Origin of the sequence: Rothia sp. HMSC036D11, assembly GCF_001814205.1 — a bacterium.
Classification (GTDB): Bacteria; Actinomycetota; Actinomycetes; order Actinomycetales; family Micrococcaceae; genus Rothia; species Rothia dentocariosa.
In genome coordinates this window covers 331,896-389,566 of the sequence record NZ_KV815278.1, presented here as the reverse complement: position 1 = coordinate 389,566, position 57,671 = coordinate 331,896, and the positions used below count along the sequence as shown (strand labels likewise).

The window sequence follows — 57,671 nt, the reverse complement described above, 5'->3', positions numbered from 1 at the left end:
GATTCCGGGAATATGTGTGAGGGTTTCAAGCGCGCCCAGACCGTAAAGTTCGGCGTGCAAGCAGGATAACGCACGCGATACGAGGTCGGGCTCGTGCTCGACGGGAAACTCGTGGTTTTCGTCCCCGTACATGTCCTCTTCGCAGGCCTGTTGCACCGCCAACGTTAGGTCTTTACTCGACCACAATCGGGGATTTTCGCCTTCTGCCGAAGCAGCGGGTGAAGCTTGATCGGTCTCGGCGTGCGGGCTGGGTGGGCGCGCCAGCAGATAGGTTAGGGCATGCCGGGCGATGCGTCGCGCACGGTGATCCTCAAACACCGGAATAGGCGTGAGCCCCAGGCGCTCTCTCGTCTCGGCTGAAAAATCGGGTGCCATCAGCTCTTGAGGCGGTATGCAGGTGCCAACAATCGAGAGGGTTTCGGGCGGGGCATAGTTTCCACAGGCGACGAAGTCTGTTTGCTCGGAAGCAACATCAGTGCCTACTGTCTCGGCACTGCCCGATCTATAAGCGCTGTCGGCGCCGCGAGAGAATGCCCGGAAAACGCCGTGTTCTGCCGTTTGGGTGCGAAATACTGCCTGAGGTGAAGGAGGTAAAGCTGCCATACCCCTATTTCACAGGTTTTCGCGCATGTGCACGGCAGCCGAGCTGCAGACTGTGGATAACTTCGCCCTATGGGACACTTTTACAATGTATCCACAGGACAAGAGGCCATTCCCGTACCGTCTCTCCGCTCGCCCAGCGTGCACACCACGCTTTTACGTCGCTCTATGACGCGCCGCGCTAACCGTGCCGCTTTGCGCCCGGCCCATCAATCGCCTCACCCTATTGTCTTGCCTTTACGTGACGATTTATGTACCGGGTTATAAGAAGAAACACCAATGATTCCCGCCCAGCACAGAATAAGTCCGCCGATCGCGGCGGCAGACATGAATGAGAAGGTCAGCAGCAGAGAGACGGAGAGAGCCACCGGCAGAATCAACCCAACTCCGTAGAGGGGAACACCCAAAGCACCGCCCGCGTTCCTAGCGAATTGAACAAACCCGCTTGTCACGGCCTCGCTCCCGCCGCCGATCGCATCCTGGAGCCTCACGAAAATCGCGGGCATACCGATGCCAACACCTATGCCCACGAGTGCACCTCCCACAGTCAGCGACCAGATATGAGGCACCAGGCACGTCAGAACGCCGATAGTCGCGGTCAGCCACCCGATTACCTCTGTGCGCTCATGGTGCGCGCGCAGTCCGCCGATTGCGGAACCAACCCCGCTTCCGGCCACCAGGGGCAGTACCAGCCACCCTAAAGTTGCGGCATCCATCTGCAGCGCATGGGCCATTGACATGGGCAGATAGGCGGCGGCACCGAAGGCAAGGCTCGACAAACCCGCCGTGCTGATCAGTCCTCGCACGAATACCGGCTCAGCCAGTACAGACCGGAGGCTTCGCGCTTCATCGGGTTCACTCGGCAACCGGCTTCCGGGGAGGCTCAACGAGAGGGCAAGAGCCACGATAGAGAGAAGAGCGGGACTTGCGAACGCCACACGCCAGCCGAGAACTGAGGTCAGCCAGCCCCCGAGGGGTGCCCCGATCAGTGTCGCGACAACCTGCATTGAGCCCAGCAGACCGATAATCCTCCCCAAACGTTTATCACGCCAGTACCGGGTCACAGCCGCCATACTCGCGGGCACGATAATGCCAGCGCCAAGACCCTGAATAACCCTGAACATAATGAGCTGCATCATCGACTGAGACTGCGAGGTCAGTACTGTGGCTGACGCATACAGCAGGGTGCCTACAACATAGACTTTCCGTGGTCCTTGGCGGTCGGCCCAGCGACCACTGTTCAGAAGCACTGCGGTGGACGCTAACATGTAGGCACCCACAACCCACCCCACGGTGCTGTGACCGGCGAGCTCGGAGGCAATCGTCGGCAAACTGACCGTGATAAAGTTCTGCATCAGCGTAGCCGAAGCAGACCCAATGAGCACGGCTGCCAGACACCAGTGACGACGACTCATCTGCCCTCACTCACTTTCGACCGGTGTAACCAGTCCCGTGTTCCCATCAACCCGAATCGTCTGACCCGACGTAATATCCTGCGTACCGGATTGAGTGCCAAGCACAGCAGGAATCCCGACCTCGCGCGCGACGATGGCCGCGTGAGAAAGCGGGCCTCCGGTATCAGCCACCACGGCGGCAGCCACATTGAACAGTGGGGTCCAGGTTGGATCGGTGTACCGGCACACGAGTATTTCGCCCGGTTCCAGCAGCCCGAATTCTTCCGGCCCGTGGATAACCCGTGCCGTGCCCATCGTCACCCCTGGGCTCGCGCCAACCCCTTTGATGCCGTCCGTCTCGGACCGGTGCTTCCCTCGATCCCACCACAAGGTTTCAGCGGTTGTGCGCTTCTGCTTTCGACGTGAGATCGTCTGCTGCAGATCGGAGGATGGTTCTTCTGCAAGCAGCGCAGATTCTACCTCACCAAACAGCGCATAGGTTACGTCTGAGGGATTCGCCAAGATGCCGCGTTCAACGAGCCGATGTGCGACCTCGTCCATGACCTTACGAGCCTCAACAAACCATTCTTCGATGAGATACAGAGAGCCTTCACGTGCGACATGCAGAGCCCGCAACGCGGTGACCGTCTTATCCCAACGTTTATGCAGGAACCGTGGCAGCCGGCTGCGCACAAGCTGACGTTTATCGGCCCGATCTGCATCCATGGTGTGCCTACCACGAATACCAGCGGCAATCAGTGTGAAAAATGATTCGGGGTTCTCACCCCAAGACCTGCTTGAATAGGGCAGGTACATGCGCGGTGTGCGCGCCCCAATCCGCGACAGCGTCTGCTGAACCTCTTCGAGAAACGCTGGCCCGTTGGCGTGCTTCGAGAGAGATTCAACCGCGTTATCTGTTTCCACAAGGACGTCGTCGAGACCGAGTTCGCGGGCGCGCTCGCAGAGACGCGAAATCTCACGGTCGATATGTGCCGTCACAAAATCGAGGTTCGCGAATAAATCCTCGGTGGTGACGCTCGGGCCGAGCCGCGCAATTTTCATCATCACATCCGCCTCAGCACGTTTGAACATTAGCGGCATGAGGTAGCGCGAGAAGCGAGCGCGCGTAAGCTCAGCTGCCGCATCAACCGCACGGTGGCTCCGCGCAATCAGATCACGGTCGGTTATACTCTCAAGCGTCCGGTTATCCACCTGGAATGCTTCAAGTTCATGTTTCCAATCCAGCGAGTCTGCGTCCCAGTCGGGATTCGCCGACGAAAAGGCCTGTCGAATCGTGCGCGGCAAGTGCGTTACGATGCGCGGCGAAACACGCGGCCACGTTGCGTGAATACTCGCAATCCCATCATCGCTGATGCGGATAACACGATCAACGGGTGGTGTATCCACGCCGAAAGAACCGAGAACTTGCTGAACTTCCTGCTGTACCTTGCGCACGGGCATGATGTCTAGGGGATATGGTGCGGGATAATGCTCGATCAGGTCATCACGCATCATCTGCAGAATCTTTGACTTTGCAGGTCCGTGTCCCGAGTCGGTTTTCGACGGATTCGATAAAGATGTAATCGGTCGAGTCTGCAAGAGGTAGAGCTCATCGCCGCATATACCCCACTCGATATCTTGGGGTGCGTTGTAATAGGCGGATACCTGCCGCCCGAGAGCGTGGAGCCGTCGAAGATCGGAGTCTGACAGGCATGAAGCCGCGCGATCATCCGGTGGAACCGGGCTTATCTTAGTCCCGCCAGTGTGGTCGAGGTCGATGCGCGTTTCTTTATCCCCGATGATCGTCTCGACAGCGTGCCCCCGCGAGTCCAGCGTAAATGTATCCGGGTTGACGTGGGCGGCGACGACAGACTCGCCAAGACCGTAGGAGGCACTGACGAGCATCCGGCCTGTCATGCCAGAGATAGGATCTGCCGTAAATAAGACGCCCGCCATGTCTGCAGCGACCATTTCCTGCACTACCACGGCAAGTTCCGCCGATTTGTGGGAGAACCCGGCTTCTGTGCGGTATGCCACCGCCCGATCCGTCCAGAGTGAAGCCCAGCATCGCCTTAGGGCATCGACAACTGAGTCTTCTCCCTGCACGCCGAGATAGGTATCCTGCTGCCCCGCGAAACTCGCGCTGTCCAGGTCTTCCGTTGTCGCTGATGAACGTACCGCCACAACCGGCGATCCCAGCGCCCGGTAAGCCTCGACGACGGCATCTCGCACGGCGCGCGGGACTTCTTGCTTCAGGATCAGCTCTCGTGCAGCGTGAGAGTTCGTACCGGCTGCCTCATGAATAATATCTTCAGCAATCGGTGCGACGGCTGCCCTGTAGGCGTCGGTTGTCACGCAAAATCCTGGCGGCACGTTCAGACCGGCGCGATGCATCTTTATAAGGTTGGCTCCCTTGCCGCCGACGCTGGCCACCTGGGCGTCCCCGGAAGGATGACCTCGCCGGAACCAGGCTATGAACGCGGTCGTCTCTTGTTCGTGTGGGGTAGTCATCGCCCGATCACCGCCTTAATTGTGCTTCGTTTCGCTCTTTGTCCTGTCTCAACGGCAAAGCGTTTCTCTGTTCTTTTAGAATATCTGTCGCGGCAGGGTTTGGACATAGATTGCTGTCATCGAGTTCGCCCCCACATGCAGGTTCACGCATAGCCGTCTTCGCATATTCGGGGTTCTCTCACCGATAATAGGAGTGTGTACATTCTCGTTGTTCCCCTCGATGCGCCCGCCAGCGGTTCGGTCATTCCGCTGGATGCGCATCCCGCGCGCACCCACACGGGCACGGGGACATCGGGGCATGGTTCCCCTTCCTCCCCCGCTTTTTGGGGAGTTTTTCACGTCGAATCTCTTGCCCCGGCGCAGCTGTCCGGGCCTCATACGAAGCTCAATATTCTGCGCGCCGACCGCGTGAGTACCGGGAATCTGCCCGCCTATGTGCGCGAAGTCGAACGCCGCTCTGACCCGCGCATTAACCCCGAGTCGAAGCAGCCGCACGCACGCTGGATATGGGCTGACACCCGCACAATTGCGCCTATTCTGCTGCGCAAAGGGGTGCGGGTTCAGCTATGCCACGATATGCGCCTGGTACAGCGAATTCTGCGCACCGCGAGCACTCACCCGAGCGGGCATGTTCGTTATGAACCCGTTCTCGACCTGGCGCAGGATACTGTCGAAAAACCTGCGGGTAAGCTGCCCGTCGCACGCCAAATTGCCGGTCAGGGCGAGCTTTTCGGGGAAGATTTTTTGACGGCGGCAGAAGAAAATACTGTATCCGGTCATGAAGCGGCACCATCAACACTGACATCGGCAGATACTGAGCTGGTGCACCGGCATCTCGACGAATTTACCGCGCAGCTGCGGGCGATCGCCACCGGTGCGCACCCCGAAAGGCTGCGATTATTGGCGGCGGCGGAATCGGCAGGGTCCCTGGTCGCGGCAGAAATCGAATACTACGGCATTCCCTTTGACACCGCCGCGCATGATGCCCATTTGACTGAAATTTTGGGCCCGCGCCCGCCCGAAGGCGAGCATCCCGCCAAGTTGATGGAGCTTGCCGAGCAGATTCGCGCCGACCTTTTCGCGCCCCATCTGAACCCGGATTCCCCGCAGGAACTTTTACGCGCACTTCACGCCGCCGGGGTGAACGTGCCCAGCACTCGCTCCTATGTGCTCAAGGGCTGGGCTGACGAGACTGCCACGCAGCGGGAACGGCGGTGGGCACTCATCGAACCCATTCTCAGGTACAAGAAGTTGTACCGTATCTTTACAGCGAACGGGTGGTCTTGGGCGGATTCCTGGGTGCGCAACGGTCGTTTTCGCCCGCATCTTGAAGTTGGAGGCGCCGCGACCGGGCGGTGGGGCGCATCCGGCGGCGGGGCTCTGCAGCTTCCCGCCGAAATCCGTTCGGCAATTCTAGCGCCCGAAGGCGAGGTTTTTCTCGTTTCTGACGGTTCGCAGATTGAGCCGCGCATCCTGGCGGCGCTCAGCCACGACGAGGCGCTGGCATCGGCGGGCCGCGGCACCGATATGTATGCGGGAATCGCCGAACTCGCCCGGCTTGAGGGCGTGGCGCTCACCGAACGCGCACAGGCTAAGGTGGGGCTTCTCGCCATTATGTACGGTGGGCGCAGCGGAGAGATTGGGGCGCTGCTGCCGCATGTTGCCAAGCTTTTCCCGCGTGCGATGGAGTTTACGGAACGTGCGGCGCGCATCGGCGAGGTGGGCGGGCAGGTCACCACCTTTTTGGGGCGCACCTCACCCGCGCCAGACGAACGTTTCAAACGGACGGTCGCAGACCGTTCTACCCCTGCGGCTGAGTCGCGTGCTGTCTCCCTTTCTCGCTCTTACGGGCGTATGACCCGCAATTTTGTGGTGCAGGGAACGGCTGCGGAATGGGCGCTGTGCTGGATGGGCAGGGTTCGTTCGCGTCTGCTGACCGAGACGGTTTTCGGCATGCCTATGCGCACCAAAATTGTCTATTTTCTGCACGATGAGCTGTTGCTGTGCGGCCCCAAGCTTGAGGCGGAGCGGGTCGAGAGGATTCTGCGGGAGTCTGCTGCAGAGGCGGCCCGCCTACTTTTCGGCACGGTGCCGGTGGAGTTCCCGGTCTCGGTGACGGTCACAACCAACTATGCCGAAGGTAAATAGACCCGCGCCACCTACGCTCGTTTCCGTTCCCTCCCACGAGCCTTTAAGTACCGACCAACGTCAGCCTACCCGGATGCGGGCGCAGGTTTAAGTACCGAGGCATCCCACGGGACCGTCCAGGTGAGCGCATCAAAAATCTTATCGAGTACGATCGCGGTGAATCCCCACACGGTGAACTCGACCCGCGCATCGCCGCCAGAGTGCGCAACCTCAAACGCCGGGGTTTTATGGGTTATGTGCCCGCGCTTCACGTATGCCGTATGCCGGTTGGCGGGGTTGAGCAAATCCCGTACGGGCACCCGCGCAATCAGGGCAGACTCGTTCGTATCGACCACGCCAACCCGCGTGGGTGAAGCCCACCACCCCAGCACCGGGGTCACCCTGAAATCGCTCACGGCAAGCGGCAGGGTCGGCAGCTCCCCCAGAATTTCAACGCCCGCAGGGTCAAGTCCGGTCTCTTCCACGGCCTCGCGCAGGGCGGCGATGCGCCCTACCGGAACTCCCTGTTGGCGCGACAGCGCATAATCCTCGGGGTCAATTTTTCCGCCCGGGAACGCAGGCTGACCGGCGTGTGAGCGCAGAGTATCCGCCCGTACCAGAAGCAGAACGTCCAGGTTCTCTCCCACGCACTCTGGGCATCCCTGAAAGTCAGCGGATGCGCTCGGTTCATCATCGAGTACTCCGAAGAGAACGAGCACTGCCGCCTCTTTGGAGAGCGTACTGTTGGGCGCGTACCGCATGAGGGAGTCTATCTTGAAATCGAGTTTTCCCGCGGCAAGGTTCGCGAGTGCATCGCGGGCTTGTTCGGCGGCGGTGTTCAGGGTGTTAGGCACTCAGCGGGTATCCTTCGGCGTGCAGTTGGCGGCGTGTGGCACCTGTGAGGAAGCGCAGGTGCAGGCGTTCACGACCGGGTGCCATTTCATATTTCATGAGTTTACGCGCTTTGGCTTCGTCCGTCTCGCCTTCACCCCAGGACGGGCACAGGTCGGCGATGGGGCAGACTCCGCAGGCGGGTTTGCGGGCGTGGCAGATGCGCCGCCCGTGGTAGACCATGCGGTGTGAGAAGTCGGTCCATTCGCGCGGTTCGATAAGCTCGGCAACGTCGTGTTCGACTTTGACGGGGTCGTCTTCGGTGGTGAATCCCATGCGGCGCGCGAGCCTGCCGAAATGGGTATCGACGGTTAGCCCGGGTACCCCAAAAGCGTTGCCGAGTACCACGTTTGCGGTTTTGCGCCCGACTCCTGCCAGTTTCACCAGTTTATCGAGTGTTCCGGGCACTTCTCCGTCGTAGTCGTCGGTGAGCTGGCGGGCGAGTTTGACGATAGATTTCGCTTTGGCGCGGTAGAACCCGAGGGATTGAATATAGGGTTCGACCTCTTCTTCGGTGGCTGCGGCGAGGGCGGGCGCATCCGGGTAGCGGGCGAAGAGCGCCGGGGTTACTTGATTGACGCGCACATCGGTGGTTTGCGCCGAGAGCACTGTGGCGATCAGCAGTTCAAAGGCGTTCGTGAAGTCGAGTTCAGCCACGGCGTAGGGGTAAGTTTCGCCCAGGATGCGGTTGATTTTGCGGGCGCGGCGCACGGTGGCAAGGTGGCTTTCGGGGGCTTTGGCGAGTGCTTTCGCGCGGCGGCGTGCTGCCTGTGCTGCCTCAAACTCAGGCACGGTGCGGATGCTTAGCAGTTCACGTTCTTCTTCGGTGAGCTGTAGCTCTGGGGCTGTGTCGGTGGTGCTTTTCGGTGCGGATGCGCTCATAGCGCGAGCCTACCGTTTTTTGTCTGCTTTTCCCAGCTAGGGGTACCGAAGTTCGCCGTTACCGCACAGTTTCTGCCGCTTTTGAGCGGGTAAATATGCCACACTAGGGGTATGTCTGCAACGATTTTTGTTCTGAACGGCCCTAATCTGAATTTGCTGGGGCAGCGTCGCCCCGAGGTGTACGGGTACACAACCCTGCACGATATTGAACTGATGGTGCGCGAGCGCGCCGCCCTGCACGGCTTCGATATTGAGTTTATGCAGTCCAATCATGAGGGTGTGCTGGTGGATGAGATTCAGCGTGCACGCACCCGTGGCGCGGCGATTATTATCAACCCGGCGGCGTACACGCACACGTCGGTGGCGCTTCACGATGCGCTGGAGGCCGCCGAGCTGCCCGTCGTTGAGGTTCACCTCTCGAATGTGCACCGGCGCGAGGAATTTAGGCACCATTCGTATGTGTCCCCGCAGGCTACGGCGGTGATCGCCGGAGCAGGCGCCTACGGGTACGTCATGGCGGTAGATTTCTTGGCGCAGCACCTAGAGTCAGAGTAGATTTCTGCATTAATTGAAGCACCCCAGATGGGTTACGTTCTGTTCTAGGGGTAGCTACGATTAACCAATCTACATTTTTCGATTCCACAGCGGGAAGGTGTACCCACCCCTGAAAGACTTCTTAAGGAGGACACATGAAGATCGCTCTTGTAGGTGCCACCGGAACAGCTGGTCGCGCCACCGCTCACGCCGCCCAGCAAGCAGGTCACGAGGTCATTGCTCTCTCGTGCCACAGGCGTCGATCTGCATACCGGAGAAGGACTAGCTGAGGCTCTGAACGGCGCCCAGGTGGTCATCGACACGTCCAACGCTTTTCCTGCAGACCCCGCGGCCAGCCTGGTTGATACTTTTTCAGACGTTACCAAAACCCTAGAGAAAGCCTGCCAGCATGCTGGGGTACAGCATCTGGTTCACCTTTCCATCTGCAATATTGACCACCCCGCATTTGACGATTTTGACTACTATCTCGCCAAGCGAGCGCAGGAGAAAGTTTTAGAGGACAGTTCCCTTCCGCACTCCATCGTCCGTTCTGCGCAGTGGATGGAGTTCGCTCTTAACCCTGCAGCCGTCACACAGACCGAGACCAACGTAAAGGTTCAAAACTGGCTGATTCAACCCATCGCTGTGGAGACTGTGGCAAAGGTACTCGTTCAAACTGCGACCGAAAGCCCGCGCAACCGGCAGATCGCTGGGCCCGAGCAAATTTGGCTTCCAGAACTGACCCAAACCTACCTGCACGCCATAGGTGATCGTCGAGAAGTAAGCGTTGTAGATCCTGTCTTAGATGCGCTCGCTGAGGGTGTTCTGCTTGCCCCCAAGAATGCAGAGTTACTTGGGCCCACGGTCGCTCAGTGGGCGGAGGAGCAGATACCCACAAACAGGTGACGTATTGGCGCAGCACCTGGAGTCGGAGTAGAGCCGAGAAGTATCGTCGTAGAGCCTCAGCGCCGAGTAATGGGGCGGACACGCAAAGGTGCCTCACGCATCCAATGGTAAGGATACGTGAGGCACCTTATATCTTGATTGTCATCGCACGTTTACCCAGCGATAACATTATGCGTTTATCGTGTTACAGCAATTAGTTCTTGCAGGTTCCGGTCGCCACGGAAGCGGTGTTGCTGCCGCCAGCCTCAAGCGCCTGCTTCAGGGTGGATGCGGTTATCGCATAACCGGTCTGACCCGTGCTGCTTTCACCGTCAGGAGCTTTACCGAAGACCACACCCACAACGTTACCGTTTTCGTCAAGAACAGGACCGCCGGAGTTACCGTGCTGCACATCTGCGGCAAGCTGGTAGACCTGGCGCATCGGGTTAGGCTTACCGGTCTCTACGTCAATGGTCTGGGTATTGCCCACACCCTGCACGGTCGCAGGGAGCGCCTTGAACGGCCCACCCTGGGGGTAACCCATGAAGGTTACGGTCTCGCCGGGGTTTGCGTTCCTGCCGATCGGCAGCGGGTCCAGGTTCATGCCGGGCACGCGGATAAAGGCAAGATCCTGGGCGGTATCCATATAGACCACCTCGCCCTGCCAGGTGCGCCCGCGCTGATCCCTCACCATAGGCGAGTTCACGCCCGAAAGCACGTGTGCGTTCGTCGCGATAAGCCCATGATCCACCACGAACCCGGAACCGGTCGAGGTGTATCCGCACTGTTCTGCGGCGCCAAGAATCTGCACAACAGAGGCAGAGGCGTTATTGAGCGCCTCCGTTTCTACGCCCTGGGTGGGCGCGCTGGTTTCCGGGGCGATCAGCTGGCGCACCTCGGGAATAGTGCCGGATGCGAGCACATCGTTACGAATATTTTCAATACCGTTGCGCAGACCATCCGGGGTGTTCTCGACCATCCACGAGAGGGTCTTTGAGTTGTTCAACGCGGCGTTGAATTGCGGCAGGGGTACGGTGCGCATCGTGAGCGTTAAGACCACGAGCACAAGCGCGCAGGCGGCAACATTGAGCACGCCGCCAAAGAAACGTTCTACGCCTTTAAGCGGGGTTATATCCGTGACACGGCGCAGGCTGCGGCCGCCGATGAGTCCCAACCACTGCCCCAGCGTTAGGCAGAGGATCAGGATACCGATAGCGGTAATCAGCCCCCATTTGGATCCCACAGCCGCAACGGCAAGCGGGATGAGCCACGCTGCGGCGCATACACCTAGAGCAAGACCGATAAAGGTGCCTAGCGTGGTGAAGAAGCCGCTACGCAGACCGGCAATGAAATAAAGCACGAGAATGACAGGAATAATAATGTCAAGGGGGCTAAAAGTTGCTGACATGAGCGTCCTCCTTGGTGAATACATAAAATGCGGTGAATCCGCACGGCGCGTCCGGAAGGCACGCCTGAGCATGAGAGAAGTCGAAGAGTTCGTGCGCTGCTCAAAGCCCTCTCACACTGTACATGCTGATGCTAGAGTGCGAAGCTGTGAATTTCTTAAGTTTTCCCCGTAAGCGCAGAAAACTTTTCCTCCTAGATGTTGTTTTTTAGATGCGGAAATAAAAAATATGAGGTACGCTCAGTATTAGTGTTAGTTGAATATGTCACACACCAGCGATGCGGTTCACATCGTATCCGTCTCGCAGACGCGACCGTGTGACGCACAGATTTTCGAGCGAAAGAATCGCCCGCTATCCCACTCAAGGAGTAACTATGGATCTCGATATCCTTCGTCGTTCCCCACTTTTCGCGACCCTCGATGACGCCGCGTTCAAGCTGCTCACAGACGATATCCAAGAAATTGATTTGTCCCGCAACGCCGTGCTCTTCTACGAGGGTGACCAGGGCGACCAGCTCTTCGCTGTGCTCTCCGGCAAGGTCAAGCTCGGGCGCACCGCCGCAGATGGGCGCGAAAATATGGTCGCGCTCATGGGACCCGGTGACGTCTTCGGCGAGATGGCACTCTTCGACCCCTCCCCCCGCTCCACCAACGCCGTAGCGGTCTCCGAAACACGCCTAGCTGCTATTAAGCACGAATCCTTCAAACGTGCACAGCGACAGGACCCCAGCATCTCCGACCAGGTTATCAAGACCCTGGCACGCCGCCTGCGCCACTCCAACGAAGCGCTGGCAGACCTCGTCTTCTCCGACGTCCCCGGTCGTCTCGCTAAGGCACTCCTCGACCTTGCAGACCGCTTTGGGCGCCCCGCAACCGACGGCATCCTCGTTGCCCACGAACTCACCCAGGAAGAGCTGGCACAGCTTGTCGGTGCATCCCGCGAAACCGTTAATAAGGCACTGGCAGAGTTCGTCTCCCGCGGCTGGATTCGTCTAGAGGCACGCGCAGTCGTGATCCTCGATTTGCCTCGACTGCGCCAACGCTCGCGCTAAGCTCTCTGACGGGCTCGCAAAGTCTTCGTACGAAACCGCATCCGATACATCGTGTTATTCAACGATTTCGGATGCGGTTTTTGCGTGCTCTGCCTCGAATCAGTTCCAAGGCTCAGGAGGATACTCCACACTCGCTTGACAAGGCGACCAGTCATCCCCGGTGCCGCTTCGCTTTGCCGTGGATGACAGCCTTAGGCGCTCGTTGCGGATATCCTCCTGAGCCCAAGTGAGAGTGAGGCAAGTCAGACGTTTCCGGTGGGATACTCGTCATAAGCGCCTAAGGGTGGATCGCCTCCAGGCGATACGGGTCCCCTTGTAAAGCGAATGATGAGTATCCCACCGGGATAAACGTTTTCCCTGTGTTCACGTGCCCAGACGGTTCTATAAGGATTATTCGTGAGAAACAAGGCGCGATCGCGCTTGCTTAGAATGACTAACGTTGTGTAGAGTGTTTATCACTACGACCGGTTCCGCCTACTGCTTTGATAGCTAGGTCCAGGGCCGGTCTTCATCATACAGAAGGTACTCATGGGCGAGGACATCAAAGAATTTAAAACTTACAATGAGCAAGTAGATATCCTAGCCAGACGTGGTATGGACATAGGAGATCGCGACGACGCGGTATTTTTGCTTCAGCAGGTTAGTTATTATCGTTTGAGTGGTTATTGCTACCCGTTTCGGGAGTTTAAAAATAGCAGCCGTGCAGATACTTTCTTTCCAGGTACGCGGTTGAGAGATGTAGTTGACTTATATAGATTTGATTCTCGACTTCGTACAGCAACATTTACAGCTCTTACACCTATTGAGCTTGCAATACGTGCGCATCTTGGTCATGAACTAGGGCGTCTCGACCCTTTGATTCATCTCGATCCTTACAAGCTTGGAATTAAAGTTCGTACCCTTAAAGAGAAGAAATATAACGGTTGGCGTAGACGTTATGAACATGAGCTTAAATCATCACGTGAAGACTTTGTTAATCACCACAAACAGAAATATGGCGGGAACCTTCCAGTATGGGCTGCCACGGAGATTATGGACTGGGGAAGCTTAACTTATCTTTACGAGCTTTCACCCCGTAGCGTGCAGAATACTATATCTAGTCAGTGCGGTCTTAATGCGCCTCAATTGCGTAGCTGGCTTAAGGCTCTTAACATCGTGCGGAATATCTGCGCTCATCATGGGCGCCTTTTTAACAGGGTACATGCTATTTCGCCTAAGCTACCTGCTCAAGGTACCCACACCGATCTCGACTGCATAAATACCGATTGGAAACGCACTTTCGGGCAACTGACACTTATACAGTTTCTCTTAGACCGTTTTACTGTCGGCAATAAAAAGCTGTTACCGACAGTCGTACAATCGTTTCCAGAAGTTCAGATAGTCCCAATTTCACATATGGGAGCTCCTGATAACTGGCAAACGGCAAGTAGGCTCTGGAGCGTATAGCTGAAATAAGCATCGCCAAATTAAGGTATAGTAGGCCTTCTCACATCTAGTTAGCAACGTAGACATGTTGTCGGTTCAGGTCCTCACGTTCGGCAATATCGAGCAACGCAGTAGCCATATCTGCCGGGGTAATCATCCAGCCGCGTCGAAGCGGCTTGTGGGCATCGAGCCGATAAGAACCTTTAGCTTTCATCGGCTGAATACGAGGGGCACGCACCGCCGTCCACTGTGCGGTGCTTTCCCACAAAACCACGTCCATACGCCGCATATCATCGTAGGTTGCACCCAAAAAGTGTTGCAGCAGCGGCAATACCACCCAGAGCTTGAAGAGCCCTTGATGAGCCCAATGTTCGGCGACCTCCGAAGAGATCACAACCAAACGTGATACCCCATGCTCTTGCATTGCGTCCAGAAGATTTTTCGTCCCGGCAGAGTAAAGGGTTGTCGGCGTTTTCGAGGTTCCAATCCCTACGGTACTGATGACCGCATCTACGCCTTGAAGCCAGGGCTTGAGGGCCTGAGCATCAAGAATATCTACAGCGCCCGTGGTTAGGTTCGGGTGATCGAGCTGAAGATTCTGCGGGTTCCGGGCAAGTGCAACTACCTCATGGCCACGCGCAAGCGCCTGTTCCACGACCAAACGACCCACGTTTCCGGTAGCACCGGATACTAAAATTTTCATAGTTTTCGACTTTTGTTAGGGAATAGTGACCACAAGTTTACCGCGCACATGCCCCGTGCCCAGTTCCTTATAGCCGTCACGGATGGATTCAAGCTTGAACGGGTACACATGCGCTAAGGTCACGTCAATATCTCCCGATGCCACCAGATCGGCGACTTCTTTCAGGTCACCGGGCTGCGCATGCCGCGCCCCCGTAAACTGCGCGCCTTTTATCATCGCCTTCGGCGTAGGAATCAGCGTGCCCATCGCGGACCCTTTCAGTCCGAGCTCTGCCCCTAACGGAATGTAGTCCCCGCCGTAGCAGTCAAGCATTTTCGTAACCGGGGTCGGTGCTGCCTTGAGAATACGTTCCTTCAAACCATCACCGTATGCAACCGGAATAGCCCCTAGAGAGCGCACAAACTCCGCGTTTTTCTCCGATGCGATACCGATAACTGTTGCTCCCCGATGCACCGCAAGCTGAACCGCCACGGCTCCCACACCGCCGGATGCGGCACTGATAACCAGCACATCCTCGGGTTTCAGATCGATTGCACGGAACGCCCCGCATGCGCTCTCCCCGGCGACACCCAAGGCTGCTGCAACCTCAAAGTTCAGGTTCTCAGGTTTCGCAACAATATTCTGGGCAGAAGTCACCAGTTTCTCAGCCAGTGAGCCTTTCGTCACGCCGGAACCGGGAGCGCTGCGCAGGGTTCCCAGTACCGCATCGCCCACAGCAACATTGTTCACACCGGGGCCTAGGGCATCTATCACACCAGAAAAGTCACGCCCCACACCCTTCGGAAAACGTGCGGGACCGCGGCCAAACCACCAGGACGGGTGACGCAAACGGTTAATCGTCTCTGCGACGCGAAGTGGCTTGAACCCCTCGAAAGTCTTCATCTCCAGAGGGTTCAGTCCGACCGCTTTGACCGTCACACGGACTTCACCTTCACCCGGTGTAGGTTCATCTGACTCAACCATTTCTAGGACGCTGGGATCGCCATAGGCGTTGTACTGAATTTTGCGAATCATGAGATTTTTCCTTTCACTGTGACTATCTGCCTACAACAAAGGCCGGATTCTCAACACAATACAATGCGGAAAATCCGGCCTTCCAAGTCTTATGAGGGGGCAACAGAGGCCGACTTGAGTGGACCGACTGTGCCAAGCGTTCCTGTTTTAGATGACACCGGTACAACTTCTGTAAACGAAAGCATACACGCGCCGTCATTCTTCACGAGCACGGGTTTCTTCACCTCAACGGTACGGCGCTTTGCCAACCACGACACCCCGGTTTCTGAGGTGGCGAGCGACTCAAGCATACACATCACGGCGGGAGTCACCAGTTCCTCAAGGGTCTTACCCACCGTATTCGGCTGCCCGATACGGTCCCCCAGTTCCGAGGTATCCCTGCTTTCCATGAGCGTGCGCACATTCACCCAGCTGCCCCACACGCCCTTGCCTTCCAGCAGCTTGGCGTTCTGCCCCACGGGAACAACCGTGGTGAAGTAGGCGATGTCGTAGCGTTTATGGAAGAAGTCTGGCGACTGCCAGCGCGATACCGGGCGCAGCAGGTCTGTGCGCAGTTTCAGCCCGCTTGAGGTTAAGAACTGCCCGAAGCTCTTGTCTTGATCGGCGATTGCCTCACGCTGACTCATCTGTTCTTCACCCGCGCCGCTCTCGGCGACGTTCTGCCCGTCCTCACCGGCAAGAAGCAGACCGGTCTCTTCAAAGGATTCGCGAATAGCAGCGATCACGGTGCGGCGCGCGCAGGTTACGTTTTTGAATTTGAACTTGGCAGACCATTCATCGGGGGTCGGGCCGTACCAAGGGGTTGCGTCGTCATCGCCGGGGGTCACGGTACCGCCCGGAAAAGCGACAACACCCAAGGGTGAAGACCCCGGACGGTAGGTCAGAATGGTTTCAAGACCGTCTTCGCCGTCACGCACAAAGATGACTGACGCCGCTTGGCGAAGCGAGCATGCCCCTCCAGCATCCTCACCGCCCTCGGATACCCAGGTTTCGGCGGCGGTGCGCATAAACTCCGGGATTTTATAAAGACGCTGAATCTGCTCGGTGCGTGCGGCAGGTGCAGAAGACCGCCCGGTAAAGATGCGTGGCTTTTGTTCTTCACCAACCACCGGAACTACTCCGGTGTACAACTTCTGAGAAGGTGTCGTAGTCATGATCCTGAGAATATTAGACGTACTCGACGATGATTTCAACCTCAACGGGAGAGTCCAGCGGAAGCACCGGAACACCGACCGCCGAGCGGGCATGCGTACCAGCCTCACCAAAGATCTCACCCAACAGCTCGGAGGCGCCATTGATCACCCCGGGCTGACCGGTAAATTCCGGGTCTGATGCCACGAACCCCACAACTTTCACGACCTTCTTCACCCGATCAAGATCGCCGATAACGGACTTCACAGCGGCAAGCGCATTCAGCACTGCAATAGCGGCGTACTTCTTAGCGTCCTGAGGGGTCACAAATGTTGAGTCACCCGAATCCGAGACTTTACCGGTGGCGGGCAACTGACCGCTGACGAATGGAAGCTGCCCGGAGGTATACACATAGTTCCCGCTCACCACAGCGGGTACATAGGCGGCGACAGGGGCTGCGACTTCGGGAAGTTGGTAGCCAAGTTCACGAATGCTCAGTTCATAACGGGATTCAGTCATGGGGTTCTCCAGGGATGTGGTTGGTGGCACGTGCGCCGCATATATGTAGTGTTGTGTAGAAGCATATCGCAAAAGGAACGCTAAACCCGGCAACCGGAGGATTCAGGTTACCGGGCGTGGTGCAAGGCTTTAGCCTTCAACTTTCTCGCGCTTGAGGTAGGCGATGGGGTTACCCTGGGTGGGTGCCACCATGTTGCCTGCAGGGGTCGGTCCGCTGGGTGCGGGTGCGCCAGGCAGAACCGCAACAAGTTCCCACCCTTCCTCACCGTAGTTATCAAGGATTGCCTTGGTAGTGTGCACGATCAACGGCACAGTCAAATATTCCCATTTCTTCATAGCTCTAGAGTAGTCCTGTTCCCCGGCTCGAACAAGGCTATTGCGCTCTATTGCAGGTTCAACGCTCTAGGCGTAACAAAGGGGCAGAACGTGACGCCGAACGGTCACCCCGTGCACCGGGTACGCCGGTTAGCCCCGCACCGAGTACATAACCCGCGAGATGCCGCGGATTTTCGGGGCATAGACGCGGTGTTTTCACGATATAACCAAGGATGCGCATCCGGCGCGTTGCCCGCGAAGACGGGAAACCGGCAAGTTAAACCTAGAGTTTAACCCTTTTGAGGGATGCGTTCTCAGGTGTATCCGCTAAACTGAATGAATGGCTTCACGAAAAAAATCGCGCGCGCAACGGCGTCGCCCCAGTGACTTTTTGCAGTTTGTGGCGTTCAGTATCATTGCCGGGTTCTTGGTAGCAATTATTGTGGTACCCCCGGCGGTAGGTGTTGGCATGGTTGCTAATGCCTCAATGGCGTGGTTCCAGGATCTTCCGGAAGATATTTCAGAAGGCCCCTTCTCACGCCCATCGACTCTGTACGCCTCTGATGGTAAGACCGAGCTTGCGACCTTCTTCGAGGAAAACCGCACAGAGGTTAAGCTCGATCAGATGTCACCGCATATGCGTGATGCCATTATCTCGGTGGAAGACCGCGACTTCTACAACCACGGCGCCGTATCAGCTATCGGCATTGGTCGTGCGTTTGCGAATAACTTCCTGAACCCGAAGAAGCGTCAGGGTGCATCGACACTCACGCAGCAGTACGTGAACAACCTGATCGTTGATTCCGATGTGCAGCGCGGTGCAGACCCCACAACCCTGGGCGGAAATAAAGGGTATCTCGATAAGATCAAAGAGATGAAGCTCGCTATCTCGATGGAGCAGAACAAGTCTAAAGACGAGATTCTTGAGGGCTATCTGAACATCGTGAACTTGGGCGGCACCAACTACGGTGTTGAGGCGGCGGCCCAATACTACTGGGGTATTTCCGCGAAGGATCTTTCGGTAGCCCAATCGGCCCTTCTCGCGGGTTTGGTGCAGTCACCGAACACCTATGATCCAACGACCCACCCCGATTTGGCGCGTGAACGCCGCGATGTGGTGCTTGGCACCATGCTTCGTGACGGTAAGATTTCACAGCAAGAATACGATGAAGCCATTGCATCGCCTATTAAGCTCAATGTTCATCCGCCTGAGAAGGGCTGCTCTGTTGCGGGCGAAAGCTCATTCTTCTGTAACTACGTGGTGAACTATGTTGCGCTCGACGAATCTTTCGGGGCAACTCCCGAGGAGCGTTTGAACCTGCTCAACCGCGGCGGTTTTAAGCTTGTGAGTACCCTAAACCCCGAAGCGCAAAAGATCGCTAAACAGTCTGTGGAGGCTGTTCAGCCTGGTTCCACCAACACCAACAACGTGAACGCCGCTTTGACCAGTGTGGAGCCTGGCAGCGGTCGCGTGGTGGCGATGGCTCAGAACGCCGAATGGGGTAAACCCAAGGATGCGAATGACCACTCGCAAACCCAGTTCAACTTCAACGTAGATTCGCTCTACGGCGGCACCCCCGGATTCCAGCCGGGCTCAACCTTCAAGCCCGTGGTGCTGTCCCAGTGGATTAACTCTGGTCGAGGTGTGAACGCCCAAATCGATGGTACGGCCCTATCCTACCCAAGCAGCTTTGGGTGGAACGCCCGCTGTGTGGAGGGCGGTAAGTACTACTACCGTGACTCCGCTAACGGCTGGTCCTTCAAGAACGCGGTTCCGGGATACCAGAGCTGGGGTACGGTCGCCTACGGTATTCGCGTTTCGGCTAACTCCTACCTGTACTCGATGGTCAGTAAGCTCGACCTCTGCGATATCAGCGATATGGCGAATAAGCTGCACCTGCACGACGGTCTGGGTCAGCAGCTGTACGATCCGGGTCTGCTCAGTGCAAACATTGGTGGTACCAGGTACGGTGCTACCCCGCTGACCATGGCGAGCGCATACGCAACTTTCGCGAGCGAAGGTAAGTACTGCGAGCCGCGCCCGCTTGAGAAGATTATTAAGGGTGATGGTTCGCCCATGAAGACTTACGAGTCTAAGTGTGAGCAGGCCATCAGCCCAGATATTGCTAACGGTGTGAGCTACGTGCTTAAGGGCGTGCTCGCCTCCGGAGGTTCAGCGCCTAAGCGCGCTATCGGTCTGCCGGATGCTTCCGCCGCGAAGACCGGTACGAACGATAACTCCTCACAGACCTGGATGGTTGGTTACACCCGCGGCCTGGCAACCGCTTCGTGGGTGGGCAGTAACGACTTGGGTTACCGCTCGATGAACGGTATTGCGATTAACGGTCGCGTGCTGGAGTACGTGGACGGTGCGACCTATGCGGGTGCCCAGTGGCAGCAGTTCATGCAGGCCATGGCTCCGAAGTACAACACCGAGAAGTTTACTGAGCCCCCGGCATCGGTGACGTCAACAAACGTCAACGGTAACTAAGAGGGTGTACTGAAGAAAGGCACACGATGTGTGAGAGCGCATCCGGTGCCCGCGCATCCGTGGCGGCTTCTGAAGCAGCACGTGGTTCGCACTTCACACAGAGTATGGTGAAGTTTGCGACTGCGGGGCTTGCTTTGGGGGCCGCCACGGCGGCGTATGGGCGCTTCGTTGAATTGAATAATTTTCAGGTGCGCGAGGAAACTCTCGCGGTGCTTCCGGTGGGGTCGCCAAACTTTAGGATTCTGCATATCTCGGATATGCATATGATTCCTGGGCAGAGGGCGAAGACCGAGTTCATGCATTCGTTGGCGGGCCTGAGCCCAGATTTGGTGGTGAATACGGGCGATAACCTCTCGCATGTGGGCGGGCTTGACCCTCTCTTGGAGGCGCTTGACCCTCTCCTGGATTTTCCGGGGGTTTTCGTGCCTGGCTCGAACTGCTATTTTGCCCCGGTGCTGAAGAATCCTGCACGGTATCTGTGGCAAGCGCGCACGCCTCAGGAGATTGAGGAAGGGTCGCGTATGCCGCTTCCGATTGAGCGTATGCATAACGCTTTTGAGTCGCGAGGATGGACGGGGCTTATTAACCGGTACGACGGCATCACGCTGAGCGGGTTGCGCCTGGAATTTTCGGGGGTGGATGATCCGCACCTGCGTTACGATGCGCATCCGGGGTTCTCACCGCAGGCATTTGAGTCTTCGGATGTGCCGCGTATTCGTATGGGTGTTGCCCATGCACCGTATATGCGCACTCTACACAGATTTGTGCAGGACGGTGCCGAACTTATTTTTGCCGGTCACACGCACGGCGGGCAGGTGTGTCTGCCGGGCGGTCGTGCGCTCGTGAGTAACTGCGATTTGCCGCCTTCGCGTGCGAAGGGTGTGAGCTATCAGGGCGATGTTCCGGTGCAGGTTTCAGCGGGGCTGGGGACCTCACGGTTCGCACCGGTGCGACTCTTCTGCCCCCCGGAGGCGGTGCTCGTCACCCTCACGGCAAAGGACGGGTAGGTTTTCTTTCCCTTATATTCCGTGAGCAGGTGGTTTTTGGTTGAGCAGGTAGTATTTTCCTACCTGCTCGGTCAAATGCTACCTGCTCGCGTGTAGAGTAAATACCGGAAGGCTTTCTCTGCATCAGTATTTCTTACTACCGCATACCACATATTCCAGATACCTCTAGGTGCATACTCCGTCTACAATCTATACAAACCGAGACCTGGCTCTGTTACCCTCTAGCACTACAACTTTCGTTTGCAAACGAAAAATACTGTAAACTAGAGAAATCCTCAAGTATGTATGAGTTAGGAGGTAGCAGTCATGACTGCCCAGCACACTCGGACTTTTGCGGCTGAACCTCTGCAGGAACAGATTATTCCGTTATCAGAAGAGTTCGTCCAAAGCCTCACGGTTCAGGGGACTCTGCCGAATGGGCAAAAGGTTCAAGCCCCTGAACCTGTTGCCGACTTTGTTCGCGCACAATTTCAAGCGATTCTTGCTCACCATGATGTTTCCGTGCAGTTCAGCCCAGAAATTTTAACGACCAGCGAGGCAGCCGCAATCCTGGGACTGTCCCGCCCCACCCTTGCCAAGTGGGCTGATGAAGGACGGATACCTTCGCATAAAGCTGGCACTCACCGCCGGTTCAAACGCGAGGATGTTTTTGCTTTTCGCGAGCAGCGCCGTACCGAGAAGAAGCAAGCATTGCATGATCTCCTTGACTTTCAGAGTGCGCATCCTGAACTTGATGAGGGCTAGGCACAATTCGCCATGTTGTATAAGCTACGCCTGTCTCTATCTTCAACACAGGGCAAATAGATTTACATTCGGTACTACCCAGCAGGTTACACACATCCCATAACCCGCTCGCGTGTAGAGTAAATACCGGAAGGCACTCTTCCCTACTACTGCAATGCATTGGAAAGGCCCATGCGATATAACGACTACCAGCAACCTATCGGCGATGCCCTGCCCGACTACCGCGCGGGCGAGACTCCCAGCATTGATTGTTTACAGGGGCGCTACTGCCGCCTCGAAAAACTTGATGCAAAACGCCACGGCAACGACCTGTACGAGGTCTACGGCCCCGGTGCTCCCGAACAGAGTTTCACCTATTTGTCCTTGAACCCTGTTGCTGACCGGGCAGAGTTAGAGACCCTCCTCAAGCGCATGGAAGAATCCACGGATCCGTACTATCTGGCTGTGATAGATCAGGATGGGCGTGCGGTTGGCACTCTAGCACTCATGCGCATCAACCCCACGCACCGTGTTATCGAGGTGGGCAGCGTGACGTATGGCGAACGTCTAAAACGCACTCGCGCCGCCACGGAGGTGCAGTACCTGCTGGCGCAATACGTGTTTGAGACACTGCGCTATCGCCGCTACGAGTGGAAATGCGATGCACTGAATGAGCCTTCACGCCGAGCCGCCGAGCGCCTAGGCTTCACCTATGAGGGAACGTTCCGCCAAGCCATCGTATATAAAGACCGCAACCGCGATACGGCATGGTATTCAATGCTGGATACCGAATGGGAGCAGCGTAAACACCGGTTGCTGCAATGGCTGGATCCCAAGAATTTTGATGCGCACGGTCAGCAGCGCACCTCCTTGCGAGACATCGCTGTATAGCCGTTAGCCGAAAGGGGACTCTGAGGTATTGTCAGAGCCAAACGGCATAGATACCATGGTATTTTCTCAAGTCGAGCGGAAGGGAATACCATGAAAACCCTTGTGATTGTCACGCATCCTAATATCCATGATTCTATGGTCAGCAAAACCTGGGTTCACATGCTGCGCCAGCATCCGGATCGGTTTACCGTGCATGAGCTGTACAGCGAGTACCCTGACGGCGTGATTGATGTAGAGCGCGAGCAGGCTCTCGTGGAAGAGCACCAGAACATTGTGCTTCAGTTCCCGGTGTACTGGTTTAACTGCCCACCGCTTCTGAAACAGTGGTGCGACGAGGTGCTGACGTACGGGTGGGCCTACGGTTCGAAGGGCAAGGCGTTCGAGAATAAGAAACTCGGTATTGCCGTCTCGCTGGGAGCACCCGCCCCAGAGTACAGTGAGGAAGGTTCCGTCGGGTATACCGTCGCCGAAACCCTGCGTCCCTTCGAGCTGACAGCCAACTATATCAGCGCCGATTATCAGCCTCTCTTCGCGTTCCACACCATCGACACCTATGAGAGCTACGATGAAGCCGCTGCCCAGCAGGTGGCAGACAGCGCGGATGACTACCTGGCGCATCTGAACACCTATTACGCCTAGGCTATGGCCGCGCTGTCTCTCGCAAGCAGATAAAAGCTCGCGGGTTAGGGGAAGGGGAAACGTTAAGCTCACCGATAAGAACGGGATGCTCAGGGCAGAACCGCAGCGGGTGCATCTGGGGTGCCCCTCTATAATTAAGAGCACTAACGCTCACGTCATGTAGAAACGTTGAACCGCTAAGCAGGAGGAACCGAGCACGACCCGCACACACGCCCCCGGCACTTCTCGACGACGCAATCCCTTCCTGGAAACCGCCCCGGAACCTATTCCCGCACCCGTGAATTACGATGCGGGCGAGCGCGCGCCCCTCAAGTTCCTGCCGTATATTGCCCCGATTCGGTGGCGCTGGGCTATCGGTATGCTGGTTGCTATTGGCGCGGCGATTCTCGAAATTTCTATTCCGCAGATGCTTCGGTTCATTGTCGATGAGCTTGTGCAGAATACGACCGAGGCGGGCGTCTGGATTGGCGGCGGATTAGTACTTTTGATTGGTGTGGGGAACGCATCGTTGGCGTATTGGCGGCGGTGGCTGATCGTGGATCCTACCTCCACGCTTGAAATCCGCATGCGCATGAACTTTTTCGACCGGATTTTGCGGGCGCCGCTGAGCGTTCTTGACCGGTGGTCTTCCGGGCAGCTGCTCACCCGTTCCATGAGCGATTTGAGTACGATTCGCAGGTGGCTTTCGTTTGCGCTGGTGCAGATGACCTCGGTTGTGGTCATGTTCGTAACGGGCGGGTATTTTATGGTGACCGCATCCGCCCCGCTCGCGGTTATTTTTGTGGTGGCTATTCCGGTGCTGGTGCTGTCGCTCATCAGCTATGTGCGCAAATATGAGGCTTACACCCGTGAGATTCAGCGGCTTACCAGTGATCTTTCGACCCGTATTGAGGAGTCTGTGCGTGGTATTCGGGTGGTGAAAGCGCTGGGCCGCTCCCCCGAGCAAATTACCGAGTATACCCGCGATGCCGAACATTTGAATGAGGTGGAGCATCGCCGTGCCATGTTGGTGGCGCGCGTGGGGTTTTATCAGCGCGTGATTGTGGGGGCGGTGACGATGCTCGCCCTGCTGGTGGGCGCGCCGCAGGTAGCATCGGGTAGTCTTTCTTTGGGTGCGATGACCGCCTATTTTGCGGTGCTGACGGTGGTATTGGGGCATGTGCTCCGTTCAACCGCGCTGATGGCATCATATTTGAATTACCGGGTAGCGTTTGAGCGTCACGTTGAGGTGATGTCGGAACCCGGCGATGAACAGGTACGACTAGTTGAGGAGGAGACCGTGGCCTATCCTTCGGGTGGCGCAATTTCTGTGGCGTGTGAGGCGGTGAGCTTTAGCTATGCCGAGCAGGCAAGCGCTGTAGATTCTGACTCTGGTTCGGAAGCTCGCGCACACGAAGATTCCGCTGATACTCAGGCGCGCACGGCTGAGGTTCCTGATGAACATTCCGGGCAGGATGGGGCTTCAACGGATCACGCCGAGCAGAGCGGTTTAGGCGGTTTTCTGGCGAAGATTCTAGGTTTTGCCAAGGGTTCGCAGGATCACCGGGACAGCGCCGACCCTGCGCAGGAGCCAGATCCTGCGGCGTTCCCGGAGTTACAGGCTGATCTGCAGGAGCCAAGCCCCGAGCCTACAGAGCAGGAACGCGAGTTTGCGCGTGCACAGCAGAAGGCTGCAACCTCCAAAACTCCGTCGGTACTTCACGATATTACGTTTAAAGCTTTTGCGGGCGAGATTTTGGCACTCGTGGGGGCTACCGGCAGCGGAAAATCGACAATTCTCAACCTGATTCCGCGGTTCTATGAGCCCTCGTCGGGAAAGATTCTGCTGGGCGGTCATGATGCCGCCGATATGCCGCTGCCTGAGGTACGCGCGCAAATGGCCTCTGTTTTTGAGGAGGCCGTGCTGTTCTCGGGGTCGGTGCGTGAGAACATCCTGTTAGGGGTGCACGATCTTAGTTCTTCTGAGGAGGCGGATCAGCGTGTGCGCGCCGCCCTCACGATCGCAGCCTGCGATTTCGTGGATGACCTTCCCGAAGGGGTCAATACCATTATTGGCGAAGAGGGGTTGAGCCTCTCGGGCGGTCAGCGGCAGCGGCTTTCTTTGGCGCGTGCCCTGGCGGTTCGCCCGAGCGTGCTGCTGCTTGATGATCCGTTCTCGGCGCTGGATGTTCATACGGAAGAGAAGATTATTGAGGCGCTGCGCACCGGCCACGAAGGACTGGGCGGGGCTACCACTCTGTTGACCGCGCATCGTCCTTCAACGGTGGCGCTTGCCGACCGGGTGCTGCTGCTGGAGGGTGGCCGTATTACCGCCCAAGGCACCCACACCGAGCTTATGAAGCTGCCGCAGTACCGCCGCCTGATGAGTCTGCAGGACGAGGATTAATGCCCAAGCGTCTCGTGCCGAATTCCGACGAACGCACGAACCTGTCCCCCGAAGAACGGCGGCAGGCTCGGGAACGTTCGTACCGTCTACTGCGCGAGATTTTGCGCCCGCATCGGCTGTCCCTGGCGATTTCGGTGGCGGCGGTAATACTCGGGGCGATCGCATCCGCCGTGCAGCCTTGGTTGATTGCGCGCGTGCTCGATACCGCGATTGAACCGCTCACCCGCGGCGACAGCGCCCCGCTTATATTCTTTGTGGTGCTCTTTGGAGCGACCGTGCTCGCTAACGGCACCCTGACCTGGGTGAATGTGGTGTATACGGTGAGGGTTTCACTGGGTGTGCTGTTGAGTCTGCGCACGCGCGTATTCCAACATTCGCAATCGCTGAGCGTCTCGTTCCACGAGTCATATACGTCAGGCCGCGTAATTTCGCGGCTGACGAGCGATATTGATACGATCCGCACCTTCTTAGACAGTGGTATCAGTCAGCTTGCCACAACCCTGCTGGGGATTGCGTTCTCGGTAATCGCCATTTTCCTGTTGGATTGGCGCATCGGGCTGCTTCTGGTGGCTATGACGGTTCCCATCTGGCTGATAACCCACTGGTTCCGCACCCGCTCAGAGACCGCATTCCGTGCTATGCGTAACGAATCTGCCCAGCTGACAAGCCGTTTTGTTGAAACCTACACCGGTATTCGAGCCATCAAGGGTTTCGGTGCAGAGGCGGATGCGCGCGCATTGTACGCCCGCAACGCCGAACGGTACCGGGTTGCGGTCATGGATTCCATCAAACTCTTCGGCATCTACTCCCCCGTGCTGATTCTGCTGGGCAATATTTTTGTGGCGGCGGCGCTTGTGATTGGTGGGTATGCGGTGCTCGGCGGCACCATGCAGGTGGGCACCCTGCTTGCGCTCATTATTTACGCGAACCGGGTGTTTGAGCCGATTATGACGCTCTCCGAGTTTTATAACGTACTCCAGTCGGCGTTTTCGGCGTTGGAGGAGGTTTCCGGGTTCCTAGCCGAGAAACCGCAGATTCAAGACCCGCAGCATCCGGTAAGCTTGCCGCAGTCCCCCGCCGCGCCGATGAGCACCGAGAGTTCGGCAGAGGCAGCTCCGCTGGGTGAGATCGTTCTTGAGGATGCCGCGTTCGGTTACACTGCGGGTCAGCACGCGCTCATGCCTACGTCGCTGAGGATTACACCGGGACAGACGGTGGCACTCGTGGGTGAAACCGGTGCCGGAAAGTCTACGATTGCCAAATTAATTGCCCGTTTCTATGACGTTGATACCGGCAGGGTGCTTCTCGACGGCGTGGATGTGCGTTCCCTGACCGATCGGGAGCTGCGCCGAAACGTCGTTATGCTCACCCAGGAAGTTTTTCTGTTCTCAACCTCGATTGCCGAGAACATTCGTTTGGGCAACCCGCAGGCGACCGACGACCAGGTGCGCCGGGCGGCGCAGGCTGTCGGCGCGGATGAGTTTATTCAGACCCTCCCGCAGAGGTACGGCACGATGCTCGGGCGCGGCGGTGTGAACCTTTCGACTGGGCAGCGTCAGCTTGTGTCTTTTGCCCGCGTTTTCTTGGCAAATCCGCGGGTACTGATTTTGGATGAGGCTACCGCATCCTTGGATATTCCCAGCGAGCGTGCGGTGCAGCGTGCGCTCAATGCTCTGTTGGCGGGGCGTACCGCCGTGGTGATTGCACATCGTCTTTCGACCGTGCTGAGTGCGGACCGGGTGCTGGTTATTTCTGCAGGGTCTATTGTTGAGGATGGTTCACCGCAGGAGCTAATTGCCGCCGGTGGCGAGTTTGCCGCAATGTACACCTCGTGGGAGGATGCGCGGCAGGATTCAAACTCCCCCAGTGCCTAACTCTTACGCGCACGTTTACCTATTGTGATACGTGCACGAGAGCCCTAAACGTCATAGTTCTTACCTGTAACCGCCCAAGTAGACACGGCAAAGTTTTTTGTGGATGATAAAGGTGTCTTGCCGCTTCGTAGAGCGTGCAGATACTCATTCACTTAAACCCTTATAACCTCATGGAGGAAAATATGTCACGCAATGATGCGAGGAAGTTTCTGGCTCAGGGCACCGCTTCTGCACTCACTCTTGCTCTTGGCCTGACCTTTGCCGCTCAGCCTGCTTTTGCGGAAACTGCGAAGGCAGCGGATCCTGCGCCGAGCGCATCTGCAGCACCCAGCGCACCGGCAGCTGAGACGAACCCCGGGCTCTCGGTAGATCCGACTCCCGCGGCGCCTGTAGTCGCACCGGCTCCGAGTGACGGCCCGTCTCCGGAGGCATCCGCACCCGCGCCGAGCGAAAAGCCAGCGGCGGTAGTCTTCAAGGATGTTCCCCAGACCCACATGTTCTATCAGGAGATCACCTGGCTGGGACAGACCGGTATCTCGACGGGTTGGCCCGATGGCACATTCCGCCCGTCCCAGAATATTGAGCGCGCCGCAATTGCCGCATACTTCTACCGGATGGCTGGCTCACCCGATGTTGTTCTACCCAAGCAGTCGCCGTTCACCGACGTTGCTCCGAGCGATCCCTTCTACAAGGAGATCGTGTGGATGCACCAGCAGCACATCACGACCGGCTGGTCGGATGGCACGTTCCGCCCGCACGATTCCGTTACTCGTGAGGCTCTGGCGGCGTTCTTCTACCGTGCCGCCAATATGAACGACGATGCGGCACCGACTCAGGATCCCTTTAAGGATGTGACCTCGAAGAGCCCGTTCTACCGTGAAATCGCATGGTTTAAGGCTCAGAAGATCACGACCGGCTGGCCCGACGGCACTTTCCGTCCGCACGAGCCCGTTACTCGTGAAGCGACTGCCGCATTTGTGTTCCGCTTCGCCAAAATCTAAGCGGGTAATCTTGTACAGCCGCTGCGGGAAACGTTGAGCGTTTCTCTCCGGTGTTGCGTGTGCTTCCGCGCCTATGCTGTGTCACGCAGGATGTGGAAGCACACGCACAAGACACCGCGCTTAATCCCCTGGAAAATCAGGGTTTACAGGTTTTTGAGAGGGCTTATTCGTGTTGCTTTCCCCGGGTTCTTCGGCTATTATTGATGAGTTGCCTGCGGGTTGTCCGACAGGTTAACACCGGGATGTGGCGCAGCTTGGTAGCGCGCGTCGTTCGGGACGACGAGGTCGCAGGTTCAAATCCTGTCATCCCGACCAACTCTAAACCCCCTGAGAGTAATCTTCAGGGGGTTTTCTGTATATGCTTTCTGCTCGGGTCACCCACTGGGCCGAGTCAAATGTCTAAATATCCAATGTACGCAGCAAATCGCGCGGCGGAATCACGCCGTCCTCAATGTAAGCGCGGAAGATAGGCGCCGCCTGCTCACCCGTGAAAACCTCTTCAGGGTGCACTTGAACGGGCATACGGTTACCAACCCATGTGATGGTTGTCCACGCATCGGGGTCGGTCACGGGTTTGCGGGCCACCGTGTACTGTTCGTACGAGCCATCTTCGGCAGCCACCCTAATTTCCGTCATCGCATGCGTGGAACCGGCACACTGTATATAGTTGCCGTGCGCCACCGAATCCTGGGGAACGTCATCAACATGGTTCACGCCTTCAGGCAGAGCCCACACCACGAGGGCAAAGCGTTTGTCACCCTCCAAAAAGTCGGGATCAGTGAGGCGCTGCTCGGTATCGTCGGCGAAAGACTGCGGAGTCTGGGGGACATCGAATCCGTCATATTCAGTTTTTCCCACCACCCTGTGCGCAAAGTACGTCACGGACTTATTCCTCTCTCACGTGTTCTTCAGTAGGCACCAGAGTATCGAAGAGAAACCGTGCGTGCCAGCATATTCGTCACTTCGCCGGGCTATCCCCGCCCGCTCATGAGAGCGAGCGCCTATGCGCAGCACGCAGTGGCCCCACTGAGAACCTCGTTCTGACGCTGGAGTATCTGCGTGACAAGCATGCCCTGGACAGCGACACAAAATGCAGCAGTTTGAGCTGTCGTTGGTAGACCGCGTCTACTCGGCAGAGCAGGATTGAGCTGGAGGGTCTGGGGAGAACCCAGCATGTTGGCGACTTTAAAGTGATGGGTTGCGTCAGCTGCCGAGAATTCGGTGGGCGAGCACGCTCACCACTTCGTCAGGGTTGACAGTTTCATCCACGGGAACGGTGAGATGATCAAGAAGCAGTCCGTCGAGGGCGTAGTGGAAAAGCGTGATGTCCGCAGGCCGACCGGGTAGGCCCATCTTCTCGTTGAACTCGATATCGGCTTGAAGCCCTGCTCGCCGCCAGGTGGTGAGCACCTCCGCGACGCGCGGGCGGCGGGTGGCTTCGAGCCGCAGCTCGAAGAGCGCTATCGCAGCATCACGGTTGTCTGTCAGCCGGTGGACAATGTCGCGCAAGTACTCGGTGAATAGCTCAACGCCGGGAGGTCGCTGGGCAAGGTCAGCGTGGATGTCGGGGTCCGGCTGCAGACGTTCACTGATACGGAGCAGGATCGCATCGATGATTTCATCGCGCGAGGCAAAGTAGTTCGAGGCTGTACCTCTGGGTGCTTTCGCCTCGGCGTCGATCGCCCGATGCGTCAGACCGCGTGAGCCTTGTTGAGCGAGTACTCGTACAGCAGCGTCGGAGAGCAGTGTGCGTCGTTCAGCATTACGGACCATGTGATCATGCTATCGCATGTACTACTGATATCGTGGTAAAGTCATGTTAACCACGACAAAAGTAGTGATTGGAGATATGATGCGTGAACTGATTTACTACGTCGCCGTGTCTATCGATGGCTACATCGCCGCACCGGACGGCAGTTACGACGCCTTCCCCGTTGAAGGGGATCACATGGCTGTCTACTTGAGTGACTTCGCCGATGCGCTCCCCGCCCATGTACTCGCGGCGCTCGATATGCATCCGCCAGGTAATCGCTTCGACACGGTCATTCAAGGGCGAGCAAGTTATGACATTGCGCGGGCGGCCGGTATTGAACGACCCTATGCACACCTGAGCGAGTTCGTCGCAACACGCTCGGAGACAGCCCCGCCAGCTGGCGTGACATTCACCGCTGACGCGCTTGCGACTGTGCGTGAGCTGAAGCAGCAAGAGGGGCTTGCGATCTATCTCTGCGGTGGTGGAAATCTTGCAGGAGAGCTGCTGCCCGAGATCGACCGCCTCATTCTCAAACGCAATCCCGTCGTCCTTGGTGATGGTGTCCGGCTGTTCGGCAATGCTGGTACCGTCATACAGAACTTTGATCTGGTGAGTTGTCGAAGCTTTGAATCCGGCGTCGTGATGGAGGAATACGCCCGCACTATCCGACAGTAGTCCGTTACGCGCCTATCCGTTGCTGGGTTCGGGAACTTTCCAGCCGTTCGCGAATCCGGAAGTGGTTCGGAGAGGGAGGAGGTAGAATCATTCTGCTTCTTGCGATACAGGTTGCCGATGCAGCAAATCAGCCAGCGCAGTGAGACATCACGATCAGGAGTGGTGAGAATTGCTATTGGATCCGTGAGCCAGCGTGAATAGCCCACATTCCATGTGTCATTGGTTGCCCAGAAGCAGGCGTCGTTGATGTTTCGCCTGCGGGGAAAACTCACAAGTCCTTTGTTGCCTTGAACGTGAATCTCAGCCTCACGCAAGGCTGTGATCAACCTGCTAAGATAATCCGTCATGTCCTATCAAAGTTTTCATGCATTTACAGCTTTGGCGGTTGTGGCTGAAGTCTTGGGAAAGCAGATTTCTTGAGGGTCGTCCTTGTGACTTAATCTCGCGGAATACCGAGTTCGGGGATATGAAGATTCATGTCCCCGGAATCGTGCTCCAATTCTGGTGTTCTGCCGGGGTAGCGCCAGGCCTGGTATGTGAACTTCCCCATGACCGACCTACTGAAGAAGCCCAAGAAGGCACGCCGAAGCCGAGCATTCTAGAGCTGTGAGGCGAAAACGCCTGACTCATGACGCTTAGTGTGCGGGGTGCGCGGTGTTTCTCGGACCGGGGGAGTTTTTCTTCCCCGGAGTCGGCATGTTGACGCCTCCTCGTCGTAGCCACAGGACACCGGTAACCAGCACCATTAGCATGATGAACAGCCCGATCGCGAAACTGGTCACCATCCCCCAGTCGGTGGCACGGTGCACGACGTCGGCAAGAAGGCTGCGCCCGGCACCGGGAGCACTAGCCGTCGTACGCAGTCCCTGTCCTGAGCGCACGCTGCTGACAAGCTCCTGCGCACCCACCGGCCACTGATCACGCACCACGTGCTCGCTCGCGCCACCGAACCCCACGCCGGAGACAGCCACGCCGAGTACCACACCGATCTGCCTCATCGCAGCGGACAGCCCAGAGGCCGCACCTGCGTCATCACCCTCGAAGGAGGCAACCGCCAGCTCGTTGACTACGGTCCCGGCAGCGCCAACCGCAATGCCTGCCAGGATCAGACCCGGCAGGAGCGCCACCCAGGTCGATGAGCCGTACAACAGTACCCATGACATCAGCGCCGCGCACCCGACGACAAGGATCCCCAGCAGCCTGGCCGACGGCGCCCAGCGCCTATTACCGCCACGAAACAGCCACGCCCCCGCGATGGCACAGAGACTGAACGGGAGGAAGCAGAGTCCGGCCTGCAGGGGTGACAACAGGTAGATATTCTGCGCATACAGCGACAGCCAGGGCATCTGCCCCACCAGACCAGCCTGGACGGCAAAGCCGGTCAGGATACTCACCACATAGAGCCGGTCAGTCAGCAGGCGTCCCGGAACCATAGGTGAGTCCGAGCGCCGCTCGACGGCCATGAACAAACCCATCGCGGCCAGTCCGACGGCAACGCCACCAAGTGTGCGCGCACTGGTCCACCCCCATGCCGACCCCTCCAGCAGGACGACCGTCACGCCCCCGGCGGCAAGGACTGCCAGCAGCGTTCCGGGCCAGTCCATGTCTGAACCTCTGCGATCCGCGCCGTGATCCTTCACATACCACGACGCCAACCAGGACACCACCCCCACAGGGACGTTAATCCAAAAGATAGAGCGCCACCCGGCGACTAGGACCAGACCGCCGCCTGCCAGTGGCCCCACTGCGATAGCCACCCCTGAGATGAGCCCGTAAATCCCGGTAGCTCGTGCCCGCTCGCGTCCGGCGGCATAGCGATCAGAGATCATCGGCACGCCGACGCCCAAGAAGATCGCCCCACCGACCGCCTGAAGAGCCCGGAAAACGTTGAGTACGACCATCGAAGGGGCCAACGCGCACACGGCCGACCCCACCGTGAACAGGATCAGCCCCCATCGGAACAATCGCAGCCGCCCCAGACTTCCGCTCAAAGTCGCCGCTGACATCAGCAACGCTCCCAACGGCAACGTGTAAGCGTCCACTACCCACTGCAACTCACTCTGCGACCCACCAAGACTCTGCCCGATATCACCCAGTGCCACCGACACCACCGTGATATCCAGGACGTTCATGAAACTCACCGTGCAGACGAGCACAAGCGCTAGAACGCGGCTATCCCTTAAATCTGTAATTTCGCGACTACCGGACTCTACTGCAGTTCCCATATACCATCAACTCACTCGTCGTTCTCTCCAACGTCTAACCGACTGATTAGGTCCTCCAAACCTGTCCGGACAATCTTTCCAGAGACAGTCGTCGGCAAGCTGCCCGCCGGAACCACCCGCATATCAGCAACATACAAACCATATCTTTGCGCCACGCTACGCGCGATTCCGGATCGCAACATGCTGCCAACCTCATCATCACTGTCCCGAACAAGACCTGGAACACCCGTGCTATCGCCTATCTCAATCACCTCCTCCACGAAGCAATAGATAAGGTCCTCCGTATTTTGGAACACGACAAACCGCCGCCCACGCAGGATTGGCAAGTCCCTTCGCAAAGACTTCTCAATATCGTTCGGGAAATAGTTCTTCCCCCTCACAATCATCATATCTTTGATGCGCCCAGTCACATACAGCTGCCCCCCCCCAGCCTCAGCCTTCTCGGCTTTCTTCCTAGCCCGACGCTCCCACTTCTCCGCCTCCTTGTGATAAGCAGTCGCCTTGACCGCCATCCACTCCGGAACCCACTGCGGATCCCGAGGAAACTGATCCAACTCAAACGCAGCATCCTTTTCACTGCGAAGATGAGGCCCTATGATTGGTTCGCGCATCCAGCCACACTCCTGATGCAGCACCCCGTCAGCAGCCTCCATCCACAAGTGCGACCACAACCACGCACCCCACTTCGACGCGTCAAGCAGCCCCGTGCCATCGAGCAGATGCAGCGCGATGCCACCGACCGTACTGTCGAGGAACGTCACCGCCAACTCCAATCCTCGCGTGCCCTGACTCAAGACCGCGGCCCACGCTATGGCGGGTCGTCCCTGGACAGGTGACCGCAGCACCAGTGTGCTCGTAGATTCCGAACTCATAGGTGCATAGTCATATAGGTGTGTGGTAGACTATGTGATATGGAGTTGAAGCACGCGATCCTTGGGCTGCTGTCGATCCGTTCCGCAAGTGGTTACGACCTGGCACGTGCGTTCGCAAGTTCGGTAGCGCACTTCTGGCACGCCGACCGATCGCAGATCTATCGGACGCTGGATCGGCTGAGCGGGGCGGGGGCGATCACGACAGAGGTGGTGCGACAGGACGGCAAGCCCGACCGCAAGGTGCACTCCCTGACCGACGCCGGGCGCGCGGAGCTGACGGACTGGCTGTCGTCTCCGGTGGAGGAGGACCTTCCCAAGGAGCCGTTCCTCGCCCGGCTGTTCTTTGCCGCCCTGATCGGCCGGGAAGGGGTGGAGAGGATGCTTGATGAGCGGGAGCGTCAGATGAACGAGGCGTTGACCACGTTATCCTCGATCACGATCAGGTCCGATGACCTGATGGGGCTGTTGCAGACGGCGACCCTGCGCAATGGCTTGGTCCACGCCGAGGCCGAACGGGAGTGGCTGCGCGAGACACGCCAGCTGCTCGGACTCGCCGAGTCGACCGAGAACTCTCAGGAGTGACCGTGACTAGGAAGAGCCCTACCAGCACGTACTCGACCGAGCATGGCCCACGATCTGAGGAGTGAATGATGGATACCGCGACTCCGCCTCTGACTGTCGATGCCCGGCACCTGGTCAAGCGGTACAGGAGCAAGACGGCGGTCAACCCTGGACCACGGCATCCGCGCGCATGTGCTCGCAATGCAGAGGCTCGGCGAGAGGAAACCACATGACCGCCATCGCTCTTGTCGTCGCGCTCGCGCTGCTGGCGGCGCTCGCCATCATGCAGATCCTCGCCGCGTCGGGCCTTCCCTATGGTCGTTTCGTATGGGGCGGCCAGCACCGCGTTCTGCCGCGCGGGCTCCGCGTCGCCAGTGCGGCGTCGGTGCTGGTGTACGCGGGGTTGGCGGCCCTGCTGCTCAGCCGTGCGGGCGTTCTCCCGGCCGGAGACAGTACAGCGGTGATCGTCTTGACCTGGGTGGTGTTCGCGTTCTTCGCCGCGAGCGTGGCGCTCAACGCGATCTCGCGCAGCCCCGCCGAACGCTGGACGATGGCACCGACCAGCCTCCTGCTGACAGCAGCAACGCTCGTCATCGCCCTGGGCGGAGGGTAACGATGTGCTCGTAGTGGCCTCGCTGTATGGGGGTCCATCCAGATGAATCGAGGCGTTCGGTGTCTTGTGGGTCAAGGGCGCGTGTGGTCAGTCTGTGCGAACGAGGCTGAGGTCGTCGGGGTCTGGGCTGAAGATCTTCTCCTCGATCGGTGCATCGAACACTGCCGATAACCGCATGGCGGTCTTCAGAGTCGGCTCGTATCGACCGTTCTCTAGTGAGACGATCGTCTGCCGTGACACGTTGATACATTCGGCGAGGTCAGCTTGGCTCCAGCGACCCACCAAACTGATGACCACCATTACACTTAGTGCCGTATTGCTCTGCCAGATCCTTAGCGTGTTGGTTCACCCTTACCTCATTTTTTATCGTTGAGGCAGCGAGTGTCTTTCGGGCCTGTCCGCGCTGCGATGCGAGGACGAGATCTTCGGGACTGTAGCCACCGAGTCCAGGCCCTATCCCCGCCCGCTCATGAGGGCGAGCGCCATTTCGAGGGGACCACGCTGCTGAATTTTCTCCCACAGGGTGCACAGCATCATCGCCAGCACCCACCATACAAGCAAGAACCCGAACCAAAGCGCATAACTATAGACGCTCCCCTGCTGCGGGGCGCGATAACCTTCACCGGCGACCATCGTCACGAGCCGCCCGCCGCCGTAGAATGCCAGCCCCAGCATCACAATGGATGCGCTCAGCGACATTCGACCCAGCCGCGCGAACGGTTCCAGCACGCCTTTTCCGGCGCTGAGCCGCGCAAGTTCGCCCCAGGTGCAGATGGTTCCCACCACGCCTATGATGGTGAGTACGATCGGCCACGTGAGCGGTCCCAGTTGGGCATGCGGATACACCCACAGGTAGATGCTCACGGCAAGAGAACCCAGCGCCACCGGTGTGCCTAGGCGTGCGCCGAGTTTTTCGTACCCTCGCCACAGCACCATGCCCAAGCCCATAAGCCAAATGAGTTTGAACCCATCCTGAAACATGGTTCCCGCGCTTTCGTTCACGATTGCTGGGATTGCACGATGCAGCCAGTCGTCGGCAGTCCACCCGCCCACGCTCAGCCGTTCGTAAGTGAACGGCACGGCGGGGCTGGCAAGCACGGTCACAGCAAGCTGCACCCAGAACGGCATATATACCAGCCCGATGCTCAGCAGGGTCAGCACGGCCAGGGGCAGAAGCATATCGAAACGGATGGGGAAGTCTTTCCACCCGGAAAAAGCCTGATCCGCAAATGCGCTGTGTGGAAGTTGGGCGAGAACCCAGCCGAGCACGCAGAACGCCAGAAAACGCACGATACTGCTCGCAAAAAACTGCGGAAAAGCCACCTTGCGGGAGTATAAATATGCAGCCGCTCCCAGAATCACGGCGAACAGATTCAACGCCTGCGGAAGCACCTGTGAAAGCCAGCTCAAATGTTTGCCGGGCACCAGATTAAGGCTTACGCTCACAGGAATAAGCATGAGCAGAAGCGCAAAAGCGCGAGCGCTGTCTAACCCGGTATCTCGCCGGGTGTTGGTTTCCGGTAGCATGCGTCTCCTGCTCGCTCGTGCCTGTGGTGGTGCATTCTACGGTACCGTGTTCTGCGGGCGGTTTCTAGCGGCGCCTGATGCTGTGACGGTTCGTGTTGAGGGTATGCCGCATCACGTGATGTCAAAATGTTTTGCCCCAGCTCAGGGCGCAGATGTGCAGGGTGGGTGCAAGATACCAGATTGTTGTGTGCGGATTATCCGCTAACTTCGGAACGTCATGTGATACCTTAGGCAGCTAGAGTAAATTTCCTCGCCCGCTGTACTTACGCCCGACCTCCTTGAAGCAGCCTCCTATGTGAATAACCCGAAGTATCTAAGGTATGCTTTCTTCACTATGAACGTTCTGGATGTTTCTCAGCTTGCCCAGCCCCTCGCCGCCGCGCACACGCATATTCTTGCTGCGGGTCCGCACGAGGCGTCCGGGGTTGAGGGTACCGCGCAGTATGTCTCGATTTTCTGGGTGACCTTAGCGGCGCTGCTTTCGCCCATCATGTCGCGGCTGACGGGCAAGCGCATCCCTGATGTTGTGTTCCTGCTGATCTGCGGTGTGCTCATTGGTCCGAATGTGCTGGGGCTGGCATCCGGCAGCGACGGCGGCATTCCGCTGCTGAAAGAGCTGGGTTTAGGTATGCTCTTTCTGATTGCCGGGTTTGAGATTAATGTCGATTCGCTGCGTAACCGCCAGGGTAAAAGCGCAATCGCAACCTGGTTTATCTGTTTTGCGCTTGGCGTGCTGGGGGCGGCGCTCATCACCGGTTTCGCCAAGGGTTTTAACACCTATATTGCGGTGGGTATTGCGCTGAGTTCCACGGCTCTGGGCACGCTGCTGCCCATGCTCAAATCGCATGGTGCGGCGGGTACTCGGGTGGGTAATGCGGTGCTGGTGCACGGTGCCGTTGGCGAGCTTTTCCCGATTTTTGCGATGTCGTTGCTGCTCTCCTCGTATTCGCCGGGCTTGGCGATTCTGATTCTGCTGGGGTTCATGGCGATTGCTGTGGTGACGGCGATTATTCCGCATCGTCTTCTGCAGAAAGTGCCCGGTCTGCGCCAGATTATGGCGGTAGAAACTAACACAACCAGTCAGCTCGTGCTGCGTCTTGCTATGTTTCTGCTGGCTACCCTCATTATGTTTACGGCGCTTTTCGGGCTGGATGCGGTGCTCGGCGCCTTCGCTGCGGGTATTATTATGCGTTCGCTCACCCCGGTGGGCGCACTTCATATGATCACGGCACGGTTAGAGACGGTCGGGTTTACGTTCATGATTCCACTGTTTTTTGTGGTCAGCGGCATGGGGATTAACCCTTCTGTGGTGGCGTCTTCGCCTCTGCTGTTGGCGATGGTGGTTATTGGTATTCTGCTGGTGCGCGGAGTGCCGGTGTTTATCGCGGAGCGGTTCACGAACACGGGTTCGGGGCTGCAGTCGATGAGCGAGAAGGTTGAGTTAGCGCTGTATTCGGCGGCAGGTCTGCCTATTATTGTGGCGGTCACGAGTATCGCCACGAGTTCGGGGCTGCTGGAGAGCTCTACCGCATCGCTTCTGGTGACCGGCGGTGCTCTCACGGTTCTGCTGTTCCCGCTGTGGGCTGCAGCCATTAAGCGGGCTTTTAGGTCGCAGACGGCTGAGGCTGAGTCCGGCGTTTCTAAACGTGCCCAGATTGATGCGTTGAAGGCGCACCGCAACGCGACGGTGAAGCTCACAACCGGCATGATTCCGGCTGTGAAACCGACGAAAGAAACGCACAGTCCTCTGCGGGGCAATGACTCTTCGGGGTCCTCCAAAACCCAGAAACCGCCGGAGAACTAGCTGGTTCCCCGGGCTAAGGAAGCGTATTTAGGTGAGGGTTTTGAGGATAGCCCGCGCATGTTTTGCCGCTTGCGAAGATCCTTTAAAACCGCCTAACCACGCGGTCATCTCGAGGCTTAGCTGCGGGGAATCATTCGCGCCGTAAGCACGCACGTATTCCTGCGCATATACTCCCAGGAGCTTCCCCATCCCGTGCTGGGTGCGCTCACAATGCGGCAGCAGACCGCCTAAGAAACTCAAGGTAACGTGCGGGTCTATAGCCGCCATATCCTCGAAGGTATGCGCCCACCGGGTAAACATCAGCGCCGGAGCAGCCTGCGAAAACCCTGTAGTGGCGTCTTCGTAGGAGAGCCGACCGTCAAGGTTCTCCGCCAACAGCTCGGCGGCTCCCGCACGGTCTATATGATGCTTTGAAATAGCCAGCACAGCGAGCGCCTGCGCGGTGATGGAGTTCCACTGCCCCGGATGGTTCCTGAGGGTCTGGACCATATCATGCATATAGTGGTGCCCGTCTTCTTCGTCGAGAAAGACCCATCGTTCCAGCAGCCCTACCGCCATGGGCACTGTGGAGGAAGGGCAGAGGCGCGCCAGTTCTTCGCAGCTCGTTGCCGCATAGTGCAGGGTGAGCAGATGTTTTTCGTCCGGCGTGTGGTGTGGTTCTGCGGCAGGCAGGTGCACGGTGGGGCTCCACCACACGTTTTCGGGTTTGCCGTTGGGGCGTTTCGCCTCGCTTTCATGATAATCCCAACTCACTCGAATGCTCTCAAGAATATTGGGGACTTTCTCCGTACCTTTCCCGGAACGCATGTAATCAGGATGCGGGGCATCGTGGTCCGTGCCCTTGGCGGTTTGCTCGGTTTCAACTGGGGCTTTCAAGGCTGTATGCTGCGCGGTTCCCTCTTCTGTACGTTTCAGGAGCCCAGCATCCTCTAATTCCTGCCGTGCAACCGGGCTGAGGTTCTGCACATGCTGATACAGCGTTTCAGCCGCTTTGGCTTGATGCAGCAATTTTGCGGTTGCCACCTGCACCTGTGGATGCGCGTGGTTCAGCCCCACAACAGATGCTTCGGCAACCGGCGCATCGCCGACTGTACCGCGCAGAGACGCCAAGAGTTTGAGGATCGCCAGCGCATTCGCCTTGCTCGTTAGCAGCGCGGGGGCGCATCCATGAACGAACCGGTCGGCCTCAAGAAGCCCCGCCCGATGCACCGCCGAAAGCTGTTTGACCGCTAGGGTGACGGTCGTGCCCACCGGCGACCCCAGCAGGTTCACGAGCGTATCCTGCCGTTGAGCGGATTCTGCGGCGGTGGGTTTGAGCGCGGCATACATGCGGGAGAACCACCCGGCGCGGTAGGCGGCGAAGTCCCGCGCTAACGATGCCAGGCACGCATCCAGCAGATGTTCCCGGGGAATCAGCCCCTCGGCAGAAGCCTCAAGCAGTTCTCTCTGCCAGGTGTTTCTGAACGTATTTTTATCTACCGTCGTGAACGACCTTTCGGGGGTTCCCTCGACGGTGAACAGGTGCCACAGCAGCTCGTCACGAAATTGCTGGTCGTGGCGCAGCAGGCTCTGCCGAAGCGAAACGTTCAGATTCATAAGCGCCAGAAAATAGTCGTCGTCATGGTTCAGCTGCAGCCCATCGTAGAGCTCGGCTAACCGAAAGAACCCCTGATCACACCAGTGAGGTGCGGGACTGGCCATTCGTTCGATTTCCTCGCGGAACCCGCCCGCGCGCAGGCTGCCATAATTCTCGGCTTTGTACAGGGCATATACCTGTTCGGGACCTTTGTCCGCGAGAAGCTGGGGTAAGTCCTGGATAAATTTCTTATAGGAGGTGCGAAGATCCATATCATTGCTCATCTGCTGCTCCTGTAGGTTTGGCGCAAGGCGTTGCTCGTTCGGCGTTTATGGTTCATTGTAGGGATTTTCCCGCGTCGATGCGTTCGCTGCGGTCACGCCGTCCGAAGTTCGTGGTCTCCCTTCCCCAGACAGAAACCCGCACGATTATAGGGGGACGGAGCTACCTGCGAGATTCCGGGTTTTAGACGGTATATGACGTCCCGTGACGAGCATCTGTCAGATAGATATCCGTTATTTAGAAAAAATATATATACATGTTGCGTTGGGCATCCACCGGCTTTTGAGGCACATCAGCTGCATATATCCCTTATATGGGGGCTATAACACATCATTTTCGCGTGTATGCCACACATCTCATCAATATTTATTCACAGCTAACAGATATTTATTCATAAATATGGGTAATTTTATAATTCTACAGCCTTGCTTTCTGGGTGATTTGCGCTAGATTTGAGATACATCACAAAAACGTGCTGTACCACTCACATGGTTCTGTTGGACTGGATGCTCAGTCCCCTCATCTCGAAAGAATCCAAAGCTATGAAAAGGCTTCTCTCTGCCATTACCTGCCTTACTCTCCTGTGTTCAGCATGTTCAAGCGGACCTCACACAGGTGAACCTCAGGGTGACCCTACTGCCGGAAAAGATTTAAATTATTCAAAATTTTCAGATGTTAAAGCAACCTTTGATAACGAACATATGGAAATTATTCTTCCACTCAACAAATATATGATGTCTACACCAGAAGGGCTTATAACGCTCAGTGCAAATATTTACAATAACAATGACTGTTCAGTAGCGCGAGGAGTTCCAAGCGGCAGCACCGGAGATGGCGTTGAAATTAAACCACATTTTCAGTACGGAATTTGGAATAAAGACTACGTCTCCAAATACGGATACTCTATCGACCATGATGTAACAAAAATTCGTATAGTTACATTACTTCCCCACAAAGAATATTCGGAAGCCCAGATGGAAGTATATAGCGAATGCCAAAATACAATCCGTCAGCTGGGCGATTTCCCCGCTCGAATGCCCGAAGCCAACACCATCGTTGCTCAGGCTGATCTTGAAGCAGACTCCGCATGGATGCGCGATGAAGACGTCAAAAAATGGCACGGAGAATGGGAACAATGCCTCAAAGATAAAGGTATTTCTATTCCCAAAGACTACTACTGGGCACCAGAAGTTCCCGGCGATAAAGAAAAAGAAATTGAAGTCGCTCTCGCCGATCTAGACTGCAAAGACAGCACCGGATATTTCATGAAAACCATGAACCGCCGGGCGCAATATCAGGCCGCAGCCATCGAAAAGTACAAGCCGCAGCTTGATGAATACCGCAAAAACCTTGACGCCCAAATCGAAGAGGCTAAAAAAGTATTAGCCGATCACGGAGAGCCGCTACCCTCATGGTAAAAAATATGCCACACGTTTCTTTGGAGCGCATTCCCCGCTCGCGCATCCTCATTATTTTTATCTGCGCTAACCTGCTTTTTCTGGTTCTAGGTTTAATCGTGGGTAAAAATATGAGTACCGCACAGTCAGAGGCCCTTGCCAGCTCTCAAGAAAAACTCACCGTCACCACCAAAATCGAGAAACGTCAGGTAGGGCAGGCAACGGTACTTCAAGGGAAAGTGCAGCTGGGTAAAGCTGAGCCCTACTCCCCTGCTGTAGGGGCTGAACGTGCCGTGGTTACTCGCGTTGCGGTAGAACCCGGGCGCACTATTCACCCCGGTGACCTTGTGGCAACAATCTCTGATGTGCCCATTATTGCCATGCCCGATTCCATTCCTTTCTACCGCACCATCAAGAAAGACGATTCGGGGTCTGATGTGCTGGCGCTCCAACAGACCCTCACCAATTGGGGGTATGCCCCTGGTACAGACGGCACCTGGTCGGAACAAAGTATGAAGGCCTATCAGTCCTTCCTCTACAACTTAGGGGTTGCCAACGGCGATGTCGAAAGCATCGACTGGAAAACCTTTATGCTGGTGCCCTCTGCGGGGCGCACCGTCGAAACTATCGCAGCACAGGGTACGGTACTGGGGGAGAATCCGCTGTTGACTACACGGAACGGCTCTCCCACGATCGTGGCACGTGCAACCATTGATGTCACCCGTGATCTGCACGTGGGCAGCACCGCCGAAGCAAAATCCGCCGGTGGGGCCTCAGGAACGGCAACCGTCACCGCAATATCAGAGTTTAACGCCACCGGCGATATACCAGGTAAAGACGTGACCTTCACCGTGCCGGAAGGGTTCCAAGCGCCCGATGGTGCATCCGCAACTCTTGAGGTGAAAAGCAGCGGCGACCCCACACTAGCCGTACCTATTACAGCCCTGCGTGAGAAAAACGGTGAAGAGTATCTGCGCCTACACAGTGGAGAAGAAGTCACCGTGACCGTAGTACGCCAGGCTGAAGGCTGGGCGGCCATTAAAAGCGACCACGAGCTGCGGGAAGGAACCGACGTTGAAATCCCAACCCCGTAGCGCCGACTTGCCCTACGAAACCGAACATGAGGAATCCATCAACAACGAGCATGAGCCTATTCTTGAGCTCGTAGGCATATCCAAAACCTACACCAGGGCCGATACTCCCGTTCTGCATAACCTAGACCTGCGGGTGTACCCGGGCGATATGCTCGCAATTATCGGTCCTTCCGGGTCCGGTAAATCTACGCTCTTGAATGTGCTCGGCCTCTTAGATACCCCCACGCACGGCAGCTATTTTCTTCGTGGACGTGACATTACCCATGCACCGACCCGCGACCTGGACATTCTGCGCAGCCGACATCTCGGGTTCGTTTTTCAAGACGCACATCTGCTGCCCCACGAAAGCGTGATACGCAATGTTGCACTTCCCCTTCGGGTACAGGGAGTGGGTCTTCACGAACAACTACGCATTAGCGAAGAGACGCTCACCCAGTTGGGGCTGGAACACCGGCTCATGTATTCCGGAGGTGCGCTTTCCGGCGGTGAACGCCAACGGGTTGCTATAGCTCGTGCCCTGAGCACGCACCCAGATATTCTTCTTGCTGATGAGCCCACCGGAAACCTGGACCGTGTAACTACCGAGCGAGTCATGCAAGATTTCAAAAGGCTCAATGCGACGGGTACTACCATTGTTTTGATTACCCACGATGAAGATGTTGCCCGTCAGGCAAGCCGGTGTCTGCGCATGGTAGACGGCCATCTAGAAGAGGTGCACTTCGAGGACGCAGAATCAAGTACCGCCCCACAGCATAATATGTCTGAACGGCAGCAGAAAAAGCAGCCCTTGGAACGCAGCGGTGTTCGCGCCTGGTTCTCCTCCGTCTGGGATGCGGCGGCCGCCATGACAACACGGCTAGGACGCTCAGCTTTGCTCTGCACCGCCTATGCGCTCGCGGTCACCGGGCTGGTGGCATCCTCGGGGCTCTTGAACAGCACCGCTCATCAGGTCAGTGAACGCCTGGAAGCGGCGGCTCTCGACGAGGTTCGACTTTCACCCGTCTCCCAAGATTTTTCCTCCGAAGAAGCCGGGGAGGTTTCCCAAAAACTCACGGCGATTAACGGGGTTACCGCTGTCGGATACCGCACGAGCATCGCCGGTGATGTCTCAAAGTTCCCGCTTGACGTACCGGTTCCCATCAATAAAATAAGCGTGCTCACCTACGCTATCGACACGGGGTACCTGGAAGCGGCAGAGGCGGTCACCAAACCAGGCAACGCCCGCACCCTTTTTACCCGCGCGCATACGAATCAAGACCGCCCTTCGGCTCTCGTAGGAAAGCACGCAGCAGAACAGCTTGGGATTTCCGGTTCTGGTGCCGGCTCCATCGTGACACTCAAAGGGCGGGAGTATAGTGTAGTCGGCATTATTGAGGAAGCTCCCCGAGATGCTCTCCTGCTTAATGCTGTGGTACTTGATATGAAGAGCGCATCGTCATACCCGCAAAACGAGCACCTTTTTCTCATGCGCACTAAACCAGGCTACCCCGCGCCTGTTTCTGAGGTAGCGCCCTTAAGCGTGGATGCGGCGCATCCGGAAAATTACAAGGTTCAGACGGTCACAGACTTGAGGTCTTTGCATCGCGGGGTCTCGAACGATATTGCGACCCTCTCGCTTGTATCCTCCTGGGGTATTCTTCTGCTGGCGGCACTGAGCGCGGGCACAACTCTGTATTTAAGCGTGCAAACCAGGCGCGGCGAGATCGCGTTACGGCGTGCGGTGGGAGCGTCGAAAGCGGCAGTACGGCGCATGTTTCTGCTTGAAGGGCTCTTTATTGGGCTTGCGGGCGGTATTTTGGGGATTACGCTAGGCACGCTCCTAACCTTACTGATATGCCAACTCAATGGCTGGAAACCTATTCTGGAGGCGACTCCCCTATTCCTGGGGCTCGGCGCAGGTGGGATCTCCGGACTGGTATCTGCCATGGTTCCGGCTATTGTGGCCTCTCGCGCGCAACCCGCCGATGCAATCCGCACGGTCTAGAGTCAGGATTCTACCCCCAGATATTATTTCGGCGAGCAGATAACAATCCGCTATCTGCTCGCCGAAATAATATCTGCTCGCGCTCTAGGTGCGGGCGGGGAGATGCGCCCAACCGAGCCTCATCTGCTGCGTTCGCGTACATCGTGCCTACTCCGGTTCTCAGGGTGCCGACGAGTTGAGGTGTCTGAAACCATAAAATAAGAACATGTAATTTTGGTTTAATCGCTCTAAACCCACAAAAAGGGTATCCTAAATTTTCATACATATAACCTCTTAAATTCCATAATTTACCCGTCATGTAATCGTTACCCGGCAGCATTACTTAAGGTCATTAACACCCTCAAAAGTCCGTAATATTCGGTATTTTTACGACAAATTTTCGGCGTGTTACGACTCTTATCTTTTGCGAGTGACACTGTGTCAGCTAAGATGAAATAGATACGGCAGGGCTCCTCATAAATCCCACAGAATCCAATATCTCATGTGGGGTTGCAGGTTAGTCGAGACATGACTCTTCCGGGTAGTCCCGCGTTGACAGACGAGCTCTACAGGGACGGAGAACGATATGGATTCAACCTCTGAATAGCTCATTAGAGCATCTCAACTTTACGGCCTCACACACTAATTTCATACGCACACACAGTCATTCTAAGGAAGACAAATGCACCAAACACTCATGATGAGTGCCGGTGGTGTAGCACTAGACTTTCCTGCCTGGCTGCGCATCACCCACTTCATTAACTTTCTGATGATTGGACTTCTCATCCGATCCGGTTGGGAAGTTATTGCCTCACATCCGCGTTTTTACTGGAACAACCACTGCACCCCCGGGTCTGAGTGGCTCAAGTTCACGAAGGATAAGGTTTCAACCGTCCCTGGCGAATACACCGCCCGCGACGATCAACGAAGCCTCTCCCCTCTGATCTCGCTCCCCGGTAAGGCTCAGATTGGCTTGGGACGTGCTTGGCACGCTCTCACTACTGTCATCTGGATTGCTAATGGTCTGGTTTATGTGAGCCTACTCTTTATTACGGGTCAGTGGCGCCGTATTGTTCCTACCTCCTGGGATATTTTCCCCGAGGCATGGCAGTCCATCCAGATTTACGCGGGTTTCCAAATCCCCTCTATTGAGCATTTCCAACCCTACGATGCGCTTCAGAAGCTCATGTACTTCACCGTGGTTTTCATCGTGGCACCACTGATGATTGCCACCGGTCCTATCATGAGCCCCGCGTTCTGCGGTCGCTTCCCACGCTACGTGCGGTTGTTCCGTAACCGCCAGACCGCCCGCTCAATTCACTTCTTGGGCATGGCGTTCTACTGCGTCTTCACGATCATGCACGTGGCGCTGGTACTTATCGTTCACCCGCAGTACAACATTGCGCACATGATGCTCAATAAGAACTACAACGAGATTGATGCGGCACAGTTCGCCCAAGCAGTGACCATGCTGATCGTTGGTGTCGTCGTGGTTCTCGCGGTCTGGATCGGTGCTTCTTACTGGTCGCATCGTGACCTGCGCTTCGCTCAGACCTTCGTTTGGGGTCTGACCCAGCCGGTTCGCAACCTGTTCCTGGATCGCATCTCCTCGCGCCAGGTCAAGAAGCAGACCTTCACGGACGCCGATATTTCGCCGTTCCACTGGGTTAACACACGCCCGCCTACAGAGCGTGAAAGCACCGAATGGAACCGTCTGCGCGAACAGGACTTCGTGGATTATCGCCTGGAGCTGGGCGGTTTGGTGAAAGAGCCGAAGTCGCTAAGCATCGACGATTTGAAGTCCTTGGGCAAGGAAGTCAATATTACGATGCACACCTGCATGCAGGGGTGGACGGGCATCGCCAAATGGGAAGGCGTTCGCCTGCGTGATGTACTCGCCCTTGTCGAAAAGGACGATAACGCACGGTACGTTATGGTGACTTCCTTCGGGCACGTGGGTCACACCTACGATGGTCGCCCCACCGAACCCTACTACGAATGCTTGGATATCTCCATGGCAATGGAGGACGAAACCATTCTGGCTTGGGGTATGAACGATAAGCCCCTCCCAGATGTTTACGGTGGTCCCCTGCGCTTGCGTGCAGATTCCATGCACGGCTACAAGATGGTCAAGTGGGTTCAGAAAATTGAATGGATCAGCGATTACCGCGATGTTGGCGACGGTCAAGGCGGTAGCCGCGAAGATTCCGGTCTGCAGCACTTCGACGCTCGCGCGTAAAGTTCTGTAGCTTGTTCCTAGAAGCCCCTGCTGGGCACCGGGTTACTCTCCCGGATGCGCGGCAGGGGCTTCGCTGTGCCTGTGGCTGGGGGCGGCTGCGCTCCAGCTCGTGATGTGCGTGCTAGTGTGTGGCTGACTTTGCCTCTGCACGCTTGCCGTATATCTACCTCTGTGCTGTTCTCATGCTGCCCGGGTGGTGCGGTGGCATTGCATACGGGGTATGCAATGCAGCAGGCTTCTTCGGCTGCCTCTGCTTCCCCGCCTTCATTACCCTGCTCGCAATAGAGCTACCTACCACGTAAACCTATACTCCCCATGCGGTAAAGTAAATACACCAGCCATAATGCGTAGAAAGCGAGACCCGATGAGTTCCGTGCACCTGCCCACACGCAGAACCATTCTCACCCTCGGACTCAGTATTTCTGGGACGTTCACGTTAAGTTCGTGTGCCCGGCCAGAAGGTAGGACTTCTCAGTACGAGTATAGTGAGGTATATCCGACCCCTTCACAGACCTTTGAACAAAACCGTGGAGCAGACTACAGCGGCACCATACAGCTAGGAACATATGAAAAGCACGGGAAATACGTTCCTGGAACCCAAGAACACAAGGCGCAAAACGTTCCTAAACCTCTCCAACCCCATTACATCAATGAATACAGCAGCGACGGAATGTATGCTTTCCTCGCCTATTGGGTTGAGTCCGTCAACTATGCATATCTTACTGGTGACATTAAACCACTAAGCCAAGTCACCGATGCAACCGCGACTATTCCTTCAGCGGTTCTTGATCTATATCAGAAAAATACAGGATGGGTTATAGGACCACAACATATTTTTACCATCGAACTTTCAACACCAGGATCGCATGACGTTACCCTAGAATCACCTGACCGTATATGGCAAAGTATTATCAATATTTCCTCGGAGGCTCAAGTATACGACTCCACCAATAATTCCACGCAGTCTTTCCTGAAAGTTATTGACAGGGTAGAGAAGGAGGAAGTTAACGCCAGACTCAGGTATCTTGATGGTTACTGGAACCTCGTTAAAGAAGACGGGTCAATCAACCAGAGAAAACCACTTTAATATTTTTTTAGGACACGGTATAAATGCTGTGATATGCAGTATCTAACCGCCATTTACCCTCCACATACGCAATCTGCAGCTGCATCTCACCCGGTTGCAACCTTAGAATATCTGCTAAAGGACGACTCTCCTTCGTGTCCGTATAAAACACCAGGGCATCAGCATCTACTTTTAAACGAGCAGACCACGTAAACACCTTCGAATCCTCCAACGTTTCTGCAGGATGTGGTTCCAACAACTCACCTTTTAACGGTGACTGATCCTGACTAATCACCCACCCAGTCTCATCCTCATACAGCTTCACAATATCAGGACGAGCCGTCTTCAACTCAGGATCAATAACCTTCAAAGGCTCTACCTCCCCCGTAAGCAACAAATAATTCAGAGCAGAAACCCAGAGACCAACTGCACTGTAAATATTTGATACATAATAGTCCTGAAAAGTTTGATGAGGGCGCGGTATAGGTGTACTGACGGCAGGATGCTCTACAGTTCCTGCTTCGAACTTTCCCACAGTTTGATAATCACCAAACTTCACTACTCCAGAGTAGTCTTTACTATTCCAAAAAGGCTCCTCCGTAGACGAAGGAGAAGACGAAAAACCCTCAGTTCTAGAAGGAGCTGGCCTAGAAACAGCACATGCACTCAACACCGAGCCAGCAACAACACCCCAACCACCAGTAAACATTAATCGGCGAGATAATCTGCCCATCATACTCCCCTTCATCGCAGCAAAATCAGCCAGGCAACAACCCAAACCCTATACAATAGAGTAATACACTGACCAAAATGCCCAGAGAGCCAAACACCCATGAATTCCACACACCTGCCCACACGCCGTACTTTCCTTACTCTTGGGTTCGGCATAGGAACGCTCGCACTTGGCGCATGCGCGCCCACTACACGAAGCGCTCCTAAAGCAAGAGCCACATACCCTAAGCCGACGCAATCTTTCGATATTGGCAGTAAATATGACTACGATGGACCCGTTCGTCTTGATACCTACGAAAAACACGGTAAATTCATTCCAGCAACCACCGAACATCCGGCGCAAAACGTCCCTAAACCCCTCATGCCCGACTACATCAACGAATACAGCAACAATGGATTTTACGCTTCTATAGCTTATTGGGTAGAAGCAGTTAACTACGCGTACCTGACTGGAGATCTTAAACCTCTTAGCCAAATCACTGATGCTCGACTCACTCTTAATTCTGAAATTATCAAGCTCTACGAAGAAAAAACCGGATGGGTTATCGGGCCACAGCATCCCTGCAGCGTCGAATTTGAAACGGCAGGATCAAATAATAATCTAAATGATCCCTCGATCCGAGAATGGCAAAGTATTATACGAATATCTCCAGAAACCAAGGTTTATAACTCTACCACTGGAACAACTACACCATTTCTAGAATTTTCAGACCAAAAAGCTGAGAAAAAGTCCGCAATCGGCTTACGTTATTCAAATAATGAATGGTATTTCGTCAATGATGATGGTTCTAATATCGAGAAGAAAATATTCTAAAAATATCACGAAGCATGATAAAAAATTCATAATCCTATAGAACCAATCACTCGGTATAAGTAAAAAAATTTTAAACCAGTTAAAACCCTTTCTAAATTATAGCTCCTTCAGGTTTTCAGCCGAGATAGGTGAGAGTCCCCAAGGGTCGATGAGCCCTACGGATTTATTGCCGACCAGAGAATATCGCTCCCTAACCAGCCGGTACCGAAGCTAGAGCATTTATCGGTCAAAAACCACCTACTCACAGAGAGTACGCCGCGCACAATGAAAGGGGATAGGAACCACGTTAGGTTCCCATCCCCTTTCTATTGCGTCAGCGGTGCTCTAGGCTCAAACGCCTAGGCATACGCCTGCCGCACCTACTATTTGCCTTCGAGAATCACCACATCCAGGATGCGCGGCCCGTGCACACCCTCCACGCGAATCAGCTCAATATCGCTGGTTGCAGACGGCCCGGAAATCATGGTCACCGGGCGCTCATAGGTGATGCGTTCAATCGCCTCCGGCACCAGCTCCACAACCGTGGATTCCGGCACCACGCACACATGGTGGTCGGGTACCAGGGAAATCGCGCGGCGACCTTCCTGCGGGGTGGAGTTCAAGAAAATGGTGCCGGTCTCAGCGCACGATACGGTCGAGGAAGTGACCACCGCATCCACGGCATCAAGCTCGTGCACCGAAAGCGCGCCGGGTTCGAGAGTGCTCCCCGAATCGGTGACATGCACGCGGGTTGCGGTATCCTCTGGCAGCCATTCGGGATTCAGCCCGGTGGGAACCACATAGCGCGATTTCTCTCCTAGACGCTCAGCAATAACCTCGGCGATATTCGACTCGGTCGCATTAAAGACGTTCGCCTTATAGTCGATCAGACGATCCACCAGCATCTCAATAGTCTGCTCGCGGTTCAGTTCGCTCACGCGGCGGTAGTTACGCACGGGGGTTGGTGCCTCGGGGGCATCCGACAGGGACTCACGAATACGTGTGAGGATATCTTCCTTCGCAGAGGACATTATGCGTTCTCCTTACCTTCACGAGCCGCCTGAGCTTCGGCCGCAGCCTGTGCGTTCGCTGCAGCTTCTGCAGCCTTACCCTTATTCGCTTCGATGAGAGCGGAAATATCCACGCGCTCGGCGCTGTCGCGAGCGGGTGCGCCAGACTTTTCCTTCTTCCACCAGTTGCGGAACGATTCTTTGGGAGGCTCAGGAATATCGCGGTAGTCCGTCCAGCCGCCGATAATTCCGGGCACCTTCGTAATCTTATGTTTCTTGCCGCTAATCAGACGGGACATCGGCAGACCGCGTTCGGCGACCGCCATCATCTTGCCCGAGGAGAACAGCTTCTTAGCACCGTACATCATGGCGTCCATCTGGGTGGGCGCGTGTTTCTTCGCGTGCTTCGCCTCAACATCCTTACCGCGCAAATGCACCAATACCTCGGGGAAGTTGATCTTCACGGGGCACACTTCGTAGCAGGCACCGCATAGCGAAGATGCGTATGGCAGCGAGTTATTGTGCGCCGCTTCAATACCGGAAAGCTGGGGCGAAAGGATTGCACCAATCGGACCGGGGTAGGTGGAACCGTAGGCGTGACCACCGGCGCGCTCGTATACGGGGCACACGTTCATGCAGGCGGAGCAGCGGATGCAGCGCAGCGCCTGGCGACCCAGTTCATCGGCCAGCACGGCGGTACGGCCATTATCGATGAGGATCACGTGCAGGTTCTGCGGACCGTCACCGGGGGTTACGCCCGTCCACATGGAGGTGTAAGGGTTCATGCGCTCACCGGTGGAGGAACGCGGCAAAAGCTGCAGGAATGCCTCATAGTCCTGGAAGGTGGGCAGCAGCTTCTCAATACCCATGAACGAGATGAGGGTATCGGGCAGGGTCAGGCACATACGACCGTTGCCTTCGGATTCCACGATGGTCATGGTGCCGGTTTCAGCGATACCGAAGTTCACGCCCGAAACGGCAACCTTAGTCGAGAGGAATTTCTCGCGCAGACGGTTACGCGAAGCCTCCGCAAGCTCGGCGGGTTCATCGGTAATATCCGGGTTAATGCCTTCAATCTTTTTAAGGAAGATATCGCGGATTTCGCGGCGGTTACGGTGAATTGCCGGAACCAGAATGTGCGAGGGGCGGTCTTCGCCGAGCTGCACAATTTCTTCCGCAAGGTCGGTCTCAATGGCGTTAATACCGTTCTCTTCCAAGAACTCGTTCAGACCGGTCTCGGCAGTTGCCATGGACTTGATCTTGATAATCTCGTCCACACCCTGTTCGCGAATCAGATCGAGAGCGATCTGGTTTGCCTCGTGAGCATCGCGTGCCCAGTGCACGTGGCCGCCACGCGCGGTAAAGTTGCGCTCGAACTGTTCCAGCATTTGGGGCAGGTTGAAGAGCACATAGTTCTTCACCATTTCGCCGGTGTTGCGCAGCTCCTGCCAGTCGGGCAGCTCGCTGGTAACGCGGGCACGTTTATTGCGAATAGCGTGGGTCACGAAACGCAGGTTATTGCGCAGCTGGTCATTCTTCAGCTCACGCTTGGCGTATTCGGGGAACGGTTCGTTCTCAAAGATATTGCCTTCGCCGTAGTGCACGATCTTCGGCATACCCAGGGGGATTGCGGTGGAAGTCATCATCAACCTACTTTCTATGCGAAGGCGAGTTCTACGTTGCCGTCAATCTTCAGCGGATTCTCCTTGGTGGAGGCGAGGATTTCGGCAAAATGGACGGTCTTAACAGAGGATCCGCGACGTGAGAGTGCACCGCCGATATTCATCAGGCAGGAGCAGTCGCCGCCGGTGCATACGGATGCGCCGGTCTTCTCAACGTTGGTTGCTTTGTCTTCAACCATCGCCCCGGAAACATCGGCATTCTTGAACGAGAAGGTTCCGCCGAAGCCGCAGCACTGGTCGAGACCCTCAATTTCGGTGTACTTAATGCCTTCAACGGTGCGCACAAGATCTGACTGACGAGAGCCAAGATGCAGCAGGCGCATACCGTGGCATGAGCTGTGGTAGGTCACGTGCTCGGGGAAGTAAGAACCAAGCTGCTCGGCGGCGTTGGTGATACCCAGAACGTCAATGAGAAGCTGGGAAAGTTCAAAGGTACGTGCAGCAATCTGCTCTGCCCGCACGGCAAGATCTTCGTCGCCCTGATGACGAGCGATCATGGGCTGCTGGTGCCCCAGGGATGCCACGCAGGAACCTGAAGGTGCCACGGCAACATCCCAATCCCACGCCTCAAAAGACTCGACGTGGTTTTTTACGACGGGGTAAGCATCATCAAAGTACCCGGAATTGACATGCATTTGGGAACAGCAGGTCTGCCCGGGAGGATAAACAACCTCATGCCCCAAGCGTTCTAGAATCTCGACGGTCGCGCGTGCTACGCGGGGATACATGCCATCAACAATGCACGTGGAGAAAAGCGCAATACGCATGTTATCCGTCCTTTCTGGTTTCGAGTCTCTACAGAACCGCTGATGTGGGATGCGGTATGCGCTCCGGGACGCAAATTCCTGTGCCGAATTTACGTAACGCGGGTTTTCAACGCGCCAGGATCATGACTGACCAGGTTCTCTCAGGAACCCGCCGGTGTTTACGGGGACCGGTCATATCGGTGTAGAAACGTATTCGTAGACTTTCTTCGTTGATCTTCATTTAACACCAGGTTCGGAGCATTCCTTTAATTGAAATAACGAACATTTTTCTCACCAAATTGAGTTTTAAGGATTCCCTTAGTTTCAGGTAGTAAAGCATACTTTAGGTCATAGCAACCCCAATGTTTCGAGATACCTTAAACAGACATTCCGGCGGGTGCATATGCAGCATCCGCGAGCTGATGCGGAACTGACCGAATTCTCTGCATAATTTCCCGCAAATATGCATATCTTACCTATGCAATCCCTTGCAATATCGGGTGGCACAACCCAGGAACATCTCGAAAAAATGCAGTGCGCAAAATCTCTATGCGCAGAGCTGAAATTTAATGCCAGAAGTTGGAACAACCCATTTTTGATGCCCAGAACGCAAATATCACCCCTCTTCCCCGCCATCGTGCGGAAAACACACCTGCACTCTATAAGTTGTATCTCAAAGCACCCTTCGGGTAGGCTTCACATGAAGCTAATGGTCAGACCACATCCCAGAAGGGTGCCATAGTCGCCACGAAATCCGTGGAGTTTTGATTGGTCTGACCACATCACATTGAACCGAACCAAAGGAGTTCCAGTGAATACATTCTTCGCTGAACCCAACGCAGTCGGGGGAAGCCTTGGGCTAAGCGCGCTCGTGGCAACCATACCGCTGCTGACCTTCTTCATCATGCTACTCGTCGTCAAGGCACGCGCGCACTGGTCGGCGCTGGTGGCACTTGCCGCATCTATCCTGGTGGCAAGCCTCGGCTTTACGATGCCCTTCGATTTGGCAGGACTCAGTGCGGTGCGCGGCGCTATCTACGGTTTGGTCATCTGCTGGGTGATCCTCGGCGCTATCTGGTTCTACCAGGTCACCGTGCTTGCCGGACGCTTTGAAGACCTACGCCGTACCTTCGACCGTCTGGGCGGCGGCGATTTGCGCATCCAGGCGATTCTGATTGCCTTCTGCTTCGGTGGTCTGCTTGAAGCTCTCGCAGGGTTCGGTGCTCCCGTGGCAATTACCGCGACCATGATTCTTGCTCTCGGTGTGAAGCCGCTCAAAGCAGCTATTACCGTGCTTCTTGCTAACACCGCTCCTGTGGCTTTCGGCGCCGTCGCCGTCCCGATTGTGACCGCAGGCGATGTTGGTGGCAAAGACCCGCACGTTATTGCAACTATCGTTGGTCACCAGGCACCGTTCCTGGCAATGTTCGTGCCCGTCATTCTGCTCTTCATCCTCGACGGCATGAAGGGTGTTAAAGATGCATGGCTCCCCGCCTTCGTCATCGGCATTTCCTTCGGTATTGCACAGTGGATCACCGCAGCAACCCCCGCATACAACCTCACCGACGTGGTGGCATGTATCGTCTCAATGGGTGCCGCAGTGCTCTTCCTGCGCTTCTGGAAACCGCGCGGCGTAGAAGGCGTGCGTGAGCGTTACGGCCTGCCTTCACAGGTCGAAGAGAAAGAAGCGCTGCCCGCCGTGCGCGTGTGGATGGCTCTTCTTCCCTACCTGATCGTGGTTGTTATCTTCGGTCTCGTGAACCTCAGTGCAGAGTTGAAGGCATGGCTGAAAACCGTGGCTATCAAAATCGATATTCCCGCGCTTAGCTCCCGCTTGGTCACCAAAGACGGCACAAAAGTTAAGGATGCTGTTTACTCCTTCACCTGGCTCTCGAACCCCGGTACCCTGCTGATTATTTCGGGTCTGATCGTGGGTGTTATCTACTTCCTCTTCAACGAGAAGGGCCGCTACGGGTTCAAGTTCCCCGCTTTGTTCACCGAATTCGGTTCGGTCGTCTACCGTATGCGCTGGTCAATTCTGACCATTGCATCGGTGCTGGCACTGGCATACGTCATGAACTTCTCGGGTCAGACCGTTGCCATGGGTACCTTCCTGGCAGGACTCGGCCCCGTATACGCTATCCTGGCACCCGCACTGGGCTGGATCGGTACCGCAGTGACCGGCTCGGACACCAGCGCCAACGCACTGTTCTCGAAGCTGCAGGTCTCTGCCGCCGAGAACCTGCACCAGGCCGGTATTTCTGGGGCAACCCCCGAACTGCTGCTGGCCGCTAACACCACCGGTGGCGTGGTCGGTAAGATGATCTCCCCGCAGTCCTTGGCTATCGCGGCAACCTCCGTGGATATGGAAGGTAAGGAATCCGACATTCTCAAGGCCGTGGTTCCCTGGTCGTTCGCCATGCTGGTGGTGGTTTGTATTCTGGTCTTCCTGCAGACCAACGTGCTCTCGTTCCTGATTCCCTAACCGGTACGCTGCACATACAAACGCATAAACCACGATGGGGCGGTGTACTTCACGGTACGCCGCCCCGCGCGTTTCTCTCACTATTCCTCACAGGCCCAGGCACTCTCCCACCCCACCTGAGCCGCCTCAAACGCACACACGGCGGGTTATTCTCACCCGCATCTTGAGACTTATTAGGATGGGAACACCTCATGACTCACCTGACAGACTCGACATCCCGCATACAGGAACGCAGCTACAGCATCATTCTTGAAACCTTCGAGCGGCGGCTGCGCCTGGGCGAGCTGCGTGTCGGTGATAAGCTGCCTTCTGAGCGTGCGCTGGCCGAAAAGCACGGAATTTCTCGGCCCTCGGTGCGCGAGGCCCTGCGTATTCTCAACGCGCTGGGGCTGATTCGCTCCAGTAGCGGATCGGGGCCGAAATCGGGCGCTATCGTCATCTCGGAGCCCTCCGATACCCTCAGCTGGGCACTGCGCATGCACATTGCAACCCGCAACCTGCCGGTCAAAGATGTGGTCTCTACACGTTTGCTTCTGGAGGGACCGGCTGCACGTGCCGCCGCAAATGCCCCCGATTCCCCCGAACGCGATCTGGCGCTGGAAAATGCCCGCGAGCATCTGCGTGAGATGGATCTGCCGCAGGTCTCGAACGAGCGTTTCCATTTCTGCGATACCCGCTTTCACTACGAACTTTCAAAGCTGGGCGGAAACATTGTGCTCGATACAGTGATCGATTCACTGCACATGGCGACTATCAGCTACGTGCAGGAGGCGGTGCCGCTGCTGCGCGATTGGGATTCCGTCAAGCAGACGCTTCAAGACCAGCACCGGGGCATTTACGAGGCGATCTCCACCCGCGACGAAGACGCCGCCTATGAGCGGGTGTGCGAACACATCAAATGGTTCTATTCGCTCTCAGACCGTGCCCGCGACCAACAGCGGGAACGGCAGGCTCAGGTGATAGATGCGGATGCGCTGCCGCATCAGGTGGTGCTGCATAAGGAACATCTGGCGTAGAAAATTCCCGCGAGCAGATAATATTTTGACGAGCAGATAACGGGTTGATATCTGCTCGTCAAAATATTATCTGCTCGCGTATTTAGCCTATCTAGAACTTCGTGCCGGTCAGCCTCTCGTAGGCTTCAACATAGCGGGCGCGGGTCTTCTCGACCACATCCTTGGGCAGATGAGGCACATTATCCGAACCGTCCCAGCCCGATTCCGGCGAGCGCAGCCAGTCGCGCACAAACTGCTTATCAAAGCTCGGCTGGGATTTTCCGGGTTCGTACTCACTCGCATCCCAGAATCGTGAGGAGTCGGGGGTGAGCAATTCGTCGCCAAGGGTGATTTCGCCGCGGTAAGAGTCGGTTCCGAATTCGACTTTGGTGTCAGCCAAAATAATGCCCTGCTCGCGGGCGATTTTTTCGGCGGTGCTGTAGAGTTCGAGTGAGAGTTCTTCTAGACGGTTACCGATTGCGTGCCCTACTTCGGCGTAGAGTTCTTCGCGGGTTACCGGTTCATCGTGCTGGCCTACTTCGGCTTTGCCGGTCGGTGTAAAAATTGGGGTTTCGAGACGTGACCCATCCACAAGCCCCGCAGGGAGTTCGATGCCCGCTATGCTGCCGGTGTCGCGGTAACTTGTGAGCCCCGAACCCGTTAGATAGCCGCGCACAATGCACTCGACCGGGAACATATTGAGCGATTTGCATATCATGGCGCGCCCCGCGACTGATTCGGGCACATCGGTTGAAATCACATGGTTTGGGATATGCGAAAGTTGTTGAAACCACCACAGCGACATTTGGGTGAGGATTTTGCCTTTATCGGGGATTTCGGTGGGAAGAATTTTATCGAAGGCGCTAATGCGGTCAGAGGCGACGACCATGACGGATCCTGCGCGGATTTCAGCATCATCACTGACGATTAGCCCGGCGGCGTCATAGCGGCTTTCTTCGGGAACGTACAGGTCGCGTACTTTACCTGAGTAGACGTGCGTCCACCCCGGAATCATGGGTGGGTTGTTGCGGGAATTCATGGGGAGTTCTCCTGTGGGGCGAATGTGCGCGGCGTGTTTACCTATTCTTTACCTTACCGGACAATGCCCGCATCCCGCGATATGTGAATCTGAATGCGGCCGCAACGCCGTATTCTCGGGGTTGGCTGTTAAGTTCTGTTAC

49 protein-coding genes and 1 tRNA gene (1 of these 50 only partly in view) are annotated in these 57,671 nt (G+C 56.4%); 27 read left to right on the top strand and 23 right to left on the bottom strand.

Going from position 1 to position 57,671, the window contains the following annotated elements:
• The 3 genes from HMPREF2958_RS03935 to HMPREF2958_RS03925 all read right to left on the bottom strand — a co-directional run.
• On the bottom strand, window positions 1-603 hold the 5' portion of the coding sequence (locus tag HMPREF2958_RS03935; RefSeq protein WP_070696792.1) for a TadA family conjugal transfer-associated ATPase. It extends 1,194 nt beyond the left edge of the window; the window shows 603 of its 1,797 coding nt (coding positions 1-603); its start codon is at window positions 601-603; the stop codon falls past the left edge of the window.
• A 215-nt stretch (window positions 604-818) separates the two neighbouring features.
• Window positions 819-2,015 (bottom strand): MFS transporter, encoded by a 1,197-nt coding sequence (locus HMPREF2958_RS03930; protein ID WP_083313691.1) that lies wholly within the window; start codon window positions 2,013-2,015, stop codon window positions 819-821.
• A gap of 6 nt (window positions 2,016-2,021) precedes the next feature.
• Window positions 2,022-4,505 (bottom strand): PEP/pyruvate-binding domain-containing protein, encoded by a 2,484-nt coding sequence (locus HMPREF2958_RS03925; RefSeq protein WP_070696777.1) that lies wholly within the window; start codon window positions 4,503-4,505, stop codon window positions 2,022-2,024.
• 195 nt (window positions 4,506-4,700) lie between these two features.
• Here HMPREF2958_RS03925 and HMPREF2958_RS03920 point away from each other — a divergent pair, with 195 nt between their 5' ends.
• Window positions 4,701-6,653, top strand: a complete 1,953-nt coding sequence (locus HMPREF2958_RS03920) for a bifunctional 3'-5' exonuclease/DNA polymerase (protein WP_070696775.1) — start codon at window positions 4,701-4,703, stop codon at window positions 6,651-6,653.
• 65 nt (window positions 6,654-6,718) lie between these two features.
• On the opposite strand, the gene HMPREF2958_RS03915 is transcribed toward HMPREF2958_RS03920, so the two are convergent.
• On the bottom strand, window positions 6,719-7,486 hold the full coding sequence (locus HMPREF2958_RS03915) for an NUDIX hydrolase (RefSeq protein ID WP_048754229.1): 768 nt from the start codon (window positions 7,484-7,486) through the stop codon (window positions 6,719-6,721).
• Window positions 7,479-8,405, bottom strand: a complete 927-nt coding sequence (gene nth / locus HMPREF2958_RS03910) for an endonuclease III (RefSeq protein ID WP_048754230.1) — start codon at window positions 8,403-8,405, stop codon at window positions 7,479-7,481. The genes HMPREF2958_RS03915 and nth overlap by 8 nt, the downstream gene beginning before the upstream one ends.
• Window positions 8,406-8,516: 111 nt before the next feature.
• Between nth and aroQ the strand changes: the two genes are divergently transcribed.
• Together aroQ and HMPREF2958_RS03900 are read left to right on the top strand one after the other, a co-directional pair.
• Window positions 8,517-8,960, top strand: coding sequence for a type II 3-dehydroquinate dehydratase (gene aroQ / locus HMPREF2958_RS03905; RefSeq protein ID WP_004005487.1), 444 nt, complete (start codon window positions 8,517-8,519; stop codon window positions 8,958-8,960).
• A gap of 153 nt (window positions 8,961-9,113) precedes the next feature.
• Window positions 9,114-9,845, top strand: a complete 732-nt coding sequence (locus HMPREF2958_RS03900; RefSeq protein ID WP_239661900.1) for an SDR family oxidoreductase — start codon at window positions 9,114-9,116, stop codon at window positions 9,843-9,845.
• 193 nt (window positions 9,846-10,038) lie between these two features.
• Here HMPREF2958_RS03900 and HMPREF2958_RS03895 read toward each other — a convergent pair whose 3' ends face one another.
• Entirely contained in the window at window positions 10,039-11,232 is a 1,194-nt protein-coding gene (locus tag HMPREF2958_RS03895) for a MarP family serine protease (protein ID WP_004005488.1), read from the bottom strand.
• 371 nt (window positions 11,233-11,603) lie between these two features.
• Between HMPREF2958_RS03895 and HMPREF2958_RS03890 the strand changes: the two genes are divergently transcribed.
• Both HMPREF2958_RS03890 and HMPREF2958_RS03885 read left to right on the top strand, forming a co-directional pair.
• Entirely contained in the window at window positions 11,604-12,281 is a 678-nt protein-coding gene (locus HMPREF2958_RS03890) for a Crp/Fnr family transcriptional regulator (RefSeq protein ID WP_004005489.1), read from the top strand.
• A gap of 528 nt (window positions 12,282-12,809) precedes the next feature.
• On the top strand, window positions 12,810-13,727 hold the full coding sequence (locus HMPREF2958_RS03885) for an Abi family protein (protein ID WP_048751225.1): 918 nt from the start codon (window positions 12,810-12,812) through the stop codon (window positions 13,725-13,727).
• Window positions 13,728-13,773: 46 nt separating this feature from the next.
• Here HMPREF2958_RS03885 and HMPREF2958_RS03880 read toward each other — a convergent pair whose 3' ends face one another.
• The 5 genes from HMPREF2958_RS03880 to HMPREF2958_RS03860 form a co-directional block, all read right to left on the bottom strand.
• Entirely contained in the window at window positions 13,774-14,409 is a 636-nt protein-coding gene (locus tag HMPREF2958_RS03880) for an NAD(P)-dependent oxidoreductase (protein ID WP_048751227.1), read from the bottom strand.
• Between the two features lie 15 nt (window positions 14,410-14,424).
• Window positions 14,425-15,423, bottom strand: a complete 999-nt coding sequence (locus HMPREF2958_RS03875; protein ID WP_048751230.1) for an NADP-dependent oxidoreductase — start codon at window positions 15,421-15,423, stop codon at window positions 14,425-14,427.
• Between the two features lie 89 nt (window positions 15,424-15,512).
• A complete protein-coding gene (locus HMPREF2958_RS03870) occupies window positions 15,513-16,577 on the bottom strand; it encodes an NUDIX hydrolase (RefSeq protein WP_070696772.1) in 1,065 nt (354 codons plus the stop codon).
• A 13-nt stretch (window positions 16,578-16,590) separates the two neighbouring features.
• Window positions 16,591-17,073 (bottom strand): RidA family protein, encoded by a 483-nt coding sequence (locus HMPREF2958_RS03865; protein ID WP_013397767.1) that lies wholly within the window; start codon window positions 17,071-17,073, stop codon window positions 16,591-16,593.
• A 129-nt stretch (window positions 17,074-17,202) separates the two neighbouring features.
• A complete protein-coding gene (locus HMPREF2958_RS03860; RefSeq protein ID WP_048754236.1) occupies window positions 17,203-17,409 on the bottom strand; it encodes a DUF4177 domain-containing protein in 207 nt (68 codons plus the stop codon).
• A gap of 319 nt (window positions 17,410-17,728) precedes the next feature.
• Between HMPREF2958_RS03860 and HMPREF2958_RS03855 the strand changes: the two genes are divergently transcribed.
• The 9 genes from HMPREF2958_RS03855 to HMPREF2958_RS03815 all read left to right on the top strand — a co-directional run bounded on the left by HMPREF2958_RS03855 (window position 17,729) and on the right by HMPREF2958_RS03815 (window position 28,715).
• The gene (locus HMPREF2958_RS03855) at window positions 17,729-19,879 is read left to right on the top strand and encodes a transglycosylase domain-containing protein (RefSeq protein ID WP_070696770.1); all 2,151 of its coding nucleotides are present in this window, start codon (window positions 17,729-17,731) and stop codon (window positions 19,877-19,879) included.
• Window positions 19,880-19,905: 26 nt separating this feature from the next.
• Window positions 19,906-20,886: a metallophosphoesterase gene (locus HMPREF2958_RS03850; RefSeq protein WP_070696767.1), complete on the top strand. Its 981-nt coding sequence runs from the start codon at window positions 19,906-19,908 to the stop codon at window positions 20,884-20,886.
• A gap of 306 nt (window positions 20,887-21,192) precedes the next feature.
• Entirely contained in the window at window positions 21,193-21,630 is a 438-nt protein-coding gene (locus tag HMPREF2958_RS03845; protein ID WP_070696765.1) for a helix-turn-helix domain-containing protein, read from the top strand.
• 171 nt (window positions 21,631-21,801) lie between these two features.
• The gene (locus HMPREF2958_RS03840) at window positions 21,802-22,500 is read left to right on the top strand and encodes a GNAT family N-acetyltransferase (RefSeq protein ID WP_048751237.1); all 699 of its coding nucleotides are present in this window, start codon (window positions 21,802-21,804) and stop codon (window positions 22,498-22,500) included.
• Between the two features lie 90 nt (window positions 22,501-22,590).
• Entirely contained in the window at window positions 22,591-23,139 is a 549-nt protein-coding gene (locus HMPREF2958_RS03835; RefSeq protein WP_048751238.1) for an NAD(P)H-dependent oxidoreductase, read from the top strand.
• A 277-nt stretch (window positions 23,140-23,416) separates the two neighbouring features.
• On the top strand, window positions 23,417-25,525 hold the full coding sequence (locus HMPREF2958_RS03830) for an ABC transporter ATP-binding protein (RefSeq protein WP_070696762.1): 2,109 nt from the start codon (window positions 23,417-23,419) through the stop codon (window positions 25,523-25,525).
• On the top strand, window positions 25,525-27,399 hold the full coding sequence (locus HMPREF2958_RS03825; RefSeq protein WP_070696759.1) for an ABC transporter ATP-binding protein: 1,875 nt from the start codon (window positions 25,525-25,527) through the stop codon (window positions 27,397-27,399). Before HMPREF2958_RS03830 ends, HMPREF2958_RS03825 begins: the two co-directional genes overlap by 1 nt.
• Window positions 27,400-27,581: 182 nt before the next feature.
• The gene (locus HMPREF2958_RS03820; protein WP_246828015.1) at window positions 27,582-28,400 is read left to right on the top strand and encodes an S-layer homology domain-containing protein; all 819 of its coding nucleotides are present in this window, start codon (window positions 27,582-27,584) and stop codon (window positions 28,398-28,400) included.
• 238 nt (window positions 28,401-28,638) lie between these two features.
• Window positions 28,639-28,715, top strand: a tRNA-Pro gene (locus HMPREF2958_RS03815).
• 84 nt (window positions 28,716-28,799) lie between these two features.
• On the opposite strand, the gene HMPREF2958_RS03810 is transcribed toward HMPREF2958_RS03815, so the two are convergent.
• Window positions 28,800-29,282, bottom strand: coding sequence for an NTP pyrophosphohydrolase (locus HMPREF2958_RS03810; protein ID WP_070449745.1), 483 nt, complete (start codon window positions 29,280-29,282; stop codon window positions 28,800-28,802).
• Between the two features lie 321 nt (window positions 29,283-29,603).
• Entirely contained in the window at window positions 29,604-30,173 is a 570-nt protein-coding gene (locus HMPREF2958_RS03805) for a TetR/AcrR family transcriptional regulator (protein ID WP_048751243.1), read from the bottom strand.
• Window positions 30,174-30,249: 76 nt separating this feature from the next.
• Here HMPREF2958_RS03805 and HMPREF2958_RS03800 point away from each other — a divergent pair, with 76 nt between their 5' ends.
• Both HMPREF2958_RS03800 and HMPREF2958_RS10905 read left to right on the top strand, forming a co-directional pair.
• The gene (locus HMPREF2958_RS03800) at window positions 30,250-30,828 is read left to right on the top strand and encodes a dihydrofolate reductase family protein (RefSeq protein ID WP_246826653.1); all 579 of its coding nucleotides are present in this window, start codon (window positions 30,250-30,252) and stop codon (window positions 30,826-30,828) included.
• Between the two features lie 364 nt (window positions 30,829-31,192).
• The gene (locus tag HMPREF2958_RS10905; RefSeq protein ID WP_141755789.1) at window positions 31,193-31,438 is read left to right on the top strand and encodes a hypothetical protein; all 246 of its coding nucleotides are present in this window, start codon (window positions 31,193-31,195) and stop codon (window positions 31,436-31,438) included.
• 25 nt (window positions 31,439-31,463) lie between these two features.
• Here HMPREF2958_RS10905 and HMPREF2958_RS03795 read toward each other — a convergent pair whose 3' ends face one another.
• Window positions 31,464-32,960, bottom strand: coding sequence for an MFS transporter (locus tag HMPREF2958_RS03795; protein ID WP_210399786.1), 1,497 nt, complete (start codon window positions 32,958-32,960; stop codon window positions 31,464-31,466).
• A gap of 104 nt (window positions 32,961-33,064) precedes the next feature.
• Window positions 33,065-33,820, bottom strand: coding sequence for a hypothetical protein (locus tag HMPREF2958_RS11050; RefSeq protein WP_210400875.1), 756 nt, complete (start codon window positions 33,818-33,820; stop codon window positions 33,065-33,067).
• A gap of 144 nt (window positions 33,821-33,964) precedes the next feature.
• On the opposite strand from HMPREF2958_RS11050, the gene HMPREF2958_RS03785 reads away from it, so the two are divergent.
• The gene (locus HMPREF2958_RS03785) at window positions 33,965-34,507 is read left to right on the top strand and encodes a PadR family transcriptional regulator (protein WP_070449740.1); all 543 of its coding nucleotides are present in this window, start codon (window positions 33,965-33,967) and stop codon (window positions 34,505-34,507) included.
• 208 nt (window positions 34,508-34,715) lie between these two features.
• A complete protein-coding gene (locus HMPREF2958_RS03780) occupies window positions 34,716-35,099 on the top strand; it encodes a hypothetical protein (RefSeq protein WP_070628223.1) in 384 nt (127 codons plus the stop codon).
• Between the two features lie 87 nt (window positions 35,100-35,186).
• Here the strand turns inward: HMPREF2958_RS03780 and HMPREF2958_RS03775 are convergent, their stop codons facing one another.
• Window positions 35,187-35,399: a helix-turn-helix transcriptional regulator gene (locus tag HMPREF2958_RS03775; RefSeq protein WP_070628221.1), complete on the bottom strand. Its 213-nt coding sequence runs from the start codon at window positions 35,397-35,399 to the stop codon at window positions 35,187-35,189.
• Window positions 35,400-35,552: 153 nt separating this feature from the next.
• Entirely contained in the window at window positions 35,553-36,626 is a 1,074-nt protein-coding gene (locus HMPREF2958_RS03770; RefSeq protein WP_070628219.1) for a DUF418 domain-containing protein, read from the bottom strand.
• A 334-nt stretch (window positions 36,627-36,960) separates the two neighbouring features.
• On the opposite strand from HMPREF2958_RS03770, the gene HMPREF2958_RS03765 reads away from it, so the two are divergent.
• The gene (locus tag HMPREF2958_RS03765; protein ID WP_070696755.1) at window positions 36,961-38,430 is read left to right on the top strand and encodes a cation:proton antiporter; all 1,470 of its coding nucleotides are present in this window, start codon (window positions 36,961-36,963) and stop codon (window positions 38,428-38,430) included.
• 27 nt (window positions 38,431-38,457) lie between these two features.
• Here the strand turns inward: HMPREF2958_RS03765 and HMPREF2958_RS03760 are convergent, their stop codons facing one another.
• Complete coding sequence (locus HMPREF2958_RS03760; RefSeq protein ID WP_070696752.1) at window positions 38,458-40,290, bottom strand: DUF6493 family protein; 1,833 nt, start codon at window positions 40,288-40,290, stop codon at window positions 38,458-38,460.
• A gap of 540 nt (window positions 40,291-40,830) precedes the next feature.
• Between HMPREF2958_RS03760 and HMPREF2958_RS03755 the strand changes: the two genes are divergently transcribed.
• The 5 genes from HMPREF2958_RS03755 (at window position 40,831) to HMPREF2958_RS03735 (ending at window position 48,068) form a co-directional block, all read left to right on the top strand.
• Window positions 40,831-41,706, top strand: a complete 876-nt coding sequence (locus tag HMPREF2958_RS03755; protein WP_070696749.1) for a hypothetical protein — start codon at window positions 40,831-40,833, stop codon at window positions 41,704-41,706.
• Window positions 41,707-41,711: 5 nt separating this feature from the next.
• Complete coding sequence (locus tag HMPREF2958_RS03750) at window positions 41,712-42,779, top strand: efflux RND transporter periplasmic adaptor subunit (protein ID WP_141755788.1); 1,068 nt, start codon at window positions 41,712-41,714, stop codon at window positions 42,777-42,779.
• On the top strand, window positions 42,760-44,763 hold the full coding sequence (locus HMPREF2958_RS03745) for an ABC transporter ATP-binding protein/permease (protein ID WP_070696744.1): 2,004 nt from the start codon (window positions 42,760-42,762) through the stop codon (window positions 44,761-44,763). Before HMPREF2958_RS03750 ends, HMPREF2958_RS03745 begins: the two co-directional genes overlap by 20 nt.
• Before the next feature lie 661 nt (window positions 44,764-45,424).
• Window positions 45,425-46,981 carry a molybdopterin-dependent oxidoreductase gene (locus tag HMPREF2958_RS03740; RefSeq protein ID WP_004005513.1) on the top strand — a complete coding sequence of 519 codons (1,557 nt, stop codon included), beginning with the start codon at window positions 45,425-45,427 and terminating at the stop codon, window positions 46,979-46,981.
• A 364-nt stretch (window positions 46,982-47,345) separates the two neighbouring features.
• Window positions 47,346-48,068, top strand: a complete 723-nt coding sequence (locus HMPREF2958_RS03735; RefSeq protein ID WP_070696740.1) for a DUF6318 family protein — start codon at window positions 47,346-47,348, stop codon at window positions 48,066-48,068.
• A 7-nt stretch (window positions 48,069-48,075) separates the two neighbouring features.
• Here the strand turns inward: HMPREF2958_RS03735 and HMPREF2958_RS03730 are convergent, their stop codons facing one another.
• Complete coding sequence (locus HMPREF2958_RS03730) at window positions 48,076-48,783, bottom strand: DUF6318 family protein (RefSeq protein ID WP_246828014.1); 708 nt, start codon at window positions 48,781-48,783, stop codon at window positions 48,076-48,078.
• Window positions 48,784-48,879: 96 nt separating this feature from the next.
• On the opposite strand from HMPREF2958_RS03730, the gene HMPREF2958_RS03725 reads away from it, so the two are divergent.
• Window positions 48,880-49,593 carry a DUF6318 family protein gene (locus HMPREF2958_RS03725; RefSeq protein WP_070696733.1) on the top strand — a complete coding sequence of 238 codons (714 nt, stop codon included), beginning with the start codon at window positions 48,880-48,882 and terminating at the stop codon, window positions 49,591-49,593.
• A gap of 362 nt (window positions 49,594-49,955) precedes the next feature.
• On the opposite strand, the gene HMPREF2958_RS03720 is transcribed toward HMPREF2958_RS03725, so the two are convergent.
• From HMPREF2958_RS03720 to HMPREF2958_RS03710, 3 genes are read right to left on the bottom strand one after another with little or no spacing between them, the layout of a single operon-like run.
• On the bottom strand, window positions 49,956-50,603 hold the full coding sequence (locus HMPREF2958_RS03720; protein WP_070696730.1) for a LutC/YkgG family protein: 648 nt from the start codon (window positions 50,601-50,603) through the stop codon (window positions 49,956-49,958).
• Window positions 50,603-52,228 carry a LutB/LldF family L-lactate oxidation iron-sulfur protein gene (locus HMPREF2958_RS03715; protein ID WP_070696726.1) on the bottom strand — a complete coding sequence of 542 codons (1,626 nt, stop codon included), beginning with the start codon at window positions 52,226-52,228 and terminating at the stop codon, window positions 50,603-50,605. Before HMPREF2958_RS03715 ends, HMPREF2958_RS03720 begins: the two co-directional genes overlap by 1 nt.
• Window positions 52,229-52,239: 11 nt before the next feature.
• The gene (locus HMPREF2958_RS03710; protein WP_004005516.1) at window positions 52,240-53,031 is read right to left on the bottom strand and encodes a (Fe-S)-binding protein; all 792 of its coding nucleotides are present in this window, start codon (window positions 53,029-53,031) and stop codon (window positions 52,240-52,242) included.
• Between the two features lie 790 nt (window positions 53,032-53,821).
• Here HMPREF2958_RS03710 and HMPREF2958_RS03705 point away from each other — a divergent pair.
• Window positions 53,822-55,495 (top strand): L-lactate permease, encoded by a 1,674-nt coding sequence (locus HMPREF2958_RS03705; protein ID WP_013397790.1) that lies wholly within the window; start codon window positions 53,822-53,824, stop codon window positions 55,493-55,495.
• A gap of 191 nt (window positions 55,496-55,686) precedes the next feature.
• Window positions 55,687-56,511: a FadR/GntR family transcriptional regulator gene (locus HMPREF2958_RS03700; RefSeq protein WP_070696723.1), complete on the top strand. Its 825-nt coding sequence runs from the start codon at window positions 55,687-55,689 to the stop codon at window positions 56,509-56,511.
• A 91-nt stretch (window positions 56,512-56,602) separates the two neighbouring features.
• Here HMPREF2958_RS03700 and HMPREF2958_RS03695 read toward each other — a convergent pair whose 3' ends face one another.
• Complete coding sequence (locus tag HMPREF2958_RS03695; protein ID WP_070696721.1) at window positions 56,603-57,529, bottom strand: phosphoribosylaminoimidazolesuccinocarboxamide synthase; 927 nt, start codon at window positions 57,527-57,529, stop codon at window positions 56,603-56,605.
• Window positions 57,530-57,671: the final 142 nt, after the last annotated feature.

Coding starts and splice junctions, on each gene's coding strand:
- HMPREF2958_RS03930 (WP_083313691.1), bottom strand. CDS start 2,015: ATGAGTCGTCGTCACTGGTGTCTGGCAGCCGTGCTCATTGGGTCTGCT.
- HMPREF2958_RS03925 (WP_070696777.1), bottom strand. CDS start 4,505: ATGACTACCCCACACGAACAAGAGACGACCGCGTTCATAGCCTGGTTC.
- nth (WP_048754230.1), bottom strand. CDS start 8,405: ATGAGCGCATCCGCACCGAAAAGCACCACCGACACAGCCCCAGAGCTA.
- aroQ (WP_004005487.1), top strand. CDS start 8,517: ATGTCTGCAACGATTTTTGTTCTGAACGGCCCTAATCTGAATTTGCTG.
- HMPREF2958_RS03895 (WP_004005488.1), bottom strand. CDS start 11,232: ATGTCAGCAACTTTTAGCCCCCTTGACATTATTATTCCTGTCATTCTC.
- HMPREF2958_RS03890 (WP_004005489.1), top strand. CDS start 11,604: ATGGATCTCGATATCCTTCGTCGTTCCCCACTTTTCGCGACCCTCGAT.
- HMPREF2958_RS03885 (WP_048751225.1), top strand. CDS start 12,810: ATGGGCGAGGACATCAAAGAATTTAAAACTTACAATGAGCAAGTAGAT.
- HMPREF2958_RS03880 (WP_048751227.1), bottom strand. CDS start 14,409: ATGAAAATTTTAGTATCCGGTGCTACCGGAAACGTGGGTCGTTTGGTC.
- HMPREF2958_RS03875 (WP_048751230.1), bottom strand. CDS start 15,423: ATGATTCGCAAAATTCAGTACAACGCCTATGGCGATCCCAGCGTCCTA.
- HMPREF2958_RS03870 (WP_070696772.1), bottom strand. CDS start 16,577: ATGACTACGACACCTTCTCAGAAGTTGTACACCGGAGTAGTTCCGGTG.
- HMPREF2958_RS03865 (WP_013397767.1), bottom strand. CDS start 17,073: ATGACTGAATCCCGTTATGAACTGAGCATTCGTGAACTTGGCTACCAA.
- HMPREF2958_RS03860 (WP_048754236.1), bottom strand. CDS start 17,409: ATGAAGAAATGGGAATATTTGACTGTGCCGTTGATCGTGCACACTACC.
- HMPREF2958_RS03855 (WP_070696770.1), top strand. CDS start 17,729: ATGGCTTCACGAAAAAAATCGCGCGCGCAACGGCGTCGCCCCAGTGAC.
- HMPREF2958_RS03850 (WP_070696767.1), top strand. CDS start 19,906: ATGTGTGAGAGCGCATCCGGTGCCCGCGCATCCGTGGCGGCTTCTGAA.
- HMPREF2958_RS03845 (WP_070696765.1), top strand. CDS start 21,193: ATGACTGCCCAGCACACTCGGACTTTTGCGGCTGAACCTCTGCAGGAA.
- HMPREF2958_RS03840 (WP_048751237.1), top strand. CDS start 21,802: ATGCGATATAACGACTACCAGCAACCTATCGGCGATGCCCTGCCCGAC.
- HMPREF2958_RS03835 (WP_048751238.1), top strand. CDS start 22,591: ATGAAAACCCTTGTGATTGTCACGCATCCTAATATCCATGATTCTATG.
- HMPREF2958_RS03825 (WP_070696759.1), top strand. CDS start 25,525: ATGCCCAAGCGTCTCGTGCCGAATTCCGACGAACGCACGAACCTGTCC.
- HMPREF2958_RS03820 (WP_246828015.1), top strand. CDS start 27,582: ATGTCACGCAATGATGCGAGGAAGTTTCTGGCTCAGGGCACCGCTTCT.
- HMPREF2958_RS03805 (WP_048751243.1), bottom strand. CDS start 30,173: ATGGTCCGTAATGCTGAACGACGCACACTGCTCTCCGACGCTGCTGTA.
- HMPREF2958_RS03800 (WP_246826653.1), top strand. CDS start 30,250: ATGATGCGTGAACTGATTTACTACGTCGCCGTGTCTATCGATGGCTAC.
- HMPREF2958_RS10905 (WP_141755789.1), top strand. CDS start 31,193: ATGCATTTACAGCTTTGGCGGTTGTGGCTGAAGTCTTGGGAAAGCAGA.
- HMPREF2958_RS03795 (WP_210399786.1), bottom strand. CDS start 32,960: ATGAACGTCCTGGATATCACGGTGGTGTCGGTGGCACTGGGTGATATC.
- HMPREF2958_RS03785 (WP_070449740.1), top strand. CDS start 33,965: ATGGAGTTGAAGCACGCGATCCTTGGGCTGCTGTCGATCCGTTCCGCA.
- HMPREF2958_RS03780 (WP_070628223.1), top strand. CDS start 34,716: ATGACCGCCATCGCTCTTGTCGTCGCGCTCGCGCTGCTGGCGGCGCTC.
- HMPREF2958_RS03775 (WP_070628221.1), bottom strand. CDS start 35,399: ATGGTGGTCATCAGTTTGGTGGGTCGCTGGAGCCAAGCTGACCTCGCC.
- HMPREF2958_RS03770 (WP_070628219.1), bottom strand. CDS start 36,626: ATGCTACCGGAAACCAACACCCGGCGAGATACCGGGTTAGACAGCGCT.
- HMPREF2958_RS03765 (WP_070696755.1), top strand. CDS start 36,961: ATGAACGTTCTGGATGTTTCTCAGCTTGCCCAGCCCCTCGCCGCCGCG.
- HMPREF2958_RS03760 (WP_070696752.1), bottom strand. CDS start 40,290: ATGAGCAATGATATGGATCTTCGCACCTCCTATAAGAAATTTATCCAG.
- HMPREF2958_RS03755 (WP_070696749.1), top strand. CDS start 40,831: ATGAAAAGGCTTCTCTCTGCCATTACCTGCCTTACTCTCCTGTGTTCA.
- HMPREF2958_RS03750 (WP_141755788.1), top strand. CDS start 41,712: ATGCCACACGTTTCTTTGGAGCGCATTCCCCGCTCGCGCATCCTCATT.
- HMPREF2958_RS03740 (WP_004005513.1), top strand. CDS start 45,425: ATGCACCAAACACTCATGATGAGTGCCGGTGGTGTAGCACTAGACTTT.
- HMPREF2958_RS03735 (WP_070696740.1), top strand. CDS start 47,346: ATGAGTTCCGTGCACCTGCCCACACGCAGAACCATTCTCACCCTCGGA.
- HMPREF2958_RS03730 (WP_246828014.1), bottom strand. CDS start 48,783: ATGATGGGCAGATTATCTCGCCGATTAATGTTTACTGGTGGTTGGGGT.
- HMPREF2958_RS03725 (WP_070696733.1), top strand. CDS start 48,880: ATGAATTCCACACACCTGCCCACACGCCGTACTTTCCTTACTCTTGGG.
- HMPREF2958_RS03720 (WP_070696730.1), bottom strand. CDS start 50,603: ATGTCCTCTGCGAAGGAAGATATCCTCACACGTATTCGTGAGTCCCTG.
- HMPREF2958_RS03715 (WP_070696726.1), bottom strand. CDS start 52,228: ATGATGACTTCCACCGCAATCCCCCTGGGTATGCCGAAGATCGTGCAC.
- HMPREF2958_RS03710 (WP_004005516.1), bottom strand. CDS start 53,031: ATGCGTATTGCGCTTTTCTCCACGTGCATTGTTGATGGCATGTATCCC.
- HMPREF2958_RS03700 (WP_070696723.1), top strand. CDS start 55,687: ATGACTCACCTGACAGACTCGACATCCCGCATACAGGAACGCAGCTAC.
- HMPREF2958_RS03695 (WP_070696721.1), bottom strand. CDS start 57,529: ATGAATTCCCGCAACAACCCACCCATGATTCCGGGGTGGACGCACGTC.